The sequence below is a fragment of the Photobacterium sp. genome, from assembly GCF_057456235.1.
Genome location: NZ_JBVCPH010000001.1, coordinates 516,307 through 573,977, shown reverse-complemented (window position 1 = coordinate 573,977; position 57,671 = coordinate 516,307). Strand labels below are relative to the sequence as shown.

The following is a 57,671-nucleotide window of genomic DNA, read 5'->3' as shown; positions in this document are numbered from 1 at the left end:
CACTCGCCACTTTTCACTCGTTCCTTGTCCCTTATCTACGGAGATCTTCATGTTATGGAAAAATGCAATATTATCGATAAAAAGCTGGTTGTTAAAAGCGTGGCGCACGATGGCTACCGCCGTGCAGGCATGGCGTTCAGCGCCGGGGAGAACATTCTGGCTGCGGGTACAGTTACCTGCTCGCAGCTGGCCATGCTTGAAGCAGATCCACGCCTTGCAGTGTCGTATGCCGAAGCAGGTGCGTCAGACGATACGCCAGGGGCACTGGTTCAAGGACGTATATCTGACGGTGTAAACAAAAAAAGTAAAGCGAAGTCGAGCAGCAAGAGTCGAGGAGAGTAACGAGACTCGAATCAGGAGATGCTTTTCCTCGGTTCTCGTCCCTCGCCACTTAAATTAGGAGCCCCCTATGTATTGCACCCGAGACGATATGAAGGGCCGCTTTGGTGAGCAAGAGCTGATTGCGCTGACCGATCGCGATGGCAGTGCCGGTGCCGTTGTAGATTCAGTGCTGAACCAGGCAATCGATGATGCCTGCGCCACCATCGATGGCTATCTGGGGGGCAGATACAGTCTGCCGCTCCACATTGTTCCTCGGGTGCTGGCGCGTACGGCGTGTGATTTGGCGCGTTACTACCTCAATGATGATGTTCTGGGTGATGAGCACCAGGTCGCCAAACGCTATAAAGACGCCATCAGCTATCTGGAAAAAGTGGGGCGCGGCGTATTGCAGCTCGGTGTGGACAGTAACAATGCCAGGCCCGAGAGCAACAACACCGCCACCATCACCAGTGCGGGCAGTGTCTTTGGTCGCGACCGTGCGAAGGGGTTCATCTGATGGCCGATTTGATCAAGCTAACGGTCGAGAGGTTGAAATTAACCGTTGACGCCAAGCCGCCCTGGATTGACGTCCATGAACTTGATTCGTTGACGCAGCTGGACTTGAAACGCAGCAAAACCGTCAGAACCCCGTCGCTGTATGTGTTTCAGGTCGGTGATGCTCCGCAGCCCGATGTGCGTGGCAGCGGAGCCTACCTGCAAACCGTTACGGTGACCGTGGGTGTGGTGATTGTTGATGCCAGCAGTAACAGTAAGCCGCTCAACTGGAAGCCGTTGCGCGATGAGCTGAAAAAACGGCTGTTTGGCTGGTCGGGAGATGATGAGTTTGAGCCGTACTGGCTGGGTAGTGGCCGGTTGCTGGCGGTAGAGAGCGGACGGGCGACATGGCTCGATCAATTTGTAACGGAATATACCGAGGATCAAAACGCGTATGGCTCGTAAAGAACGGAAAAAAATTATCGGCTTTGCCCCCGAAACAACCTATGGCGTCGATGCGCTGTCGGCAGAAAACATCGCCAATGGTGCGGTGATGAAGCATGTGCTGGGGCGTGAGTTTTCTATTACGCCGCTCGCCGGTGAATCTCAGGCACTGGAATACGATGACGGTGCTTTGGGCCAGTCAGCAGAGATCATGACCGAGGTGTATGTCTCGGTTGAATTCACGGTGGATTTGGCGGCATCGAACGATCCGGCCAAGGCTGCGCCGTGGGGCGATCTGATGGCGGCCTGTTTGCGTCGGGTGACCGAAGATGCAGTGAACAGCCAGACTGTTTACAGCATCGATGATGATGCCACCGGCAGCCTGACGCTCTATTACTACCAGTCCGGCACCTTGCACAAAGTCGTCGGCACGCGGGGCAGCCTGTCGTTTAACGCGGCGGCCAAAGCTTTCGGCGGGATCAAGTTTGTGTTCACCGGCCTGCATGTACCGGCAGAGGCGCAGGTCCATCCCGCGCCCGATTTTTCAACCTGGCTGACACCGCTGAAGATCGGGGTGCAGCATTCCAGCTTCACCATTGATGGCACAGCGGCCAAGCTCATTTCCCTTGAATATGATCAGGCCAACCAGGTGCCGTATCAGGAATATGTCGGCCATGAAGAGGTGATGATCACCGACTACCAGCCGACCGCCACCATGGTGATTGAAGCGCCGCAACTGGCAGAGCTGGATGTGTTTGCCCTGGCGCAGGCCGGTGATGAGCACGAGCTGGTATTCACCAATGGCGCAATCGGTAATCAGGTGGTCTGGCAAAGCCCTCGGGTACAACTTGGCCGCCCGACCTATGGCGAGCAGGAAGGCACCCAGACCTACAGCATCCCGCTGCGCATTATCGCTAATGCCGATCAGTTTATTACCCGATAGACAGTCAGCGAGGATCTAGTTTCTAGCTTCTCGTTACTCGACTCTCGCCCCTTAAAACTCGACTCTAAGGACTATTTCCATGTTCAAGCTCGTAGCAGACCGAAAAGTAAAAGCCTGGCCCGTCAGTATCAGTGTGCCGGTTGATGGCGGCAAGGTGGAAACCTTTGACATGACCATCGATTTTAAGCTGGTCGATAGCAAGACATTTAATGAGCTGAGCCGTAAAGGCGATGCACAAATGTTTGCCGAGGTGATCACCGGCTGGTCGGGTATCGCCGATGAAAGCGGTGAATCATTGGCATTTACCCCTGAAAACCTCAACGCGGCGTGTCTGAACCCGCACTTTACCGCCGGAGCCTTGTCGGCCTACCTGAAAGCGATGAGCGGGCAGGCCAGCACAAAAAACTCTTAGACGCAGTTCGGGCGGCCATTAAGCGCCAGCCCGCGACTGCGAAAGATGAGCAGGACTGGCAGCAGGAACTCGCCAGTTGGGGGGTAAGTCAAAACCCCGAACCCAAAGTAAATGATGATATTGAGGTGTGGCAGGAGCATGCCGAGGTACTCGAATGGTGGCTCACTATTCCCGCCTTTCTGCGCTGGAATGGCTTCTGTTGCTTGGGGATGGATGTCTGCCAGGTCAAAGCCGATGCCGACCTGTCTGGCCGAACCATCAACCCCGATGATTATCAAAAACTCAAATCAATCGCCAGCGTCATGGCCGAGGAACTGAACCTGCGTGAGTAAAGATCTGAAATTTACCCTGCGCTTTGACGCAGAAAACAAACAGTTTATCGGTCAGGTTCGCGGCGCTGACAATGCGGTTGCCTCCCTTGGCAACCAGTCGGCCACCACGGGCCGTCAGATGCGCACCATGAACCATCAGTCTGATGCGCTGGAAGGGCAGATGTTCTCGCTGCGCAATCAGCTGCTGGGTGTCGCCGCCGGGTTTTCAGCGGTCGCCGCCGCCCAGAAGGCCACCGATAGGCCGGGAGCCTTGCTCAATGAGGCCGGGCAAGACCGTCTAGTGCAAATGCAGCAGCAAGTGCCTCAAAACAAACGCGATATCGAGGCGTTCTACGCCGAATCAGACGAAATCAACGGCGCATGGCTGATGCGGCTGGCGATGCAGGCCGACATGGAAAATCAGGCCAAGATCCGTGAAGAGTATGCTTTTGATGATCGCCTGGCGCGGCTCTCCCAGTCATTTCAATCTGCCTATGCGCAAGCCCAAGAGAACCAGCAGCTACAAGATGAGCTGGAACGGGAGTATTTCGCCAATCGGGAAATACTGCGGGCTGACCATGAAGCCAACTTAACCGATATTGATAAGCAGGCCACCGACGAGCGGGCGGCGTATCAGGCGCAGGTTGCCGAATCGACCCTGACGTTTACCCAGCAGCAGCTCAGCATAACCACCAACTTTTTAAAGCAAGCCGGTGAAGAGCAGGGCGGTTTCTATCGGGTGCTGTTTGCGGCCCAGAAACTGGCGGCCATTCCGTCGATGATCATGGCTACCGAAGAGGCGGCCACCAAGGCGTTAAGCTTCGGGCCGCCGCCGGTTGGGATGGCGCTGTCAACGGCGGTGCGCACCATGGGTTATGCCTCGGTGGGGATTGTTGCCGGGCAGGCGCTGGCAGGTCAGGCCCACGACGGGATCAACCGCGTACCGGCGCAGAACGAAGGCACCTGGATGCTGCGCAAAGACGAAATGGTCTTAAACCCGGCCCAGGCCGACAACTTCCGCTGGATGGTCACAGCCATGCAGCAGATGAAAACCATGCAGAGCCAGCAACAACAGGCAATGCAGTACGGTGGAAGCCCGAATGTCAATGTCGCCGCCCCGCCGGTGCATGTGGCGTTCCTCGATAACCAGCAGCAGCTGAAAGCGTATCTGCGCAGCGACTCCGGCGAGCAGGCGGTGGTGAAAATCGTACAGCGAAATAAGGCGAGTTTTTAAATATTAAGGATTGGGTATGGCGTGGGAAACAGGGACGGCGAATGGCTATCGGGATTTGTTGGCAAAGCTTAAGGTGTTTGCTCAGCAGAATGGCTGGACGGTAAAGCGTTGGCAGCCAAGAACCGTTGATACGGCATTTGATGAGTTGATTCTTGAATCGGTTGATGCGGTATCAAAAGAACGGTTCATTGCCGCATTTAAAACCGATGAAGAACCGACCGATGCACGCTTTAACTGGAAGCTCTATTGCGCGCCTGCGTATTTTGAGGCGTTAACGTTTGAGCAGATGCCGGATAAAAACCCGTATCACTATATGTATTTATGGGATCAGCCTCTAACGTATTACTTTATTACAGATGCCGACCATCGGCATTTAAAAGTTGTCGCTCAAATATCGACCACAACCCATGTGATTTATATGGGACGGGTCAATATGTTTGCATCCATAGCGCATTGGCCGGATCAGTATGGATGCTTTGGTGAAGGAACGGCCTCCAGCTTTAAATGGAATACGCAAAGTGATGGCGTATCCACGTTTCAATTTGCAAGGAATGACGCCCGCCATATTCATTGGCTGGACAAGTCATGGCTCAGTGTGGAATACACTTGGCCTTATCAGCCCAATTATTATTACGGCCTGTCATTGAATCTACAAACCAACTATTTAAATGATGATCATTGGATGATGCCCATCTATCCCTGCTCAAAAATACATCGGTGCCTTGGGGCGTTTATCGGGGCTTATCAGATGAGCGGGCCAAATACATCGACAGGACAAGTGATAAACACGACGGACAATTTACGATCATATTTGGTAGTACAGAACATTTACCGAACGGGTGATTCAGACTTTATGTGCTTGGAGTTAGATTGATGGCTTATTACACCACCGTGATGGCAAATCGAGAGGAACTTGTCGGGAATATCAAACAGTTTTTCTCTAAGCACCCATCATCCCATTGGGCGTTGAAATATGATAATGGTACCACCCAGTTTGTGGTCGCCCACAAGAGCAAGCCTGTTGCGATTGCAATTGAAGCGTTTCATCACTCGCAAACTGGCCACAATATGAATATCAATGGTGGGACAGCATGGCGCAGTGGCTTTCCCGGCTTAGAAAATAGGAGGGGGCTGGAAACAACACACCACTCACGAAACAGCACCGGCTCTGCGTTACATTTCCCCGTATATATCCATATTTTCAGTAATGAAGAACTGTTTGGTATTTGTTTAGTCAACTTATCGAATCATGAGCCATTTTATTCGATCGGCTCTGTTGCTACGGGGATAGGTAGTATTACTGCGGGTGATGAAGCCTATTTCATTGGCGGAGATGGGGTATCAAGTGCGACCTATAGAAATAAATGGCGGTTCTGTACACAATCTTACCTTGATAAAAGCAGCATTGTTTATTCAGCGGCAAACAATAAAACATATGAAATGCGTTTAGCCAGCGAAGGCAATTCATCGTCCAGAACGATCCTGAAATGTATTTATGATGCCAGAAATATGAACGACACTATTTATGGTTATCATCAAAATAACTCGGAATCCATGTCCGCTTATATGCGATTTAAGCCGAGTAATACCCGATTGTTTATGCCTTGGCTGCTATGCGCGAAACAGTCAAATGGGCGGTTTGCCCCTGAATACTCGCTGAATACATTGAGGATCACAACGATTGAGGACTGGGTGCTTGCCGATATGCCCAAGGTCATTGAATATCGCTCCAGGCCGTGGATTGTCTTTCAGTTGACGCAATTTCAACGGTTGAAATACGGCGTGGCGATTCAGCTTGAATCGGGTGATTTGCCTGCATCATCGGTGATAAAGGGTATCGCGGTATGAATACCGCGTATCCCGTTTTATCGTATTTTTGGTATAACGATCCGCCGCCCATTATTCCTCCTGATATACCGGCGGTAGATTGCGGGACGATTCTTTTTGGTACAGTCTCAACATCCAGTTCACTGCCAATGAAGCCCATGGTTGACGGCACAGGGTTTGTTGTTGATGGATTCTGGGATTCGCTGTTTAAAAATAATCTTTTCCTTTCACCTTCAACGATCGAACTGGGTTTCATTCTCAATGCCAGTGAGCATGCCATTGAAATGTGGAGCAGTTACACCAAGCCACTTACGCTCAATGCCTTAGCTAAAAATAACGATACAGGCTTAGCGCTTACAGGTCCCCATCCAGATAAGACGCTTGCATCCTATGGTGGCCATTGGGATTACGAGTTAGCGGTGTCACTCGATGTTGAAATGAATATTGACGCCCAGTACCAGTGGCAATTTAATAACGGTGCCGTTACAACAACGCTGCATGTGTACGGTTCGCGGATCGCTCTCTGGCCGTATCCGCCGATTTATCCGGTCACTGAACAATGGCAGTGGTTTACTGCGGTGCTTGAAACCCGCGCCAGCGAACAGCGTTTGTCGAATGCCGATAAACCGCTTCAGCATATTGAATACCGTTACAACCTGCCGACGTTAGCGGCGGCGGAACAACATGCCCGTTATGAATCGCAGGGTACGAGCATGCATGTCATCCCGATATGGGCGGATGCAACCCCGCCGGTGACGGTAAAGGCTGGTGATGTAGTCATTGATACCGATGTGTCCTCACGCTCGTTTCGTGGTGGTGGCATGGCGGTGCTGTATAAAAATGAACGAGAGTACGAAGTCGCGTTCATCGATAAAGTGAATGTCGATAATCTGTTGCTGAAACGTCCGCTAATGTATAGCCACAAGAACGTGATTGTCTTGCCCGCCATAACAGCCCGAGCCCCTGACGGGGTGAAATCCGTACGCCGAGGCGCAAGAACCGAGCAGCAAATTAGCTGGGTGAATAGCCAGCCGTTATTGATTGAGCCCTTATCGCCTCCCTATAACACTGATTTTGACACTGAATACCTGGGCAAGCCCGTTATTGTTCAGCGCGGTAAATCCGGCGGTGTCAGTGATGATATGGCATTCGCCTGGCGTGAAAAAACCACAGCCAGTGGCCATCACATTATGGATATCGACCGTGATTATGGCCGCCATGCAACCAATGTTGAATTCATTGCCAAAGGGCGACAGCAAGCCTGGCGGTTAAAGCAGTTTATCTATCAGTTTAACGGGCGTTTAAACGCCTGTTGGTGGGTCAGTTATCATCGCGAAATTCGCATCGCGGCACATTGTAACCGACAGCAAATCGTTATTGAGCGGGTGGGCCTGGTCGAGTTCGGCGGCAGGCATCTGTATCTGAACTGGCACGATGGCGTGCAGATGGTGTTGGCACAACCCGTGGGTTACGACAGTAACGGCAATGAAATTATTAAGCTGGGCGGTACAGATCATCGTGCGGTTGAGCCAGCTGATTTAAACGGCGGGCATATTATGCGCCTGATGCGACCGGACGAGGATGATGTCAAATTAGTCACCAATAGTCGTCATTTGTTATCAGCCAATATAAAAATGGTTGAGGTGCCCAGTGGCGACTATTGAATTATATCAAATTGAAATTCAAGCGGATGTCTGGCGGTTTACATCATCTCAATCGGATGTTTTGTATAAGGGATTTAACTGGCAGTCTCACGCTATCGAACGGGGAGCCTCAATCGAACAGTCTGACGATCCGTTGCGTGCCGATACCTCGTTTGAGGTGTCGGCAGGCAGTACCCTGGCCAATATCGCGTTAAATCCGCCGCTTAATGTCGCGCCGAAAATCACCATTCTGCGCTCTGAAGATGGCCTGACGTTTTATACCGTATTCGCGGGGCGATTGATGGCAGGAGTCTGGAATGACGGCTTTGTCAGTGTCGAGCTGGAGGCGGTTCACACTGAACTGCAGATCACCGGCCTGACCGAAACGGTGACCCCGCATTGTCGTTATTCGTTAGGCAGCCGAAAGTGCGGCCATACGGAAAGCCCCCGAACCGTCACCGTGGCGGCGGTTAATGGCAATCTCGTTACCCTCAATGAATCACTGTCGCTGGAATATCATTATGGCCGCCTTAAACAGGGCCATAACCATCACTATATTGATACTCAACCCAGCAGTAAGACACTGCGGCTGCTGCATCCGGCAACGTTCACGCCGGGGGAACAAGTCGAAGTGACCCGAGGTTGCGACCGCACCTTGGCGACGTGTCATTCGCGTTTTAATAACGCCATTAACTTCGGTGGCGCGGTGAATTTGCCCACCAAGAATCCCTATATCGGCGATCCCATCGACCGCTAAACCGTCCGTAAAAAAAGGAGAGTCAAATGTTTTGGGTTCAACTGGTTATTCTCGCGGTATCACTTTTTATGAGTTACCGCGCCATGAATCAAACCCATACCGCGCCGGATGCGCAAGAGCCCAAAGCCCCGGTGATCGAAGAGGGCAAACCGCTTGGGGTGGTATTTGGCCGGGTAAAAATCAGCAGTGGCAACGTTTATTGGTGGGGGGATTTAAGGAATGAAGAAATCAGAAAGTAACCGTATTTTCCCCAAAGATTTGGCCCCGATAGGTTACTGCTGCTCAGGGGCTCGGGGGGTATTTGAAGCTTACGGGTTGAGCTGGGCAGAATTTCTGAAAAACGGGGCCGATTGTGATGCCTTGCTGGCGCTGGATGATCCGGTGGTGACAGCCGTGGTGGTTAAATTTAGACAGGGCAAGGAGTAGTCCATGGGCAGAAAGAAAAAACAGGTTGCTGGGCACCGCTGGTTCTGGGGCCAGCACCTGGTGTTATGCCATGGACCCGTCGATGCCATTAAGCGGATCTGGTTTGGTGAGAAGGTCGGTTGGCAGGCCAAGGTATCGAGCAACACGCGTATTCATGTTGATCAGCCGACATTGTTTGGCGATCGTGACCAGTATGGCGGTATTGTGGGTGATATTGATGTCTGTTTTGGCCGTGCCGGCCAGCGCGTCAATGACTATCTGGCTCACCATTGCGGCCAGGTAGTTAACGGGCAGAAGGTGGTGAGTGCTTTTCGTCACCTCACTGCCCTGGTGTTTCGTCAGCCAGAAATGGGCAATTCCAGCTATCCCGCGCCGGTGGCCGTTGAGGTCGAACGCCTTTCCACCGGTTGGGATGGTCACGCTATCTGGTACAACACGAAGGCAGTCATTGATAATGGCCTCAATGGTGCCCACATTATCCATGAGTTGATCGAGTGCCCGGAGTGGGGCACCGGTAATGCCAATATCGACAATGCGGCATTTCAGGCTTGTGCTGATGTGCTTTATCAAGAAAGGTTTGGCCTTAATGCCCTCTGGGTAAAGCAGCAACCGGTAGAGCAGTTTGTTAAAGATATCTGCCGTTACCTCAATGGCTATGTGTTTACCGACGAGGCCAGCGGCCTGGTCACCATGCGCCTGGCGCGGGATAATTATCAGCCAGAGGCGCTGCCAACCCTGACGGTGAAAGAAATCAAGACCGCGAAGAATGTCCGCCGTCGAAGTCAGGCCGATATTATTAACACCCTGACGCTGACCTATACCGATCCGAAGACGTTTGAAAAAGCCGCCGTCACCGTGATCAACTCGGCCATGGTGCATGCCGTTGGGCGCACCATAGGCGAGAGCGTGGATTTCCCGATGATCCATGATGCCCAGCTGGCCTACCGGGTTGCGATGCGTGAGCTAAAAATGCTGTCGGCCCGCCTGATGACCACCGAACTCTACTGTGATACCACGGCATCCGTTTATCAGCCGGGCGATGTGGTGCGGGTGGTGTATCCGCCCGCCGGGTTAAACCATATTATGCGGGTACAGAAAAAGCGCCGGGGCAGCATGGCGCAGCCGGAAGTAAAACTCGATGTGATGGAAGATATCTTTGCTGCCGCAACCGGCGATTATATTCCGCCACCACCAAGCGGCTGGCAAGACCCTATTAATGAACCTGCGCCGATTGTCATTCAACAGATGGTTGAATCGCCTTACTGGTTGTTGGCCACCACCCTTAATCCGTCAGAGCTGGCAGTACTGAATGAACATAGCTGTTTTGTCGGCTGGATGGCCCGCAAACCAAGCAGTGATACATTAGGCGCGGAACTGTATTACAACCACTTTGGCCGCTGGATTTACAGCCATCGCGCTTCTTTTGCTAACAGCTCTATGCTGGCCGAGGTGATTTCTCCGATGGCAACCCAGCTCAGAATGATAGACAGCAATCTGCTTGCCGCTGATCTGCCTGCAGTGTGCCAGTTGAATGATGAGTTGGTGGTGGTGAAAAGTGTTGTCGATAGGGTGGCAGACGTTGAACGTGGCGTGCTGGATACTATTCCGACCGAACACCCCGCGATGACGGTGATAACAGCACTTGACGGTGACTCGTTAGAGGCAGAGTTCACGACCGGTGAGCAGGTGAGTGTCCGCGGTTTAACCGTGACGGCCCGAGGGGCATTACCCGAGGAAGAGGCGACTATCGTTACAACTGATCTGGTCGGGCGCGCCGCCAAACCGCTCTGCGTGACTAACGTAAAACTGAATGGAGGTTACTGGCCTGAAACCATCACTATGCCGGTTAATGTTACATGGTCACACCGTAACCGCATCAGCCAGGTCGTCGAGCCACAGCACCTGACCAATTGGTACACAGACGGAGCCCCCGAACCCGGCACAACCACACAGATATCGGTAATGGATGCTGATACCAGCGCAGTACTCTATCAAGGCGAGACGACCGAGACTGAATTGCTATTGGATCAAACCCAAATACCGGCAGAAACCCAGCGATTAACCATCACCCTAACCGCCACCCGAGCGGGCAATGAAGCAATGCACCCCTTCACCCACACATTCAATGTAGTGTTTACCCCCGCCACTGAAGTGTTTAAAGGTCCGGATAGTTAAACACTCTAAACAGAGAAACCGCTTAAACTGACAAATACCCAATTGCCAATCTAAGCGGTTCCCTTTGTCACACCGCGCGGCGGGCTACACGTCATTAGGAGACTGCAAAATATTACATCAAAAAACACTTGATTTTTTCGAGGCCAGAAATGGCAAGGGCTTTAGTCGGTTATCCACGGAAACTGTGGATAACTGTGTTGATGAATGTTAGAAAAACGTAATATGGTCTAAAGGATGGCGGATCCGTCTTAACCTGCTCGGTGTGAAATTATAGGCATAAGCATTTGTTATTCAATAGGAAAGAATAAGTGTTAAGAGGATGTTAGAATAAATACTTTAAACTGTTTTTTCTAATATAACAATTGTGAGTTGATTTACATCGGGAGATGAACAAGCTGTGGATAATTCTCATCAAGAGTTATGATGAAAAGGAATTTTATACTGTATTTGCAATACGGATTTCTAATCTTTCTGAGCGTGATTTTCTCCGTGGGCGGTGATAATACGCCTATGTAAAAATTAGATCAATCCCTACTTTTCATTTTGTTATTATTTATTCGTATTTAGAACCAGATGCCTGAGTAAAAAGGGTATAAAAAAGCCCAAACAGGAGTGTCTTGGTGTCTGGGTTGACGATATGCATGTTGTCGGTTGTCGTTAATTTCCAGCTTTGGCAGGTTGGCCAGCCAATATCACACAGGTCTTGCCTTTGCGGTTTTTGTTAGTGAAGGTTGTATTATAGCTGATGGCGTATCAATGGTTTGATAGTGTGAGCTTGAAAGGGATCTTCCTGCGCTGATTTGCCTTGAATTGAACTCGAAGAGCTCACTCTGAATCCTGTATCTTGCAGTTACTTGGGTATAGTAGCAAAATAGCTAACTAAGTAATGTCTTCCCTTGCAACGGAAACTAAGCATGAGCAAAGCGTTCAAACTGTCTTCTCATTTTTCACCATCGGGTGATCAGCCTACTGCGATCAATCAACTGCTTGATGGGTTAGATGCCGGCCTTGCTCATCAAACCCTGTTAGGGGTTACCGGTTCAGGTAAAACTTTTACGGTGGCGAATGTGATTGCGAAAGCCAATCGTCCCACCTTTATAATGGCGCCTAACAAGACGCTGGCAGCACAGCTTTACGGGGAAATGAAAGAATTCTTTCCTGATAATGCCGTGGAATATTTCGTATCCTACTATGACTATTATCAGCCTGAAGCGTATGTGCCGACGACGGATACCTTCATCGAAAAAGATGCGTCGGTAAATGCACATATTGAGCAGATGCGACTGTCAGCAACGAAAGCGCTGATGGAGCGTCGTGATGTGATCATTATTGCTTCAGTTTCGGCGATTTATGGCCTGGGTGATCCAGACTCCTACCTAAAAATGATGTTGCATGTGCGCCGGGGCGATATGCTTGATCAGCGTGATATTCTGCGTCGTTTAGCTGAACTGCAATACAAGCGAAATGATATGGTATTTGAGCGCGGTACTTTCCGCGTTCGGGGGGAAGTGATCGATGTCTTCCCGGCAGAATCGGAACATGATGCCATTCGTATTGAGCTGTTTGATGCTGAAGTTGATTGTATCAGTGTTTTTGACCCGTTGACTGGTGCGATCCAGCAGCGTGATTTGCCACGGTGTACGATTTATCCGAAGACTCACTATGTTACCCCGCGCGAGAAAATACTGGAGGCGATCGATAAGATCAAAGATGAGCTGGTCATACGCCGTAAACAGTTAATCGATAATAACAAGCTGGTCGAAGAGCAGCGTATTGCCCAGCGCACTCAGTTTGATATTGAAATGATGAATGAACTGGGTTTTTGCTCAGGGATCGAAAACTATTCACGTTACCTCAGTGGACGTGCCGAGGGTGAGCCGCCTCCGACGTTATTTGATTATTTGCCTGCTGATGGCTTGCTCATTATCGACGAATCTCATGTCACGGTGTCGCAGATTGGTGCTATGTATCGTGGGGATCGCTCGCGAAAGGAAAACCTTGTCGAGTACGGTTTTCGCCTGCCTTCGGCATTGGATAATCGTCCGATGAAGTTTGAAGAGTTTGAATCATTAGCCCCGCAAACTGTTTATGTGTCTGCGACGCCGGGCAAATATGAAATAGAGCGCTCCGGTGGTGATATCGCAGAGCAGGTAGTACGTCCGACAGGATTACTCGATCCGATCATCGAAGTTCGTCCGGTTGCCACGCAGATTGATGATTTATTATCAGAAATCCGAATCCGTGAAGTAAAAGGAGAACGGGTACTGGTTACAACGCTGACCAAACGGATGGCGGAAGACTTGACGGAATACCTGGCAGAGCATGGTGTTAAGGTGCGCTACCTTCACTCCGATATTGATACGGTTGAGCGGGTTGAGATCATTCGCGATCTGCGTTTGGGTGAATTTGATGTGCTGATCGGGATCAACCTGTTACGAGAAGGTCTGGATATACCGGAAGTGTCGCTGGTGGCGATACTTGACGCTGACAAAGAAGGATTCTTACGTTCTGAACGTTCGTTGATCCAAACCATTGGCCGTGCGGCGCGTAACCTGGAAGGGCGTGCTATTTTATATGGCGATAAAATAACAGGCTCAATGGAGCGAGCTATTAACGAAACCAACCGGCGCCGAGAGAAGCAACATGCCTATAATGAAAAACGTGGCATCGTACCTCAGGCACTGAATAAAAAAGTGGGTGATATCCTGGAGCTGGGTAAGCCAAGTTCGCGCGCCAGGATCAATAAAGCAGCCCAGCTAAACAGGGTTGCAGAAAGTAAGGGAACTTACACCAGCATGTCGCCGCAGCAACTGGAAACGGAAATTCAGAAGCTGGAAACGGAAATGTATGATTTTGCGCAGAACCTAGAGTTCGAAAAAGCCGCCGAAACCCGTGACAAGATCCATACTTTCCGGCAGCAGTTTATTGCAAATAGCTAACCCTACCACTCTGAATTTCAGGTAAAAAAAAACCAACCGATAATTATTTCGGTTGGCCTCATTGTTTTAGTGAAAAAAATCCACAAACAACGTCAGTTGGCTAGGTTGACTCTTAATTAAGAGTCGATTTATATAATGCAGGCATCGTGCCAACTTTTTTATGTTGTTTTTTTGTGCTTTTTACTGATGTTAAAGATATTTTTGTCATATTTATTTGCTAAACTGGGATTATTATTCGCATTTTGCAAACCGTTTTGCGATTCATAGTGAGACGGATAAAAAATAAAAATCGTGGTAACACAACTACTTGTAGTGATTAAAAAGTGATTTATGGGACTCATGTCTGAGGTGGGAATGGAAAGCACGGCAAAACAACGGCAAGTATTGATGGTAGAAGACACCGCTTCTGTCGCGGCGTTGTATAAATCTTATCTCAATCCTCTGGGGCTAAGTGTCAATATTGTCGGCACGGGGAGAGAAGCACTCAGCTTCATTCAAGATATTGTTCCAGATCTGATTTTGCTTGATTTACGCTTGCCCGACATGACTGGTATGGAAGTCCTGGAAGCTGTTCGACGTGATCATGGCAATCTTCCTGTTGTGATCATGACAGCCCATGGGTCGATTGATGTTGCCGTTGAAGCCATGAGATATGGCGCACAGGATTTTTTAATCAAGCCCTGTGAAGCGGATCTGCTGCGTATCACCGTTAACAATGTATTGAGGGATGGCTGTCATACTCAGGATGCTTCTCAATCCAAGTTGGGTGGCGGGCAATATCAAGGCTTCATTGGCAACAGTATCCCGATGCAAGCCGTATATCGTGTTATCGAATCAGCGGCGGCAAGTAAAGCAACGGTATTTATTACAGGTGAAAGCGGCACCGGAAAAGAGGTCTGCGCTGAGGCTGTTCACGCCGCGAGTCCGCGAAATGATAGACCGTTCGTAGCGTTAAATTGTGCCGCCATTCCAAAAGAGTTGATTGAAAGTGAGTTGTTCGGCCATGTAAAAGGGGCATTTACCGGAGCTTCAACTGAGCGACAGGGAGCGGTAGAGCTTGCCCATCAAGGAACATTGTTCCTCGATGAACTTTGCGAAATGGACTTGGATTTACAAAGTAAGTTGCTGCGTTTTATTCAAACCGGCACTTATCAAAAAGTAGGCTCTTCAAAAACCAGCACGGTAGATGTTCGTTTTGTTTGTGCGACTAACCGAAACCCTTGGGTGGAAGTGCAAGAAGGGCGTTTTCGAGAAGACTTGTATTATAGGCTACACGTTATTCCTATTGCACTGCCGCCTTTGCGTGATCGCAATGATGACATGATTGAGATTGCTGATGCTTTGCTGGCCTTGATGTCGGTGGAAGAAGGTAAAAACTTCAGTCGCTTTTCGCCAGATGTCGTTGCATTACTTAAAGCGCACTCCTGGCCGGGCAATGTACGAGAATTACAGAATGTTATCCGGAATATAGTGGTGTTAAATACTGGCGAAGAAGTGACCTTGCAAATGCTGCCACCGCCGATAAACAGTATTGCTGGCGCTGAAATTGCATCTCCTGTAAATAGTTCAACGGATATCCAAAGTCGTCTCATCGAACTTGGTGAAAATTTACATATTGAACAAAGTGAACGGTGGACGGTTGAGCCGCTTTGGATGGTTGAAAAACGTGCAATTCAGGCTGCAATTGATGTCTGTAACGGAAACATTCCGCGTGCTGCAGGTTTACTGGAAGTTAGCCCTTCAACCATATACAGAAAATTACAAACCTGGCAGGAAATAACAGGTGGAAACAGGGAGATCAAATAAATGGTAAAGAGTATTAATGCGGAAACCATCAAACGGCTGGCAGAAGAAGTCGGTGAAGAAACGGTCATACTCTTACTTAATGTATTTAGTGATGAGCTACAGCAGTACTTACGCCAGCTATCTGATCAACCATCGGTCAATCAGGTCGGGGAGATCAGCCATTCGATTAAAAGTAGCGCTGCCAGCTTTGGGGCTGACAGTCTGGCTGAAATGGCTCAAGAGTGTGAATCGCGTGTGAGACAAGGACAGAATGAGTGGATGGTGGATCATCTGCCTGAATTGACACAAATGGTCAAGGGTATGGCACAAGAGTACAAGCAATTAGCCTGTAACGATCAGTTTATCAATCGCTTGTTTTAACTTTATCCGGTCATGGCGCCACTCATGATTGCTGGAAGCTAAATCTTCAATCCGCTGTTCATACCTTGGGGAAAGTTCTGGCCAAGGATGATCGGTGATTATGCTATCAATGTGGCGCCCCTGCATTGCACGTTCACACCAATGCAGCATAGTGCTAAGAGACATTTTTCCTGCCGGTCCCTTCTCTTTATCCAGATTGGTTATAAAGACTATTTTGGCCGGACTTTCTTTTAGCGCTGAACCAATATCTTTGAGTAGTAAAGGCGGCATAATACTGGTTAGAAAGCTGCCAGGCCCTAACAAGATGATATTGGCCTTTTTAATTGCCTTCATTGCTTCCTTGGTGGCAGGTACCGCAGGCTCAATGTAAAGCCGTTGCGGTACTTCTTCCAGTTCATCGACACTGGTTTCACCGCAAATAATCTCGCCCGCCGGCGTCAATGCCGATAAGTCTGCCGGGTGTTCAGACATTGGGATGATATGGGGTTCGACTTTCAGCATATCCCGGATAAGATTGATCGCTTCTAAGGGGCGAATACAGAGGTTATCGAGTGCGGTTAGCATCAAGTTCCCCAGGTTATGCCCATTCAATTCGCCATTACCGCGAAAGCGATATTCAAAAATCATCGAACCGACAGAGGGTTCAGTGATCAATTGATTAATGCAGTTACGGGTATCTCCCCATGCAATTCCGCCCTGACAAGCACGAATACGACCTGTCGATCCGCCATTATCAGTCGTGGTGACAATTCCGGTAACTTGGGGGCCATAATCAGACAGAGAGGAGAGCATACGGCCCAAGCCATGACCACCACCGATAGCAACAATCTTGGTTTTAATTTCAGTCTTTGTGTTTGTCATGATCTTATTTGCAATTTTTTGTGATCTTGATTGATGTGTAGAGTATACAAAGCCGTAAAATGAATACAAGATTTCGCTGGGGATATGCTACTACTGTCACGATTAGGGGAGAACTTTCGCTGTGTGCTGGATGGGTATGCGTTAAGAGTATGATCGGGAGTGAGAAGCGCTGGCTACAGCCTGACGCATCAACACACCCTAAGATTAGTGGGGCTCTTGCATCATATTCATTAAATAATCACAGGTATCGAGACAATTTGGGGTATTAAGTAGTGCTTGTTTTTCACTGGCGGGAACGGGCAGAATCTCTAACCAGCGCTGACATAACCAGCTTAAATTGTTGAACTCTTTGGTTTGATGTAAACGGTCGAGTTCCGGGTATTTCTCAAACATAATTCTCAATTTCACAGCCAGTAGTTGCTGGTTGTTATGGAGCTGGATTTCTGTCCACAGAGGTATTGTCTGGTATTCAGCAGAAAACACGCCATTGCTATCTTGCGTTAATGATTTAATACGGAAATTGTCGTGTCCGTAGACGGTAACGATGAGGGAGCCATCATCTGTTGATCTGTCAAAATCTTCTACAGTGACCCGGGTACCGATATGGAAAAAATGTTGACCTGGATCGCTTTCATCATGCATACAGACACCAAAGCCATCGGTTGACGACAAAGCCACTTTAAAGGCTTCTGTTTGTGACCCGGGCGCGATACGCATAGGCATTCTGCCAGTAGGTAAGACATGGCGTTGTTGAAAAAGTAGCGGTATTGATTGCATCATAAACAGCTCCATTCATCATTATCGTGTCTGGTACCATATGCACTGCAAATGTGATGCCGAAGTGTCATACCGCGAATGAGCTGGAATGAAGTATCTTAATTGATAAGCAATAACCGCATTTGTTTTCATATTGCAAATCCCTGATGCAAATTGCAATGCAGTTTATACCCAAGCCACCTCAACCCTCACTTTTGGTTGGCAATGATTTTAAGCACATTATCGCTGGGTAATAACTCAAGGTGACCTTGCTCGTTGAAGTACCAACCTTTTATGATCCCTTTTGCCATCATGTCATAAAAGCCATCAATAATATGTTGTGCTTCCTGGTGGGCGTTCAGTGCATCAATGCCATCTTCGTACTGGAGATAGCGTGCGATATCATCAACGCTGGCAGATTCGATAATGTTGGACATGGCAGCCTCACTTGACATTAAATTAATCACAAATAGTCCCTTTAGTAGTATTGTCGGGATCTTTCTCGAAAGGTAGAATACAGCACGTTTTTTTTCGGTGAATTGTTTATATTGTCATTTTACTGATATTTTTATGATTAGATTAGCAGCTGTGTGAATGACTCTACATGCGCATCACATAGCAGCCCATAACTCCGAGCTTTGTTCACTAAGTTGCCCGCCTTTTGTGTTCTGTAATATGGACAGGTGCAGGTAATAAGTGACCAACGCCAGTGACAGGCTGTCACCAGGGTCTATTTAGAAATGAATCGGCCTCCCGTATTTGGAAAGGTGTTCCGTGGCAAAACAATTAGAAGATCATCTTCATTTTGAAGATCGCTTTAATCGTAAGTTTTATTACTTGCGATTGTCAGTTACCGACGTGTGTAACTTCAAATGTACCTATTGCCTGCCGGACGGTTATCATCCCCCGGAAAAGAAGGCATCTTCCTTTCTGACGTTAGATGAGATCCAGCGTGTAACAGGGGCCTTCGCCGAGTGTGGTACGACAAAAGTGCGTATTACCGGTGGCGAGCCAAGCTTACGCCGTGATTTTACCGATATTATCCGTACTGTTGCTTCTCAGCCCGGTATAACCAAAGTGGCGACAACCACTAACGGTTACCGTATGGCCAAACATGTCAAAAGCTGGAAAGAGGCTGGTCTGACTCATATTAACGTGAGTGTTGATAGCCTGGACCCGAAAATGTTTTATCAAATCACGGGTGAGAATATGTTTCATCAGGTGATGTCGGGTATTGATGCCGCTTTTGATGCGGGCTTTGAACAAGTCAAAATTAATACGGTACTGCTCAAAGACTTAAATTCACAAGAGTTGCCGAAGTTCCTTGATTGGATCAAAACCAGACCAATTCAACTGCGTTTTATTGAATTAATGCAGACCGGTGAGATGGATGATATGTTTGATAATCATCATCTCTCTGGAGTTAGCATCCGTAACCATCTGATTGCCAATGGTTGGGTTTTACAGATCAAGAGCAATAATGATGGTCCTGCCCAAGTATTTTGTCATCCTGATTATGTCGGTGAAATCGGACTAATCATGCCTTACGAAAAAGATTTCTGCCAAAGTTGTAACCGATTACGCATATCGGCAAAAGGTAAGCTTCATCTGTGCCTGTTTGGTGAGCACGGTGTGGACTTGCGCGACTTGCTTGCCGAAGACGGGCAGCGTGCCGAGCTGATTAAGCGTATTCAAGGTGGCTTACAACAAAAAGCGGTGGGTCATTTTCTTGATGAGGGAAATTCAGGCATGACACCGCACCTTGCCTCTATTGGTGGCTAATACCGGTAAACTAAACAATTGATGACAGCTATCACTGATGTGAACGGAAGTAATAATAATGACACAATTAACGCATATCAATGCTTCGGGTGAAGCGAATATGGTCGATGTTTCAGCCAAGACTGAAACTGTTCGTGAAGCGCGAGCTGAAGCCTTCGTGCATATGGCGCCGGAAACACTCGACCTGATTATTTCGGGTAAGCACCATAAAGGTGATGTCTTTGCAACGGCCCGTATTGCGGGTATTCAGGCGGCGAAAAAAACATGGGATTTGATCCCGCTATGTCACCCCTTGTTGCTGTCTAAAGTTGAAGTGCAGTTAGAAGCAATCGAAGCGGAAAATATGGTACGTATAGAATCGTGCTGTAAGCTGGCGGGTAAGACCGGCGTTGAAATGGAAGCATTAACAGCGGCATCGGTAGCGGCGTTGACCATTTACGATATGTGCAAAGCGGTACAGAAAGATATGGTTATTAGTCAGGTTCGTTTGTTAGAAAAAACGGGCGGTAAATCAGGTCACTTTAAGGTTGAAGCATGATTAATGTACTTTTCTTTGCTCAGGTGAAAGAGCTGGTTGGGGTTGATCGCTTAGAGGTTGACGCTGAATTTACGACGGCAGAAGCATTACGTGTTCATCTGACTGAACGTGGCGATAAATGGCTGCTGGCGCTGGAGTCCGGCAAATTACTGGTTGCCGTTAACCAGACAATTTGCCATTTAGAGTCTGAAATCAAAGACGGTGATGAAGTTGCCTTTTTCCCGCCAGTGACCGGGGGGTAATATGGTTTCGGTTCAGGTTGAAGATTTTTCAGTTGCTGATGAATACGCAAAACTGGCTGAAGGCACTGATGCTGGAGCGGTTGTGACGTTTATCGGTAAAGTGCGTGATTTTAATCAGGGTGATGACGTCACCGGTCTGTCGCTAGAGCATTATCCGGGAATGACCGAGAAGGCCTTAGCTGAAATTATTGAGCAGGCGGGTGAGCGCTGGCCACTCCTGAAAACGAGAGTTATTCACCGGGTGGGTGATTTGGCACTGGGTGATCAGATTGTGTTTGTGGGTGTAACCAGTGCACACCGGGGGGCGGCATTTGAAGCTTGTGAATTTATTATGGACTACCTTAAAACCCGCGCACCATTTTGGAAGAAAGAACAGACAAACAGTGAAAGTCGCTGGGTTGATGCCAGAGATACTGATACTTCTGCGGCAGATCGTTGGCAGTTAACATAACCTAATACTGGATGATTAGGGTGTAAAAAAGGAGCTGATAACCGGCTCCTTTTTTAATGGTTGAAATTTGTCACTGCTGGGTGGTTTGATACCGACTTCGATAAAAAAAGTATCTGTTCAGCCAACCATAATTAATTAGTCAAGATACTCGTTGCCCAGTCTTTGCCACCATATCTCTGCATGAAACAGCACTTCCCGCTAAATAGCCTTGTGGAATACTTCTTCGTTCCTCATCTCTTTTATAACATAAATGCAACCGCCATTAGCGTTGCAAAATAGCCTAACAAAAGGAAGGGTAACCATGCTGTAACAAATGACTGGATAATCTTTCATAAATATTCAGGTGTTGTTTCAAAAAGAGCTGTGCTATGTTTTTGTTATAGGAATAATTAACCATTATTGGTGAATGGTTATAAAGTTCGCAGTTGAGATTTAAGAGCCTGTAGTAATAGGAGGGGATTATGATCAGGAGTGATCGTTTACTCTATGAAATTGCACCCGATGGTTTTGGTAAACGTCAGTGTGAGCCTTGGGATCTCTGGCGTGACAGAGCACATCTGATGTTGCCTCACTTTCCCGACGAAGTGCTTGAGCAATGGGTATATCGCCATTGGAAAGCGGTCCTTTGTAATTGGGGCTGGCTTGATTTTCGTGCGATGTCCTTTACCAAGCAGGTTTGGACGAATGACGAGATCCTTAACAGAATTAAGACTCCTCATAATGATGTGGTCGATAAGTTTTCACGGCGTATGACTAATGAAATCTTTCAGCGCAGTTGGCTAGTGCAGAATATGCAAGGGCGTGGCACCTGGCCTGTGGCTCCTATTATTTTGCACTATGAGCGTGATTTGTACGCGACCAATGGCCGGGTATTAAAAGCGCCGTTTAACTTGCTGGAAGGACATCACCGGTTAGGTTATCTGAAAGGTATGATAGATCACGGAGAATTTACCCAGCAAACACATGAAATATGGGTTGCAAAAATGCCTGTTCATTAAGTGGTAGACGGCGGTTGTTGGGTTTGGGTATACGAAAGAAGTGCAGCCAGATTATTGGCTGCTTTATTCTTTATTATGAGCAGTCTTTTCGCTGCTTCATCTCCAGTTTTGATAATTGCTGGTAACAGTTCTTTTCCGCGGCATTTAATTCCATCATTACAGCTTGAATATCGGCCTGTTGCTGTACCAGTAGTCGTTGTCGATACTTAATCGCCTTGAGCATGTCATGGAGTTGTTTTTTATTGCTCTTCTCTGAATCGTACAGATCAAAAAGCCCTCTAATATCATCAAGGCTGAAACCGAGTCGCTTGCCTCGCAGTGTCAGCTTCAAGCGAGCACGATCTTGCCTCGAATAAATACGGTTTTGACCATTTCTTTGCGGGGTTAATAATCCATGATCTTCATAAAATCGAATACTGCGCAGGGTCACGCCAAACTCTTCCGCGAGTTGAGAGATAGAGAAAGTATCCTTACCTTCTGTCTTTAACATTGTTATTTAACCTAGATCCATTACCTGATGGGGATCATTTCATAACTGAGTGGCCATTGACAAGCACCTTTGCAGACTTGAATCGAGAGAATAAAGGGTCTGACAGGCATAAAGCAGGGAAATATTTCAAGCTAGCGACAAAAAAATAGCCCCTTTGAGAAGAGGCTATTGAAAGATGTGAATGGGTAGTTAATAACTACTTATTTTCACTTTTTGAATCGCCTTTAGCACTATGTGCTGGTGGCACATAACCATGACGGACTCGGGATGGACTTGGACGCGAGAAGCAAGCGGCTGGTCTCATATATTAACTCTCAAGATACAACGGAACGGGAACGGATTATTGAAAGCTCAACCTAATTGATGCGATCAGATTGACTTTTTCAATATAAATAATTCTAACGCGATTAACGTGTTGCAGATACTTGAAAAGTATTAAAAAACAGCCTTGTGAAAAGTTAATCTATCAGTGTTTTTTTTATTCGCTTTTGTTATTAAAAAGAGACGGTGAGGCAGGGTGGGAATTTATGTGCCATATTTATTTGGCACATAAGATTTCTTGCAAGGCGCTTTGGATGATAATTGTGCGTAACAGATTGTTTTATCAAACTTGCTGAATTTGACAGCGGAGGGTTCATGAAACATAGGCGTGTATCGAATAAGAGAATCAAGCAGATGCTTAATGAAATTGGCATTGGGAATGATCACGACAAAGACGATGATCAACAGCTTCTGCTGGAAAAAAGACACCAATCAGTCAGTCCTGACAAACAGGTTTTTGATATCGACAGTGAAAATAAATAATTTCCCCGACCTTTAAAAGCGCTCCTCGTGAGCGTTTTTTTATGCCTGTACATCAACTTATTAATGTTTTGTTATTGACTGCTACGTTTTTTGTTGGCTCTTTGAGTTATTTATGCTGATTACTTGTGTAAGTATGCAGTAATTGGTTTGGGAACTGAATTTTATTAGCTTTTCTGGCGGATATTTCTCTATAACCTAGTTTTTATAATAGAAAGGTCCATATAGTTCTTTTTGGGTGGTGGTTAATGCTGGCTAAGGGGTTTATATTAAGGATAATATCTCTTTTTGTAATGGATTTGTGGCAAATTACTTCAATGCCTGTTAAAGTTGCGAGCTATTCTTCGGTTTGTATTGTGTTATTTCTGGGAAATAATCCAAAAATTGTCGCTGTATGAACAACAACTGAAGAACGTCATGGATGCAATGAAATTATGTATTGGAGTTAATGCATGTATAAAAATAAAATCACTCAGGCGTTATTAATTAGCGCAAGCCTGACAGTCGCTGCCACTTCTTTTTCTGCTCTGGCTGCTGAGGTTCCTGAGGGTGTCAAGCTTGCTGCGAAACAGGAGTTAGTTCGTGGTAATGGAACAGAAGTCGCCTCACTCGATCCCCACAAAACCGAAGGTGTGCCAGAATCTCACGTTATTCGTGATCTTCTTGAAGGTCTGGTAAACCAAGACGCAGACGGTAAGACGGTACCTGGCGTAGCTGAAAGCTGGGAAACAAACGATAACCGCACATTTATTTTCCACCTGCGAAAAGATGCGAAGTGGTCAAATGGTGATCCGGTTACAGCAAGCGACTTTGTTTACAGCTTCAAGCGTGCCGTCGATCCGGCAACGGCATCACCTTATTCATGGTACCTTGAAATGACTACCATGAAGAACGCAGCCCAGATCATTGCAGGTAAAGCCGAGAAAGAAACACTGGGTGTTACTGCGGTAGATGCAAACACGCTAAAAATTGAACTGGAATCAGCCGTACCATATTTTGTCATGATGATGGGCCACACAACAATGAAGCCTGTTAATCAAAAAGTGGTTGAGAAATTCGGCGACGATTGGACGAAGCCAGAAAACTTTGTCGGTAACGGTGCTTACGTTCTTGATAAGTGGGTTGTGAACGAACGTATTGTCCTAAAAAACAACCCTCAGTACTGGGATAACGAAAAGACAGTTATCAAGCAGGTAACCTTCTTACCGATTGAAAACCAAGTTGCTGAAATGAACCGCTTCCTTGCGGGTGAAATTGATATTACCCACGAACTGCCGAATGAACACTTCCGTCGCTTGCAGAAAGAGTATCCAGAAGATGTATCCATTCAGGGTAACCTGTGTTCATACTACTACGGCTTTAACAATGCAAAAGCGCCATTTGATGATGTTCGCGTACGTAAGGCGCTGTCTTACGCAATCGATCGTGACATCATTACTAAAGCGCTGCTTGGTCAAGGTCAGAAGCCGGGTTATTTCCTAACGCCAGAAATTACCGCTAACTTTGACCCAGTAATGCCTGATTACGGTAAGCTCACTCAGAAAGAGCGTAACGCTAAAGCGAAAGAGCTCCTGGCTGAAGCAGGATTTGACAACAGTAATCCACTTGAGTTTACACTGCTTTACAACACATCAGAGAACCACAAGAAGCTAGCAGTTGCTATCGCATCTATGTGGAAGAAAAATCTGGGCGCTAAAGCTAACCTGGAAAACCAAGAGTGGAAAACCTACTTGGATAACCGCCGTCAAGGCAACTTCGATGTTACGCGTGCCGGCTGGTGTGGTGACTACAACGAAGCATCCAGCTTCCTTTCTCTAATGCAGAGCAACAACAGCTCTAACGATCCTAAGTATCATAGCAAAGCATATGACAGCATCATGGAAAAAGCGCTTAACTCAATCTCAGAAACTGAGCGTGAGCAGCTTTACGTTGATGCAGAAAAACAGCTGGCTAAAGATATGCCGATTGCCCCTATCTACCAATATGTGAAAGCACGTCTGGTAAGCCCTAAAGTTGGCGGTTTCCCTGCGAACAACGCAGAAGACAAACTCTTCACCAAAGATATGTACATCATTGCTGACTAATAAACAGCAAGATATATAAAAACACAACGCTACACCCTATGCCTAGGGTGTAGTGCTTTCTGTCACAGATAAAAAATAACGGTACAGTTTATGATTAAATTCGTAGCTAAGCGGATATTTGAAGCAATACCGACGCTGTTGGTATTAATCACTATTTCGTTTTTCCTGATGCGCTTCGCACCCGGTAACCCTTTCTCGAGTGAGCGTCCGCTGCCTCCTGAGGTTATGGCAAATATCGAAGCCAAATATGGCTTAGATAAGCCGGTGTTTGAACAATACACCATTTATCTGGGTAATATTATTCAAGGTGATTTTGGCCCATCTTTTAAATACAAAGATTTCACCGTAAATGAACTGGTGGTTAAAGCACTGCCGGTATCGGCAAAAATTGGCTTTTTCGCCTTTATTTTTGCACTTGTGATGGGGGTAACTGTCGGCACTCTGGCCGCATTGAAGCAAAATACGTGGTTAGACTACACCATTATGTCGACCGCAATGGCCGGGGTGGTGATGCCATCCTTTATCTTGGCACCGGTACTTATTTATATATTCTCTATTAATCTAGGTTGGCTTCCGGCTGGTGGCTGGCAAGACGGCTCTATCAAGTTCTTACTGTTGCCGATGTTTGGTATGTCACTGTTGTATGTGGCCACTTTCGCCCGTATTACCCGTGGTAGCATGATTGAAACCCTGAACAGTAACTTCATTCGTACCGCCCGTGCGAAAGGTTTGAGCTATCCGTACATCATCATAAAACACGCACTGCGACCGGCGCTGCTCCCCGTTGTCTCTTATATGGGGCCGGCATTCGTTGGTATCATCACCGGTTCCGTGGTTATTGAAACGATTTTCGGCTTGCCGGGCATCGGCAAACTCTTTGTTAACGCTGCCTTTAACCGTGATTACTCACTGGTTCTTGGTATCACTATTCTTATTGGTACGCTGACCATTATCTTCAACGCCATTGTTGATATCGTATTAGCGTATATCGATCCGAAAATTCGTTACTAAGAGGCCTTACGATGATGTTAACTAAAAAAGACAATGTAGAGGCACTCGGAAAATTTTCAGAGAATCTGGAAATTGAAGGCCGTAGCTTGTGGCAAGATGCGCGTACTCGGTTTATGCGCAACAAAGCGGCAATGACAAGCCTAACTATTTTGTTTCTGATCACATTGGCCGTTGTATTTGGTCCGATGTTAAGTAGCTATGCCTTTGATGACACTGACTGGTATGCCTTGCATGCTGCGCCAAGTCTTGGCGAGGAAGGTCACTTCTTCGGAACCGATAGCCTGGGACGTGATTTATATACCCGTACCTTAATCGGCGGTCGTATTTCGCTGATGGTTGGTATCTTAGGTGCGTTAGTTGCCGTTGTTATCGGTACTCTTTACGGTGCAACCTCTGGTTTCATCGGCGGCCGTACTGACCGTGTGATGATGCGTATCCTTGAAATTCTGTATTCCATTCCATTCATGTTTTTCGTAATTGTTCTGGTGACCTTTTTTGGCCGGAATATCATGCTTATCTTTGTGGCGATTGGGGCGATTTCCTGGCTGGATATGGCGCGTATAGTTCGTGGTCAGACCCTGTCTCTTCGTAGCAAAGAGTTCATCGAAGCTGCCCATGTGTCAGGTGTTAGCCGCTGGAGAATTATCTCTCGCCATATCGTACCAAACGTTTTAGGTATTGTTGCTGTGTACTCAACCCTGCTGGTACCGCAAATGATCCTGACTGAATCATTCTTAAGTTTCCTCGGTCTTGGTGTTCAAGAGCCAATGACGAGCTGGGGGGCTTTGCTCCAGGAAGGTTCGCAAACCATGGAAGTTGCCCTGTGGCAGTTAATGTTCCCGGCTGCATTTATGGTTGTAACCCTGTTCTGCTTTAACTATGTGGGTGACGGTTTACGTGACGCACTAGATCCAAAAGACAGATAATTATAGGAAGTTATTATGAGCTTATTAGATGTCAAAGATCTACGCGTAGAATTTACAACACAAGATGGTATCGTCACCGCGGTTAATGATCTGAATTTTTCTCTGAATCTGGGTGAAACCCTGGGCATTGTTGGCGAATCTGGTTCAGGTAAAAGCCAGACAGTATTCGCGATCATGGGTCTGCTTGCTAAGAACGGTATTATTAATGGCAGTGCAAAATTTGAAGGCCGTGAAATTCTGAATTTGTCGGAAAAAGAGCTTAATAAGGTTCGTGCTGAACAAATTGCAATGATTTTCCAAGACCCAATGACTTCTCTCAACCCTTACATGAAAGTAAGCGATCAGCTTATGGAAGTGTTAATGCTGCACAAAGGCATGGGTAAGAAAGAAGCGTTTGAAGAAAGCGTACGTATGCTGGATGCGGTAAAGATCCCTGAAGCCCGCCAGCGTATTACGATGTATCCCCACGAGTTCTCTGGTGGCATGCGTCAGCGGGTAATGATTGCGATGGCATTGTTATGCCGTCCTAAGCTGCTGATTGCCGATGAGCCAACGACAGCATTGGATGTAACGGTTCAAGCACAGATCATGGACATGTTGAACGATCTGAAAAAGGACTTCAATACCTCGATCATTATGATCACTCATGATCTGGGCGTCGTCGCAGGCAGCTGTGACAAGGTCTTGGTGATGTACGCGGGCCGTACCATGGAATATGGCAAAATCGATGAGATTTTCTATAAGCCATCTCATCCATATACTGAAGGCCTGCTAAGAGCTATTCCACGTTTGGATACGGAAGGCGAAGAACTGCCGACGATTCCAGGCAACCCACCCAACCTGTTGCGCTTACCTGTTGGTTGTCCTTATCAGGATCGCTGCCATCGTGTTACGAGTCGATGCTCGCAGGAAGCACCTGAACTGAAAGCGTTTACTGAAGGCCGTTTACGCGCTTGTTTTTCTGATGTGGGGACGTGGTAATGGATGCACAAAAAAACCTATTGTTGGATATTAAAAATCTGAAAGTTCACTTTAATATTGCGCCAAAATCAGCATGGCCCTGGACTAAGCCTTTAAAGCTTAAGGCGGTTGATGGTGTCGATATTCGTCTTTATGAAGGTGAAACCTTAGGTGTCGTGGGTGAGTCAGGCTGCGGTAAATCGACGTTTGCTCGCGCGATTATCGGTCTGGTGGAAGCAACCGATGGTAACGTTGTATGGCTGGGGCAGGATTTGACCAAGCTGGATCGTGTCAATATGCGTGAAAAGCGCAAAGAGATCCAGATGATTTTCCAGGATCCGCTGGCATCGCTGAACCCCCGTATGACGGTGGGCGAAATCATCGCTGAGCCATTGAAAGCCTTTTATCCGGAACTCGCTGTTGACGATGTTAAAGCGCAGGTAAAAGCGATGATGACAAAGGTTGGCTTGCTACCGAATGTGATCAACCGTTATCCGCATGAATTCTCTGGCGGTCAGTGTCAGCGTATTGGTATTGCGCGAGCGCTGATTTTAAAGCCAAAGATGATCATTTGTGATGAACCGGTCTCGGCGTTGGATGTCTCGATTCAGGCCCAGGTCGTCAATCTGCTGAAAGCATTACAGAAAGAAATGGGGCTTAGCCTGATTTTCATCGCTCACGATTTGTCTGTGGTTAAGCATATTTCTGACCGCGTGTTGGTGATGTACCTGGGTAATGCTGTCGAAATGGGGGAGAGTAAAGCGCTGTTTGCCGAGCCTAAGCACCCTTATACCAAGGCATTAATGTCAGCAGTACCTATCCCTGATCCTGAGCTGGAAAGAAACAAGCATATTCAAATGCTTGAGGGTGAACTTCCTTCGCCAATCAATCCGCCGTCGGGTTGCGTATTCCGTACTCGTTGCCCACAAGCAACGGAAGTCTGCGCACAGAAGAAGCCTGAACTACAGGGTGGTGACATTCATGCGGTTTCGTGTCTGCATGTACACTAGTTTGAGCCTGTGACAGGCTTTAAGCGCGGTGTAAAAGCCGCGCTTTTTTTATACACTTATTACTTAATAGCTGCGGCAAGATGGATTATTGCCACAAGGAATACATAGCAGTCAACATCATCAGATTTGACGTCCTGATTGGTTATATTTTCTGCCAGCTAGATATATACAAGGATTGTTTATATGCGCTCACTTTCGGTTCAGTGGAAAATCACCCTCGTAGCAGGCGTTGGTTTACTGCTAACAGTATTTGTTTTAACGGGCCTTTCTTTTTACTTCTCCAGCCAAAACCAACAACTGGTCAGTGAGCAGACATTCTCTTCTTTGCGAAGTACGTCCCAAGAACTGGTTAAGGTTCAGTCTGAGCGCCAGGCTATTCATGTTCAGCAGTATATGGATGAAGCAATATACCGTGCTGAAATGCTGGCACAGAGCGTGCTCTTCTTAAAATTCAACGCGGAAGAGAACTATACCAATAGTGCTGAACTCCGCAGTTCACTCAATGAGCTATTACGCCGTTCGGTCAATGACTTTTCGAATGTTTATGCTGCTTTCGTGGTATTTGAACCCAATGCCCTTGATGCCGAGGACAATAATTACCATGATGCCGATTATGTCGGAGCTAATGGCACCGGACGCTTCGCGCCATACTGGTCGAAATCGGCTGATCAGCAAGCGGTGCAGCGTATTATTACAGAACAACAGATCCTTGATAGCAGTCAGAATACAGACGGTAAACCGGTCAACGAGAGGTTTACCTGTAGTTTATTGTCGCAAGATACCTGTGTGCTGAATCCGGCGTTTTCCGATGACCAATCTGGACGCCACTTGATCAGCTCGATCACAACACCATTGATCGTGGATGGTGTCGCTATCGGTGTGATGGGCATTGATGTTAGGTTAGATGTTCTTCAGCCTGTGATTGCAGAGGTTGATGGTAATTTATTTTCAAGTACAGGTAAAGTGAGTCTGCTCAGCCAGACCGGTACTATTGTAGCGTGGGATCAGGCTGTTAGCCGTCTCGGTGAGACATTTACCGATAGTGATGCTTTGCCTGCTTCGCTGTCTGGCTGGTTAAGGCTGGGGCAGGAATTCGTCGGTTGGAGCGACGATCAGCAATGGTTGATGGCTTATACGCCGGTGATATTAGGCAACTCTTCCTGGGGCATTGTCATTCAGTTACCGGCAGAACAAGTGCTAGCCGAAGCGATTGCATTAGATTATGCGATTCAGGGCCAGCGCTCTGCCTCGTCGACCATACAAATTATCGTCAGCATCGTGATTGCAGTATTGGGCCTGTTTATCGTGTTAGTCGCCGCTTCACGGTTGGTGGCACCGATTAAACAGGTGGCAGAGAGCCTGAAAGATATTGCTTCAGGGGAAGGCGATCTGACGCAACGCATTAGTATTGCTCAGCAAGATGAAGTGGGGGAACTGGCTCTCTGGTTTAATCGCTTTTTAGATAAATTGCAAAACACCATCGGGCAGGTGATCGTCGCAGTAGATGAAGTGGGTAAAACCGCCAATGAGGCAGCCCATGTTGCCAGCAATACCCGAGATGGCAGCCAATCGCAATTTAAAGAGGTCGATATGGTGGCTACTGCGTCGGAAGAGATGACGCAAACAGCCGCACAAGTGGTCGGACATACCGAAACGGCGGTAGAGGCGGCGAAACAAGCCGATGAGGCAGCACTTGATGGCCAGAAAGTGATCCAGCAATCGGCTGAATCAATGACCAGCCTGGTTAATCGGATGGATTCTGCGGTGCCGGTTGCGAAAGAACTGGAAAGTAACAGTGAGAATATCAATCAGATTTTATTGGTTATTGAAGGCATTTCGCAGCAAACCAACTTACTGGCACTGAATGCAGCCATCGAAGCAGCCCGAGCGGGTGAACAAGGGCGTGGTTTTGCGGTTGTTGCCGATGAAGTACGCCAGTTAGCTAGCCGTACGCAGGATTCTGTCGGCCAGATCCGTATTGTGATTGAAGATCTGCAACAGGGAACCAGAGATGTTGTTAATGCAATTGAAGAAGGTAACCAGCTTGCTGGTGATACCGCACAGCAGGTTAGCAGGGCTGTCCTGAGCCTCAATCAGATCACTGAGTCTGTAAGTGCGATTCAGTCGATGAATGAACAAATTATGCGAGCTGCAGAAGAGCAGCAAGCCGTTTCGGGTGAAGTGAATCGCAATGTGTCGAATATTCGCGAATTGAGTGAGAGCATCCTTAATCAGGCGGAAAACTCAGCCGATATCGGCCAGCGGTTGACAGCGCTGTCACATCGTCAGCAAGAGTTAGCTGGTCAGTTTAAGGTGTAATACCAATTCCCTTAAAACGGGGAAGGAGAGCATCACGCTGATGTTCTCCTTCAAATTACTGGTAGTGCGTTATTCTACCGGGTACCAGTAACCCAGGTTGATGAGTTGTGTCAGCAAGGCGAGGAAAGCCGGGTTATCAAGTTGCTTACCTAGCAATGTACGTGTTACTTGCTCTTCATCACAAAGGCATTTAGCCGCATCTTTACACTCTTCAGGCAGTTCAAAACGCTCCCCGTTAATATAAAGCACATGTGGTTCATCTGGATGATAAAAAGCGCGTAAGCCACCTAGGCGCTTAAATGCTTCGCCATCTTCTAAAAACTGATAGGTTTCACCGTTCTGCCAGGGTGGTTCCGATGCAATGATATCGAGATCATGACGGCTTTGGCTTAAATACTCGCCCATCCATTGCTTCATCTGCTGAGGGTGGTCCAGCAGGCTGCGCATCATGGCTTCAAGATCGGTATATTCAGCCTCTAAAATGGCACCGCAGTTATTGCGAGCTGGCAGAGAAGGATTATGGTAATGCACATCACCCAGATCATTGGCGATGACAAAATCAGCAAAACTGCTTAACAGTTCCTGCTTCTTCGGTGATCTGAAGCCAACAGAAAAGCTCATTGCGGTTTCTGTGGCGTAACCATCATGAGGAAATCCCGGCGGAATATATAAAATATCTCCCGCTTCAAGGATCTCATCGATAATCGGTTCAAAGCCTTTAATTTGTCGCAGGGCAGGGTGATGAAGTTCTTCGTAGTTGTCATCTTTTGGCCCTACACGCCAGTGGCGCTTTCCCGAACCTTGGATAATAAATACATCGTATTGATCGATATGGGGGCCAACGCCACCACCTGGGGTGGAGTAGCTAACCATTAAGTCATCAAATAACCAGTTCGGTAACTGGCGGAAAGGCGTGACAAGTTGTGCAGCCCCTTCGTGCCAGTGGTTAGCTGCCTGAACGACAAATGACCAATGATCTTCCGGAGTATTATCAAAATTGAGCGGGCCATGTTGGACTTCCCATTCCGTACCAATTTGGGCGATATAACGGGAATCGACCTCTTCTTCCATGGCCAGACCTGCTAATTCGTCAGGGCTTATCGGATCGATAAAGTCTTTAAACCCACCTTTAATGACCGTGGGCTTTTTTTGCCAGAATTCGGCAAGAAATTCATCAAATGAGAATGTGAACTGGTACATATATAGGCTTTTGATTGTTGAGCTAAGTGCTTATTATAGCTCAAAGTATTGCATGCTTAGCGAAATTTAAATTTGTTCTGAGTATATGATCTGAGTTATCTGGTGTTATTTACATTTTAACGGGGAATAGAGTGATGATAGTCATTCGATGTGGGATTATGGATAAGAAAAAAAGAGAGGCAAAAAATGCCTCTCAAAGTGAATTCCATTTCAGCTCTTTTCATATCTGAACAGAGCAAGCAGTGTACAAGTGGTGTATACAATTACTCAGCGGGTAACAGTCGCAATAAAGGGAAGGCGGCTTTGTGTTGATCGTGGCTGACAACAAATCCGACTAACTGAGCGGTTTCCTTATCAAAAGCTTTAGCTATCAGGCCATTTGATTCCGTAACAACTTCCCACGACAGATCTTTCTTTACCGTGTTGCCAGACATGTGGAGTGGTAACCAGGGCGTTTTGGCCTTAATCAGACTAGCCGGAAGACGAACCGGGGTCGGGGAGCCCAACAGTGTCTTTGCCAGTGCCATAGCACTTAACATGGCCGGCTGTATGAAAGCCCGAACTTTTCCTTCGAGCTCAGCGCAATCACCTAACGCATAGACGTTCGACGCCGATGTTTGCATTATCCGATCAACTGTTATTCCCCGGTCAGTTTCAATCCCCGATTTTTTTGCCAATCCAATATTGGGTTTCAGACCCATCGCCGCAATCACCGCATCTGTTTTGATATGCTCACTACCGGAAAGTGAAACAACCAGTTCCTGGTGGTGACGGTTGATAGCGGTCACGTTGGAGTTGAGTCGGATTTGCACGCCTTTCCCGTGCATCTCCTGAAATAATCCGGCACTAATAAATGGCGGCAGCAGTGTCGGCATCAGGCTTGATGCCCTATCACATAAGGTGACGCTCTTGCCCGAGCTCGCCAGATCCATCGCGATTTCCGTGCCGATCAAGCCAGCTCCCAGTACCAGAACAGATTTTGCACAAGCCAGTTTGTCCTGCTGCTGTTCATATTCGGTCAGGCTGTTTAACGTCACTATCTCGTCGATGGCATTTCCTGCAAACGGTGGAACCAATGCCGATGCCCCTGTTGCTAATACTAGCTCGGAGTAGGTAATCGCATTATCGCCGTAATGCACTGTCTGGCTATCGGTATCGATAGATTCAATCAGAGTATTGTTGATTAATAGAATGTTATTATCTGCCGCGAATTCACAGGCAGATTGTCTGATCAGATCATTGGCTGTTTGCTGCTTGCTGAATACATGGCTGAGCTCGGGCTTAGAGTACTCATCACCGCTATCGGCAGTAATGACCGTAATAGGGGTATCAGTATCGAGTTTTCGCAATGATTTCACTAACTGGTAAGCGGCAAAGCCGCTCCCAATAATTACAATGTGCTTGTCCATGATCTTTATTTACTCCGTAGGTTCGAATACTTCTTTTCCGATGCCACATTCAGGGCAAAGGAAATAGTCAGGTACTTCGTACCACGGTGTCTTTGGTTCAACATCCTGGTTAGGCTCGCCGAATTCAGGGTCGTAAACCCACTGACAAACAGTACAAATCATTTTCTGATCTTGCTCAGTAGTAACAGAGTGACTGGTATCCGTTTTTTTTGACTCCGAACGAGAGATAGTCACTGTTTCTTGTTGTGTTGAACCTGTAGCGGTAACCTCTGCTTCTGCCTGCTTTGGTAGCGGCTGAAGTGCCCATTCGCGCGCAATTTTGCGGCCATGTTCGCGGCATGTTTCCAGTGCATTTGAGTCTGGTCGCCATTTTGTTTTAAGGCTAACAGTGGTAAAGAAACCGGCATCCGTTAAGCGGGCATGAATACGGTCAACAGCACCGCCATTCCAGCCGTAGCTGCCAAAAGCCCCCGCTTTTTTTGCTTTAAAGCGCAGACCGGTAATTTCTTCTAGCATGCCGGCAACTTTAGGCATCATCACGTTGTTCATTGTTGATGAGCCGACTAATACACCTTTAGAGCCGAAGACATGGGTCAGAATTTCATTCTTATCATGACGTGAGACGTTGAATATTTTTACCGTCACATTAGGATCCGCTTCAGTGATCCCCTGAGCGATACCATCAGCCATCATACGGGTGTTATTTGACATAGAGTCATAGAAGATTGTGATTTTGTCTTCTTTATACTCATCAGCCCACTCAAGATATTTTTCAATGATCTGAGTAGGGTTGTCACGCCAAATCACACCGTGAGAGGTGGCAACCATATCAACAGGCAGATTAAAGCCAAGTACCTCGTGGATCTTCGCGGTTACCAGCGGGCTAAATGGTGTCAGAATGTTTGCGTAATAGCGCAGGCATTGTTCCATTAACTCGTTTTGCTCTACTTCGTCATTGAACAGGCGCTCATCGCAGTAATGCTGACCAAACGCGTCGTTACTAAATAACACCGCATCTTCTGTCATATAAGTCATCATGCTGTCAGGCCAGTGCAGCATAGGAGTTTCAATAAAGACCAGTGACTTGCCATTACCGATATCAATACTGTCGCCCGTTTTGACGGTATTGAAATTCCATTCCGGATGGTGGTGATGACCGGTAATGGAGTCAATCGCATTTTCAGTACAGTAAATAGGGGTGTTTGGGATCTTGCTCATCAGAACAGATAATGCACCGGCATGATCTTCTTCCGCGTGATTGATCACAATAAGATCAATTTCGTTCAGGTCGATCTCTTGCTCAAGTTGTTGGATGAAATCGTAGCTAAACTTATGATCAACGGTATCAATTAACACGTTTTTACCTTCACGGATCAGGTAACTGTTATAGCTCGTTCCTTTTAATGTTTTATATTCTGTGCCGTGGAAATCTCGAACTTCCCAGTCGCGTTGACCAACCCAGTGAATATTGTTCTTAACGTGAATAGACATATCATTAACCTGCACTTTGCTTAACATGTATTTTGATTGCATGTTATATCCAGGAAAGACTTCTTGCAATACTAAAGTTGCATAAATTATACATGTTATAAATATATTATTGATATATATGGTTTATTTTCAATAAAAGCTTTTTCAGTCTTTGTTGCTACAGAGGGAGGATAAGAATAGGGGGGATAAAGAAGGAAAAAGGGCCGGCAAAAATGCCAGCCCATTTCGTAATGATATTTGAAAGAATTACAGCTTGTCAGTAAGCTTAATTGCGTCACCGATGTAGTTAGCCGGTGTCATCTCTTTCAGGCGTGCTTTTTCGTGCTCAGGCAGCTCAAGACCGTCGATGAAGGTACGCATGCCTTCGCCATCCACACGCTTGCCGCGAGTCAGCTCTTTCAGCTTCTCGTATGGCTTTTCGATGCCGTAGCGACGCATAACGGTTTGTACAGGCTCAGCCAGAACTTCCCAGTTCTTGTCCAGTTCAGCCTCTAGTGCTGCCTGATTGACTTCCAGCTTGCTGATACCTTTCAGTGTCGAAGTATAAGCAATGATTGCGTAGCCACAACCGACACCCAGGTTGCGTAAAACGGTTGAGTCAGTCAGATCACGCTGCCATCGGGATACAGGCAGTTTCTGGGCAAGGTGAGAGAACAGCGCGTTAGCAAGACCCAGGTTACCTTCAGAGTTTTCGAAGTCGATTGGGTTGACTTTGTGCGGCATCGTTGAAGAACCGATTTCGCCCGCGATTGTTCTTTGCTTGAAGTGACCCAGAGCAATGTAGCCCCAAACGTCACGGTCAAAATCCAGAAGAATAGTATTGAAACGAGCAAACGCATCAAACAGCTCAGCAATGTAGTCATGCGGTTCGATTTGCGTTGTGTACGGGTTCCAGGTAATGCCAAGAGATGTGACGAACTCTTCGCTGTACTGGTGCCAGTCGATTTCCGGATAAGCAGAAATGTGAGCGTTGTAGTTACCTACAGCACCGTTGATTTTACCCAGAATTTCAACGTTTTCGATTTGCTTGAACTGACGTTCCATACGGTACGCCACGTTGGCCATTTCTTTGCCCATCGTTGATGGAGAAGCGGGCTGGCCGTGGGTACGGGAAAGTAATGGAATGTCGCGGTATTCCTTCGCAAGGCCTTTGATTGCATCGATAACGTTGCGGATCTCTGGCTGCATTACTTTTTCACGCGCTTCATTAAGCATGAGTGCGTGAGAAAGGTTGTTGATGTCTTCAGAAGTACAAGCAAAGTGAATGAATTCATTGACTGCGTGTAGTTCTGGTACTTCTGCAACTTTCTCTTTCAGGAAGTATTCAACAGCTTTAACGTCGTGGTTAGTCGTACGCTCGATTGTTTTTATACGCAGCGCATCTTCTTCGCTAAATTCAGCAGCGATGCGATCTAAAAACTGATTTGCTTCATCACTGAACGCAGGAACTTCGACGATAGCATCAGTAGCGGCTAGTTTTTGTAACCAACGGACTTCAACAATAGTGCGATATTTTAGCAGACCAAATTCGCTGAAAATGCTGCGAAGTGCACTTGTTTTACTTCCGTAACGGCCGTCTACCGGGGAAACAGCAGTCAATGCTGACAGTTCCATGTTGTCTCTCTCCTGATATTGATGAGGTTAGAACAGTATATGTAAATCCTTAGCTGTTCAGCTGATGAATAGCTAAGGATATCGATTAATAAACTACATTATGACTTATCACATAAGCGGGTAAGCCCGTAAAATTAACAGCGGGCGAGCAAGATCTTTGCTTGTTCAACCATTTGTTTCCGACCGAAGATCAGGTGACGACGTTTGCCGCCAACCTGGCGCCAAAGTACGGCACTTCGTACCGCTGCTAAAAGCAAAGCGCGTACTTTATGTTGTACTTGTGGCTGCTGAAGATGCGCAGGTGTACCGGTTACCTGAATTCTTGGGCCGAGAGGGCTGATAATATCCAGATAGATACTGGCAAGATTACTTATCATTTGATCATCTAATAACTCGTAATGATCCGTTTGACGTTTGATGGTATCAATACGATCGCCCAGCTGTGCCATGCTGTCACGTCGGCCGGATAGCTTGCGCTCCAGTGCCATAACGCTCACCAGATAACGCGTAATTTCATTACCCGATGGTGTGCTATCTATTTCGGACACTAAGGTTTCAAGACCAAGTCTCAGGTTGGCCTCATTACCATAAATTTCAACAGTATTTGAAGGATCTGTTACAGAGATACTGTTCAGACATGCTTCCAGTTCATTGCTATCACACGTGCCGTCACGGGCAATTGTTTGAACAAGCTTTATAGCCTGACAAATACCGGCAAATGCGATAGTTCGGTCATACAGAGTGTTTGCCACGAGTGCCTGCTCCTTTAGATTCGCTGCTCAATAATACCGCCGCCAAGGCAGATCTCATCTTGATAAAATACTGCGGACTGACCCGGAGTAACGGCAATTTGAGGCTCATCGAAAATCACTTTGATGTTCTCATCATCCACAGGGATAATGGTGCAAGGAATATCTTGCTGCCGGTAACGGGTTTTTACAGTGCAAGTCATTGGTGCACGAATTGGCTGACGATCAACCCAGTGTAGCTGAGAGGCGATTAAACCATTCGATTTCAGGCGTGGGTGATCTTTACCCTGTCCAACAACCAATACGTTACGCTCAACATCTTTATCGACAACGTACCACGCATCTTCATTGCCGCCACCGCCTTTCTGACCACCGATGTGCAGACCTTTACGCTGTCCCAGGGTGTGGTACATCAGGCCCTGGTGCTCGCCAATCACTTTGCCTTCATCAGCCGTCTCAATATTTCCTGGCTGAGCCGGAAGGTACTTACTTAAAAACTCAGTGAATTTACGCTCACCGATAAAGCAGATACCGGTTGAATCTTTTTTCTTCGCGGTGATCAGATCTTGCTCTTCTGCAATACGGCGTACTTCGGGTTTTTCCAACTCACCGACCGGGAACAGGCTGCGCGCAATTTGTTCATGGCTAAGGGTATACAGGAAGTAGCTCTGATCTTTGTTGGTGTCGACACCGCGTAACATCTGTGGCTTTTCGCCTTCACCGGTCGGGAAACTACGTCGAGTGTAGTGACCCATCGCAATGTAATCAGCTTCCAGAACTTCATCGGCGAACTCCAGGAAGGCTTTGAATTTGATCTCTTTGTTGCAAAGGATATCCGGGTTAGGTGTACGACCTGCTTTGTATTCAGCCAGAAAGTACTCGAACACATTATCCCAGTATTCTGCTGCAAAGTTAATCGTATGAAGGTGGATCCCTAGCTTGTCACATACAGCTTGCGCATCAGCGAGATCTTCTGCGGCAGAGCAGTATTCTTCATTATCGTCTTCTTCCCAGTTCTTCATAAACAGGCCTTCAACCTGATAGCCCTGTTGAAGCAATAAGTAAGCTGATACGGAAGAGTCAACGCCGCCGGACATGCCGACAATGACTTTTTTCTGGCTGTTATCTGACATATTTCTCTTAAGTCGCTAGTAGTGATAAGAGTGTAATTCTAACAGAAAGCTCAGGGCCGAAACAGACCGAGAGCAGAATCACACTTTAATAATTTTATCGTACTGAAAAAACGACAATATGCTGCATGAATACGCCTTTATGATAAAAACTCAAGGTCTTACCTTACAGTCACGCAAACGTTTGCTAATTGCTGGCAATAATAGTTGAACACGCATGCAATGTGTAGCTTTTTATGTGTGGACCCGTGATAAAAATCGGTCAGGAAATACCGGCAGCGAACGCTACCGGCAAGCAATATTTATTTAGCCGCACAGAGGTTAGTGGTCAGTTGTCGGTATTAAAGTCACTTCACGCCACTCGCCAGGGGCCAGATCATTAACTGTCCAGTCCGCCATCTTATAGCGGATCAGGCGCAAGGTCGGAAAGCCGATGTGGGCGGTCATACGACGTACCTGCCGATTCCGGCCTTCTCTCAACGTGATCGCAAGCCAGGTTGTCGGTATGTTTTTACGCTCACGAATTGGTGGGTTACGATCCCATATTTCAGGTTGAGTAATACGCTCAATATCTGCAGGTAGGGTTGGCCCGTCATTTAAGGTTACCCCTTTACGGAGTTGCTCCAGATCATCATCGCTAGGAACGCCCTCGACCTGCGCCCAATAGATTTTAGGTGATTTAGATTTTGGCTGAGTCAAGCGAGCCTGAAGTACGCCATCGTTGGTTAACACCAACAAACCTTCGCTGTCTTTATCTAACCGTCCGGCAGGATAGATGTCTTTTACCGGGATGTAATCAGACAGTGTTTTATCGCCAGGTTCACCGGAAAACTGAGTCAATACATTGAATGGTTTGTTAAATAAAATGATCTTTTGCGGACCGCGAGGGCGCTTTGGTTTATGCAGTTTTCTTGATGCTCTGCGCTCATTATTGGACCGTTGAGCTTGACGATAGGAGGTGTTTGGCTTCATAGGTAGCGTGCTGTTCTGGGGGTTGGTAATTTCGACGGTCCCATTATACGCTAAAAAAACTCAATTGGCGTGTTGGTAAAATTTCAAGTATGATTTGCGCGCATCTTACAAAAAGATAACAAATGGACGCTAGGAGATTTAAATGGATAGTAAAGTAGTTGTACCAGCTGAAGGTCAAAAAATTACACTTGACGCAAACGGTAAGCTGGTCGTTCCTAACAACCCGATCATTCCATACATTGAAGGTGATGGTATTGGTGTTGATGTAAGTCCTGCAATGATCAAAGTTGTCGATGCGGCAGTGAAAAAAGCGTACGCTGGCGACCGTAAAATTGAGTGGATGGAAATCTACACCGGTGAGAAATCAACCCAGGTTTATGGCGAAGACGCGTGGCTACCGCAAGAAACTTTAGATTTCATTCGTGAATATAAAGTGGCTATTAAAGGCCCGTTAACGACTCCAGTTGGCGGTGGTATTCGTTCCCTTAATGTTGCTCTGCGCCAAGAACTTGATCTGTACATCTGTGCGCGTCCGGTTCGTTATTTCGAAGGCGTACCAAGCCCGGTTAAACAACCGGAACTGACCGACATGGTTATCTACCGTGAAAACTCAGAAGATATCTACGCCGGTGTTGAATTTCAAGCTGGCACGGCAGAAGCCGATAAAGTCATTAAATTCCTGCAAGACGAAATGGGCGCAACGAAAATTCGTTTTCCGCAGCAGTGTGGTATCGGGATCAAGCCTATTTCTGAGGAAGGGACTAAGCGTCTGATCCGCGCAGCCCTCCAGTACACAATCGATAATGACCGTGACTCGTTAACGCTGGTTCACAAAGGGAACATTATGAAGTTCACCGAGGGTGCCTTCAAAGATTGGGGTTACGAAGTTGCATTGCAAGAGTTTGGAGCAGAGCTGTTGGACGGTGGTCCATGGATGACACTGAAGAATCCAAACACTGGCAAAGAGATCGTTATTAAAGACTGTATCGCAGATGCATTCCTGCAACAGATCCTGCTTCGTCCTGCTGAGTACGATGTTATTGCGACCATGAACTTGAACGGTGACTACATTTCGGATGCACTTGCCGCTCAGGTTGGAGGTATCGGTATTGCCCCAGGCGCAAACATTGGTGATGGCGTAGCGCTATTTGAAGCCACTCACGGTACAGCACCGAAATATGCCGGTCAGGATAAAGTAAACCCTGGCTCACTCATTCTTTCGGCTGAAATGATGCTTCGCCACATGGGCTGGACTGAAGCCGCTGATCTCATCATCAGCGCGACCGAAGCTGCCATTAGCAATAAGACGGTAACTTATGACTTTGAACGCCTGATGGAAGGTGCAACGCTTCGTAAGTGTTCTGAGTTTGCTAATGATATGATTGAGCAGATGTAAAAATTCATTTTTTACTCTCGTGATATGTAAAGGGCTCAGCTTCGGCTGGGCCTTTTTTGTTGGTCTTTAATCTGTCGGGTGCACTAGATTTAACTTGTTAATTAAAATGTTAATAATGACGGTGGGTTTATTCACTTTTTATTCAGTGGTCGGGAAGGTCTGACTTTTCGCTTATTGATGTATTACGTGAGTTAAAATGAGATCAGAAATAGATTACTTACATGTTAGTCAGGCGACGAATGCAGCTTGGTGAGAAGGTTGGTTCGTTTGATAAAAAAAGGCGAGCACATTGCCCACCTTTAGGATTTGATGCGACTTAACGTTGATGACTATTTTGCCGTATCACCGTCGAGCGGGACTATCTCGCTGGCATGGAAACCTTTAGGACCAGTCTGAACATGATAGTTGACCTGCTGGCCAGCTTTTAGTGTTCGATATCCATCCATCTGGATGGTTGAATAGTGTGCAAAGATATCACCATCTCCTCCTTCAGGGCAGATGAAACCAAAACCTTTGGCGTTATTGAACCATTTAACCGTACCTGTTGCCATGCTTTACATCCCTCTTGCATTCAAGTTCCATTCTGCATTAGTTAGCAAGGCTCATCCTCGAACTCTTGCATACTAATGCTATTTGATGCAGTTTATATCTACTACAGGTTACACTTTAGTAAAAAGTGCTAGACAGTCAAGTGCATATTGTAACATTTGGATAAAATCTTTTTTTATTAATCCGGATATACTAAGTGCTTCAACAAATGATGAAGATGAAATCATAAGCTTCGCCGCCCACAACCCGCGCCATATGGGCCCTGAGCCGATAATCAGAGACTGTTCAGAATCACTAAACTCAAATAAAATCATATTTGGTATCTATTTATTACATGTGCGCCACTTTTCGCTATTTGTGACAGACTCGATATTTAAGGGCGTGAATATAAGTTCATCGACAGAAAGCGCACCTTCGCAAGAGCCAAAAAGCCTTAAGATTCGCAGGGCAGCAGGATAGTGAACTTGTTTTAAACGGGTGATTAAACATTTGGTTGAGCTTCAAGGAATGTTTTTACCGTTTTTGGTTAAAGAGCACGATAAAGATCGTTGAGCTCAACGTAAAAAGGAAAAATGGAAATTGAGGAAATAGTTAATGCCGTAAAAAATCAGATTAAGCTGGCACTTGCCGATCAGTTTATGACAAACGTGGCCATATTGACTGTTTTAACAGGCTTAAACAGATAGGTGTTGCTGTAAAAATTAATTTGGTCATAGCCACCTTAGATTTGCTGGAATACAATTGGTGGATTAGTGTTGATGTATAGGTAGAGAAAAAGTGTCGCCATTTAGTCGCCATGGATTTATGCATTGATCTTTTAAGTTTTTGTTAATAAATGGCATTTGGATTCTTTAGCTATAAGATGAGATTATGAGTAAGTTATATGAATGGATTATTCCTGAGTCAGATGTATTAGATGAGGAAAAAACTCAGGTTAAACCACCGTCGATGTATAAAGTTATTTTAAACAATGATGATTACACTCCGATGGATTTTGTGATAGAAGTGTTACAGAAGTTCTTCTCCATGGATCTGGAGAAAGCCACACAGTTGATGCTTTCTGTACATTATGAAGGGAAAGCCATTTGCGGAACCTTCACCGCTGAAGTCGCTGAAACGAAAGTGGCACAAGTGATGATGTATGCTAGGGAGCATGAACATCCACTACTGTGTACTATGGAGAAAGCTTAAACTTTTTCCGGCACGCCATATTGAGTGGTATTTAGGGGAGGTGCCTTATGCTAAATAAAGAACTTGAAGCCAGCTTGAACGGTGCATTTGCACGTGCGAGAGAAAAGCGCCATGAGTTTATGACCGTTGAGCATTTACTGTTGGCCTTACTAGAAAACGTCGCCGCTCAAGAAGCGCTGTTAGCGTGCCGCGCTGACCTTGATGTTTTACGCAAGGAGCTTGATTCATTCATCGAGCAGACCACACCGCTCATTCCTATGGATGATGAGAGCCGTGAAACGCAACCAACACTAAGCTTTCAGCGTGTTCTGCAGCGCGCTGTTTTCCATGTCCAATCATCGGGTCGCAGTGAAGTCACGGGTGCTAATGTGCTTGTTGCCATTTTCAGCGAGCAAGAATCTCATGCCGCTTATCTACTGAAGAAAAGTGACATTAGCCGTTTAGATGTGGTCAATTTCATTTCGCACGGTACTGTCAAGGACAGTGACAACGATGATTTGGGTGGTTCGGATGTCGGAGGGGAAGAACCTCGCGCTGAACAAGGCTCAGAAGACAAGCTGGAAAACTTTGCAACTAACCTGAACCAACTGGCCCGTGCCGGTGGTATTGATCCGTTAATTGGCCGAGATAGCGAACTTGAACGCACCGTTCAGGTTCTGTGTCGCCGTCGAAAAAACAACCCATTACTGGTCGGTGAGGCCGGTGTCGGTAAAACCGCCATCGCTGAGGGGCTGGCATGGCGTATTGTTGAAGGCCAGGTTCCTGAAATTATTCAAGACTGTGTTATCTATTCATTGGATATTGGTTCTTTGCTAGCAGGAACGAAATATCGTGGTGACTTCGAGAAGCGCTTTAAAGGTATTTTGAAACAGCTTGAAAAAGAAGCTCACGCGGTTCTGTTCATTGATGAAATTCATACCATCATCGGTGCAGGTGCTGCGTCTGGCGGTCAGGTAGACGCCGCCAACCTCATCAAGCCGTTACTGAGCAGCGGAAAAATTCGCTGCATGGGGTCAACGACTTACCAGGAATACAGCAATATTTTTGAGAAAGAGCGTGCGTTGGCTCGTCGTTTCCAGAAGATCGATGTTATTGAGCCTACGATCGATGACACCACTAAAATATTGATGGGCCTGAAGCCCAAATACGAAGCACACCACGATGTACGCTATACCAATAAAGCGATTCGTGCCGCGGTCGAATTGTCAGCGAAATACATCAATGAACGTCATCTGCCTGATAAGGCAATTGATGTGATAGATGAAGCCGGCGCCCGCTGTCGCCTTGCGCCTGCGAGTCGCCGTAAGAAAACCGTTAACGTTAGCGATATCGAAGCGATGATCGCTAAAATGGCACGTATTCCTGAAAAATCAGTGTCATCGAGTGACCGTGATGTCCTGAAGAATCTGGATAGTAAGCTGAAGATGCTGGTGTTTGGACAGGATCCGGCTATTGATGCGCTGACTGAAGCGATCAAGTTAAGTCGTGCCGGTTTGGGGGCTGAGAATAAACCTGTCGGTTCATTCCTGTTTGCGGGCCCTACCGGGGTAGGTAAAACGGAAGTAACCGTTCAGCTGGCGCGTACTTTAGGTATTGAGTTGCTGCGTTTTGATATGTCGGAATATATGGAACGACATACCGTTAGCCGTTTGATTGGTGCGCCTCCCGGTTATGTCGGTTATGACCAGGGTGGACTGCTCACTGATGCGGTTATTAAGCAGCCGCACTCGGTCGTATTGCTTGATGAAATTGAAAAAGCGCACCCTGATGTGTTTAACCTGCTACTTCAGATAATGGATAACGGGACATTAACGGATAATAACGGTCGTAAAGCCGATTTTCGTAATGTCATCTTTGTTATGACTACCAATGCCGGTGTCACGGAGACAGTGCGTAAGTCGATTGGTTTGATTCAGCAAGATCACAGCCTGGATGCGATGTCGGAAATTAAGCGTGTGTTTACACCAGAATTTCGTAACCGTTTAGATAGCATCATTTGGTTTAACAACCTTGATAAAGAGGTTATTTCTCAAGTGGTCGATAAGTTCATTGTTGAGTTGCAAGCCCAGCTTGATGCCCGTGGCGTTTCGATGGAAGTCTCTGATAGTGCTCGTGTCTGGCTGGCAGAGAAAGGGTATGACAAGAGCATGGGGGCACGTCCGATGGCCCGACTCATTCAAGACCGCCTCAAGAAGCCTTTGGCCAATGAATTGTTGTTTGGTTGCCTGGTAAACGGCGGTTCGGTACGGGTTGATTACATCAATGGCGAACTCGATTTCCATTTCAATAGCGAAATGGAACCTGCGCATTAGCCAGTGCTTTTACCAACAACTGTTTTCAACAATACAAACGAAATAACCGCTGAGAGGTGGTTATTTTTTATCTGCCGATGTAGATAGGTATTAGGTGAACACTAACAACAGACAAAATAAAACCCGGCAACTGGCCGGGTTTCACAGTATTCTTTAATCTCGTTTTAAGATTAACGTGCGCGGAAGACGATGCGGCCTTTAGTCAGGTCGTACGGAGTCAGTTCCACGGTAACCTTGTCACCAGTCAGAATACGGATATAGTTCTTACGCATTTTACCAGAGATGTGAGCGGTAACTACGTGACCGTTTTCCAGTTCAACGCGGAACATAGTGTTAGGCAGTGTATCTTGTACAGTACCTTGCATTTCAATTACGTCTTCTTTTGCCATTGAATCCTCTTAGGCTACCTGCCATTCTTCTGATCGGGCAGAATAATGCCTTTAAACTGTTTAAGTGTAAAGTTTAGGCCGCAATTCTACCCTTGCCTGTACTCTTTGTCAGCTTTTGTTACCGACTAAAGTTCATTTTACCCTGATTTTGTCGAAATACACATATTAGGTAACGGTTAAGTGTACTAATTTCAGTCAGGATGGCGATGTTACTGGCTATTCCTGCCATCGCCCCTGAATTAATTTTTGGTGTGGCTTAAATCTGATTTTGTAATTCATCGCCTTGCAGGCATCAATTTGATAGCCGGGGTAGAGCCACTTTCGTCCGGTCTGCTGGCAGTATTGAATCTGGAATAATACACACAGAGTACCCAGCGACAGCGTCGAGTCCGGTTCGAAAAAGCTATATACCGCGCTTAGCGCATCAACAAACACGTCAGTAACGGCAATGGCAACCAGAGTGTCGTCCTCATAGACGTGAAGAAAAAGCGTGTCCATCCATTCGGCGGTGCAGAAATCAAAGAACTGTTGTTTGTTCGCGGGATACATGGCGCCTTCAGCATGACGTAACCGGATGTACTTTTCATACAGCGTGAACCAGTTGTCATCTAACTTGGCTTTAAATTCCCAGCGCAGCTTCTTCATCTGATTGAGCTGGCGCTTCTGACTTTTCGATGGTGTGAAACATTGGCAATCAACACGGATTGGGGTACAGGCCGTACATTGTTCGCACATGGGTTTATAGACAGCGCAGCCGCTGCGACGATAACCTGAAGCTAACAGTACGCTGTAACCTTTGGCTGAAAGCCAGTGTTGGTCCATTACCACGCCCAGTTGCTCTTGTTTGCCGGGCAGATAGTTACAATAAGAAAAGGGAGTTAAACCAATTCGTAAAGAGAGGTTATTCATAGACGCCTTTATTCTGCTGGGACCAGCAACTCTTGTGCTGTGTAGCAGCCGGTTTTAAGTATTGCATCTCTATCCCGATGCAATTGTTGCATGAACGGACGACGTTCAATTTCGACAGCACCTAATGATTCTAGATGGTCATTCATGATTTGGCAGTCGATTAAGCTACCGCCGTGCGCGGTGAAGTGGCGACAGAAAAACCATAGCGCGATCTTTGACGCATTGTCTGCCAGCGAGAACATCGATTCACCACAGAAGATTGTCCCGACTTGTAAGCCATACAGGCCACCGACCAGCTTGCCCTGATCCCACACTTCGACGGAGTGGCAATAGCCGAGATTATGCATGACTTGATAAGCTTGCATCATGCTGGCCGTTATCCAGGTGGCGTCCGGCCCCCGGCTGGCGGCGCATTGACGGATCACTTCATGACAGGCTTTATTCAGCGTGATTTGGTATCCTGATTTACGGTAAAATTTACGCAGGCTTTTGCTCGGTCTAAACTTGTCTGGAAGGAAGATCGCCCGGGGAGCAGGGCTCCACCATAAAATAGGCTCGCCATCAGAATACCAGGGGAAGATCCCTTGTCGATAAGCAGACACCAAACGTTCAGGCCGTAAGTCTCCGCCAAAAGCCAGTAAGCCATTGGGATCGTCAAGAGCGGTTTCCGGGTTAGGGAAATGCGTATCAACCGGGTCTAATTCCGGCAGGTAAATAGCCATAGAAACTCAATTATTCAGTTTAATATTAGGGCCTGTGGGGAAATTATATATGAGAACGTTGTTAATGTTACTGTTATTGCTGCCACTGACTTTAACGGCAGCGCCATACAACCGTAATGAAGCCCGTGCTGTTAACAAGATAGTCTTCGGCCAAGTCGATACTGTTCGCTATATCACCCAGCAGGAAGTGATTAACTCGCGGCATAACGGCTGGGAAACCTTATTGGGTGGCGTGGTGGGAGGCTTGATTGGCAATCAGTTTGGTGACGGTACAGGCCGTGAGGTTGCAACGGCTGTCGGTGTTGTGGCCGGAGCCAGCATTGCGCATAATCGCCAGCCTGGTCAAACAGTCGTTGAATATCGCCTGGTGGAAATATTGATTAAAACCGATGACGGAAAATTGATTGATGTGATTCAGGATGTCGACCAGAGTATGATTTTCGGCCGGGGTGACAATGTGCGAATTCTCTATTTCAATGAAGGGGTACGGGTGGATAAGGTTTTTTAAAAACGAGGAACTCTCATTCCTCGTTTTTCTCAATTATCAAACCTTAAATACGATTGCACAATTCTGAATAACGGCCGCCTGCCGCCAACAGTTCTTTGTGCTTCCCGTGTTCAATGATTTCGCCTTCATCCATCAGGCAAATCTGATCCATCTGTTCCAGACCCACCAAGCGGTGGGTGATAAACAGAACGGTTTTGTTTTTGGCATGCTCCAGTAGCAGGTTCAGGATCTGCTGCTCGGTACGGCGATCCAGCCCTTCTGTCGGTTCATCGAGCAGCAGGATCGGTGCATCATGTAACAGTGCACGGGCAATACCTAAGCGACGGCGTTCACCACCCGAGATCTGGCGTCCCCCATCACCGAGCCAGGTATCTAACCCCTTACCGTCAAGCAGCACTTGCAGACCGACGCTATTCAGCGCCGCGATAAACTCTTCGTCACTACCTTCCGGTTTTGCCAGTATCAGGTTTTCACGCAATGAGCCGTTAAACACGTCAACGCGCTGGCTGACGACGGTCACGGCTTTCCGGAGTGAGTCTTCATGCCAATCCGGCAGTACCACGTCATCAATACGGATTTGGCCCTGTTGCGGATCCCAGTTTCGGGTCAGAAGCTGAAGCAGAGTAGATTTACCGCAACCAGTACGGCCAAGCAGTGCCAGCTTTTTCCCTTGTTTCAGACTGACGGACACATTGTTCAGTACCGGTTGGTCACTGCCGTAATAGGTATAACTGATATTATCAATAGTGATATCACCCTTCACTGCAGCCTGATGGCCATTTGGATCAAATAGCGTGTCCGGTGTGGCTTCGATGATTTCGTTCAGGCGACGAGCCGATGTCAGGGTCTGCCCCAGATACTGGAAGGCACCCGCAACAGGCATCATCAGCTCAAAGCTGGCCATCGTGGCAAAGGCAACCATGGCGACGAAAGGATCGGGGGCAGCACCACCGACACCGTCAGCGGCAATCCAGATAATCAGTACCAGGGTCCAGCCCGTTGCTGCCATCAGGATGGCATTGGCTAATCCGGTCAGGCTGGCCATCCGGCGTTGCGCTGCCAGCAATAACTGCTGTTCATCTTCTGCCTGCTTGCGGTAGCGTTCTTCCGCATTGAACAGCAATAATTCTGCGTGTCCCTGCAACCAATCCAGCAGCTTAATACGATAGTTGGCTTTGGCATAGGTTAGCGCGGCACCGTTGGATTTACCCAGGCGGTAGAAAATCACTGGCAGAGCTAGCATCAATGTCAGCAGGATAGCTCCCAGGGTCAGGCCGATCGTTAAATCAAACCAGGCCAGAAAGCCGGTGATCGTAAGCAGACCGATAATGCCGATAGTCAGCGGGCTGATCAGGCGCAGGTAAACGTGGTCCATCGCATCGACATCTGCCACCAGACGGTTTAGCAAGTCTGCATCTCGTAAGTTAGCCTGACGGCCCGGAATTAAGGGGGTCAGCTTTTTGAAAAAGAACAGACGCAGATCGGCCAGTAATTTAAAGGTGGCATTATGGCTGACCACACGCTCCCCCCAGCGGCCTGCGGTACGGGCAATTGAGAACCCGCGAACCCCGGCTCCGGGCAGCATGTAGTTGAACGTTTCACGGGCAATAGTTAAGCCTGCAACCGCCGAAGCGGAAATAAACCAACCGGAAAGGGTTAACAGACTCATTGCCGCAAGCAAGGTCGCCAGACCTAATAGCATGCCCAGAGTCAGGCCGAACCAGTGTTTACGGTAGAGCTTCAGGTAAGGGATTAAATCACGCATTGAGATCCCTCTTATCGGTATGGGAAAGCATGTCGGCGAGTAAACCTTCATGACTGATTTGATCGAAATGACCGTTCTGAACCAGCTTACCGTCTTCTAATACCAGAACACGGTCAATGGTCGATAACTGATCTAGGCGGTGGCTGACCATTAACGTTGTTTGGCCTTGTACGGCTTGGCTCAGGCTTTTCAGCACCAGTTTTTCACTGTTAGCATCAAGACTCGCGGTGGGTTCGTCTAAGACCCAAAATGCACCGCTTTGCAGCATGGCACGGGCAACAGCAATACGCTGTGCCTGACCTACAGATAAGCCTCCGGAGCGATCACCGACATGGTGTTGGTAGCCCTTTTCGAGACGGTTGATAAACTCGTCTGCATAGGCCTGTTTTGCTACCAGGCCAACATGCTCATCGGTTGCCAGCGTGTTGCCTAGGGTGATGTTGTCATGGACAGTGCCATGAACGAGCAGCGGGTTTTGTCCCACCCAGCTAATCGCCTGACGCCACTCGCTGTGATCCAGCTCTTTCAGTTCGATCCCGTTGATTTTCAAGCTGCCGCGATAAGGCAGGAAACCGAGCAGGGCATTAAGCAGGCTGGTCTTACCCGCGCCGCTAGGTCCGACCAGAGCAACCTGTTCGCGGGCCAGAATATCGAAGCTTAACGGGCCGGCAAGAACCTGACCCTGAGGGCTCAGTACTTCCAGATCGCTTACCCTGATTTCGATGGTTTCCGGTGACGGCAGTTCTTTGTCACCAGCGGCCATTTCGTCGGCTTCAACGTTAAGAAACTCAACGATCGATTCTGCAGCACCGATAGCCTGGGCCTTAGCGTGGTAGAAGGTACCCAGATCACGCAGTGGCTGGTAGAACTCGGGAGCTAAGACGAGGACAAAAAGGCCGGTAAACAGCGAGATTGGTACACCATAGTGGCCGAAATTTAATTCACCGATAAACGAGAAACCAAAGTAAACGGCAACGATAGCAACCGAAATGGCGGAGAAAAACTCCAGTACTGCAGACGACAGGAAGGCGAGACGCAATACTTCCATGGTGCGTTTACGCAACACATGCGAGGCGGTATGAAGGTTTTCAGCTTCTGCATCCGCGCGGTTAAATAAACGAAGGGTAGACAGCCCTTGCAAACGATCGTAAAAGTGGCCGGAAAGGCGCTGTAATGCTTTAAAGTTACGTCGGTTAGCATCTGCTGCCCCTAAGCCGACTAACGCCATAAACATTGGTACAAGCGGAGCTGTGATTAAAAAAATCAAGCCTGCAGCCCAGTTTATAGGGAAGACTGTCACCAGGATGACGACAGGAACCAGTACCGCAATCGATATCTGAGGGAGGTAGCGAGCAAAAAAATCTTGCATCTCTTCGACTTGCTCAAGAACCAGGCTGGCCCAGGCACCGGCTGGTTTGCCTTTGATGTAAGCCGGTCCCAGACTGTGCAGGCGGTTTAAGATCAGCCGGCGGATATGGAGCCGAATTTGTTCGCCGCAGCGGTAGCCGAAAATTTCCCGCCCCCAGCTGCAAGCTGCGCGTAAGCCTACAATGGCGATCAGGCCGACAAACTGGCTGACGAGTTCATACTTGTCGGTGTGTTCTATGATCAGTTGGTGGAGTATATTGGCTAATAGCGCAGCTTGGCCGACTAAGAGCACCCCTGAAAGGAAACCAAGCCCGACACTCAGCATAAGCCAGCGTTTGGCTAACTTGCTTTGTGATTTTAACCACTGGGTTAAATCACGTTGTAATTGTTTATCCATAAAAAAGGTATCGTTGTTAAACGGTGCGCTGCAGTATGCAGGCAGATGTTGAGCAGACTGAAAAGATCTGGCCGTTATTAACAACGGCCAGAAATAAGATTATTTTTGTTGTTCTAATGCATCCAGATAACGCTCTGCATCAAGGGCGGCCATACAACCGGTTCCCGCCGAGGTAATAGCCTGGCGATAGACATGATCCATGACATCACCGGCAGCGAAGATCCCTTCGACACTGGTTTGGGTGGCATTGCCCTGAGTACCTGACTGGACTTTGATATAGCCGTTGGCCATATCCAGCTGGTCTTCAAAGATTGCCGTGTTCGGCTGATGGCCGATAGCAATGAAGGCACCCATAACGTCAATAGTTTCTGTCGCATCAGATTTGGTATCTTTAATGCGAACCCCCGTAACCCCCATATCATCGCCCAGAATTTCGTCCAGAATGCGATCGGTGTGAAGAACGATATTGCCGTTTTCTACCTTATCCATCAGCCGGTTGATCAGAATCTTCTCTGAACGAAATGCGTCGCGACGGTGAATAAGATGTACTTCAGATGCGATGTTGGACAGGTATAATGCTTCTTCAACCGCAGTATTACCGCCACCCACAACGGCAACTTTTTGGTTACGGTAGAAGAAACCATCACATGTTGCGCAAGCTGACACGCCACGGCCTTTGAAGGTTTCTTCCGACTCCAGCCCCAGGTATTTAGCGGAAGCGCCGGTTGAAATGATTAGCGCATCACAGGTGTATTCACCACTGTCGCCTTTCAGACGAAACGGGCGCTGGCTAAAATCGGTTTCATTGATGTGATCAAAGATGATTTCAGTCTCAAACTTCTCGGCGTGAGCTTTCATGCGATCCATTAGGGCCGGACCGGTTAAACCTTCCGCATCACCTGGCCAGTTTTCAACTTCGGTTGTCGTCGTGAGCTGACCGCCTTGCTGCATGCCCGTGATCATCACTGGGTTCAGGTTGGCACGAGCAGCATAAACCGCGGCGGTATAGCCAGCAGGGCCAGAACCGAGGATGAGCAGATTACAATGTCTTACGTTACTCATTACTTCTCCAGGCTGAATGGGATTATTTCTTATTAAGTGGGTGATTGTAGGTAAATTGGGGGCGTAAAGAAAGCGTGTCATTATGCCAAATGAAATACAGTCCAAAAGAGGGCGTAAAAACGAGGATGATCAGCAGAGCAAAAAGGAAAATCAGCAGGAAGATTTCCCTCATACAGTACGTTCTCAGCGAGATGCTCGGTCGATCAATGCATACTGAGGGCAACGGTGGGATCGGTGAAATGAAGATCGAAGGCATCCGCCACTTCTTTACAAGTCACTTTGCCGTGCATGATGTTCATGCCATTTAAGAACCCTTCATCTTCTAGCAGCGCTTTCTTATATCCCTTGTTTGCCAGGTTGAGTACATAGGGCAGGGTGGCATTGTTTAACGCGATCGCTGAGGTGCGGGCAACGGCGCCGGGCATATTGGCAACACAATAATGGACGACATCATCAACAATATAAGTCGGCTCGGTATGCGTTGTCGGGCGAGAGGTCTCAAAACAGCCGCCTTGGTCGATAGCAACATCAACCAGCGCAGAGCCCTGCTTCATGATTTTGACGTGTTCTGCTGTGATCAGTTTGGGCGCAGCAGCGCCGGGGATCAGTACCGCTCCGATAATCAGGTCGGCATCGATAACCAGATGATCGATGGCTTCTGCGGTTGAATAGATGATTTTCGCCCGGCCTTGAAATTCAGCATCTAATGCCCGTAGTGTCTCTATGTTCCGGTCGAGAATCGTGACGTCAGCGCGCATACCTAATGCGATACGTGCAGCATTCGAGCCAACGACGCCACCACCTAAAATGACGACTTTTGCCGGTTCGACCCCCGGTACGCCACTTAACAATAGCCCGCGTCCGCCCCGCGAATTTTCCAGTGTCTGGGCACCTGCCTGAACAGACATTCGTCCTGCAACTTCAGACATTGGTGCTAAAAGTGGTAATGTACCCTTATTATCTGTTACCGTTTCATAAGCAATACAGACAGCTTTACTCTTTATCAGGTCTTTTGTTTGCAGAAGATCTGGTGCAAGATGGAGATAGGTGAATAAAATCTGCCCTTCGTGGAGCATAGTTCTTTCTACTGCCTGAGGCTCTTTTACTTTGACAATCATCTCTGATCTGGTAAAAACTTCTTTGGCGCTAGAAATAATGAACGCACCGGCAGCTTGATAGTCAGCATCGCTCAGGCCAATACCAGCCCCGGCATTGGTTTCGACGAGGACTTGGTGATTGAGTAAGACAAGCTCACGAACGCTCGATGGGATCAGACCCACGCGGTATTCATGGTCTTTGATTTCTTTGGGTACACCAATGATCATCCTGCTTCCCCCTTGGCATCATAGTGTTATTTGCTATCGGCAAGGTTGTTAATGCGGATCTAATGGCAGTATAGTTTGACTATCAGAGTATTTGATTCTAAATATTGGAAAGTTGTAGTATATTTTTTTGCAAGGAAGTAAGAAGGTGGAATAAAAAATGGTAGATACCAAAAAGAAACCATCCAAGGAATTGGATCGCATTGACCGTAACATTTTGAATGAGCTGCAAAAAGATGGTCGCATTTCGAATGTTGAACTGTCTAAGCGTGTTGGGCTTTCTCCAACACCCTGTCTTGAGCGTGTGCGTCGACTAGAGCGTCAAGGTTATATCAGCGGCTACACTGCACTGTTGAACCCTCAGTTTCTAGATGCATCGCTGCTTGTTTTTGTTGAAATCACGCTAAACCGCGGTGCGCCTGACGTATTCGAGCAATTCAACAAGTCAGTTCAGGAGCTGGAAGATATTCAGGAATGCCATCTTGTATCCGGTGATTTCGATTACCTGTTAAAAACACGCGTATCTGATATGTCGGCTTACCGTAAACTGCTAGGCGAAACACTACTTCGTCTACCTGGTGTTAACGATACCCGCACTTACGTGGTCATGGAAGAAGTTAAGCAAACTAATAACTTGGTTATTAAAACTCGCTAATGACACTGTGAGCTATCTTTGATGGTGATTCGGTTGCTGGTGGCAGAGTGAGGCGAGTGGATCGGGCGGCGTATGCCGCTCGATTTGTTTCTGGACGTGATACCGACAAGTTTTAACCATCTTGGTATTGTCAGCTCCGACCCTGTTGCGAAGTGATATTTTATTTTTATTAAACGCGATCTATTTCGCTTCTGTTCATTTTTACTTTTCAGGCAAGAATCCGTTGTCATCCGAAGACGTCACTCATCAACATAACTCCCCCCGAAAACATTCTGAATGGTCAGATAATCAATAGATTTGGCAGAACGTTGATAAATTGAGCGATTATCACCGTTAATTAACAAAATGATGAATTTTATCAACGCATACACGTCTACAATACTGAGTTTCAGCGTCTTGCTTCCAGTTTTTGTTTCTTACACTGATAACATCACAAATGATCTTAACTGGTATAAGATAGGGCAGATAGAAACGGATTTTTCTGGGTATACAAATGCAGTCAATAATAAATTAATCAATGAATCAACCAACGGGTGTTGGTGGCGGGTGCTGAGATAGCCCGTTTTCAAGATTGGTTATGACGCCGTTTTTTTTGTTATTAAAGTAGAAACACCGGAGTTTTTTTTGAGGAAGGTTAAAGGCAAACAGCAGCCCAAAGCGCGTCTTTCTGGCGGACAGCGCATTCTTGAGAGCTTTCTAATTATCGGCATTCTGGCCGCCATTTTTATCATGGTGGCATTGGTAAGCTTTGATCCCGCCGATCCGTCATGGTCTCAAACCGCGTGGGAAGGCCCCGTCCAAAATAAAGCGGGGGCCATGGGGGCACTCGTCGCAGATACTTTTTTCTTCGCTTTCGGCTCTCTGGCTTATCTCTTGCCGGCCGCCATTGTGCTGGCCGCATGGGTATTATTCAGCCATCGCAAAGAGCCGAAGTCGATTGATTATACGATCTTCGGAACGCGTCTGCTCGGCTTGCTTTTGCTGTTTCTGACCAGCTGTGGTCTAGCCGATTTGAACTTTGATGATATCTGGTACTTCTCGTCCGGTGGAGTGATTGGTGATGTTGTTTCGAATATGACCTTACCTCTGCTCAACATACTCGGTACCACCTTGGTGATGATGTTTGTCTGGGCCGTCGGCTTTACATTATTTACCGGTATTTCCTGGTTATCCATTGTCGATACATTAGGCGACACGACGTTAGGCAGCCTGTCTTGGTTGCTGAACAAGATCCGCGCTGATAAATCAGAAACCCTGACACCGTTTGCGGCCGATATTCCTGATGAGCAGCAAACCCCATATGCACAGCAGATGATCCAATCTCAGCCAGACGCTGATGATGTGTTATTAGCCTCTTACAGCCAGAAATCGGGAGCAGGAGAGCCGTTTGCACAAGAGGAACAATTATCTGCGCGCCAGCCATGGGAAGCCGAAGCTCCGGCTCCGAGAATTGTAATGTCTGGCCGTGCCCAAACGTCCAGAAACGAAGCCGCCGCGGTTGAAGCCCTGGGCGCCGCTGTGGCTGATGAGCACCTTGCCGGCACGGCGTCGGCGCAACAACGTCCGGATCAGGCAATGCTTTCGCCAGCATCCGTTGAGATCACCTCAACGGTACAGGCAAAAGGACTGACCATTGCCCAATTGGAACGTGAACTGGAAAATGACGAAGATTTTACGGTTTATGTCGAAGAGCAAGAGCCGCTGACAGCTCAAAGTAATGTGTTGGCAGCAGATGGGCCTGCAGCAGAACCGGAAATGGCAGAGCATTCATTACAGGAGCCTTATGAGCCGGCTTTAGGTGACTTGTCGCTCGTTAATAACCGCCCTTCTGCCGAGAAGGCCATCGGGCGTGATCAAGCCACGTATCAGGATTTACAGCAAGACGGCGCTGACATACCAGCAAGCATCGTTTTATCGCAAAATGAGCCAGTTTCGGAGCCAAGCCTTCCTAGGGTGGAGGCCAATCAACAACCGATGGACGCCATGCAAGTCACAGAACCTGAGCAAGCTGCTGTTGAGCGTGGTATCGAACCACACACCAGTATCGAGATCGGCGTCCACGACGGCATGTCGGAGTTAGAACGCGCACAACAAGCCGGCGCAGAACCTATGTCCGATGAAGAGATCTTTTTGCAAAAGATCCGGGACGCGCAAAAAGAGCAAGTCCATGCCGCCGGTCTCGATAATCCGTTTTTAATGAAAAAAGGTCCTGATCTACCTGTTCCGACCTCACCCATGCCAACGATTGATTTACTGGCACCGCCAAAGCAAAACGTTGAGCCGACATCAGAAGAAGAGCTGATGGAAACGGCACGGTTAGTTGAGTCAAAGCTGGCGGATTATAAAATAAAAGCCCGGGTGGTCGCGGTGTGCCCCGGGCCGGTTATTACCCGTTATGAATTGGATCTTGCGCCGGGTGTCAAAGTCAGTCGAATTTCCGGTCTGGCAAAAGATTTAGCCCGTGCCTTATCGGCAACGGCGGTACGTGTTGTCGAGGTTATACCGGGCAAACCCTATATCGGTCTGGAGCTGCCTAACCATAGCCGTGAGACTGTGTATATGTCGGAAGTGGTCGACAGCGAGCGCTTCCGAAATATGAAAGGCGCGCTGCCTATCGTATTGGGTAATGACATAGCCGGTGAAGCGGTGGTGGCGGATTTGAGCAAAATGCCGCACTTGCTGGTCGCCGGTACAACGGGGTCTGGTAAATCGGTGGGTGTCAACGTCATGATCCTGAGCTTGCTGTATAAATGTAAGCCGGAAGATTGTCGTTTCATCATGATCGACCCGAAAATGCTGGAACTCTCGATCTATGAAGGGATCCCGCACCTGTTGACGGAAGTGGTTACCGACATGAAAGATGCAGGTAATGCACTTCGCTGGTGTGTGGGTGAGATGGAGCGCCGTTATAAAATAATGTCTGCGGTCGGGGTGCGTAACCTTGCCGGTTATAATGCGAAATTACAGGAAGCGGCAGAGGCCGGCCATCCGATTTATGATCCGTTATGGAAGCCCGGCGATAGCATGGATGAACATCCCCCGTTGTTAGAGAAAATGCCAAGTATTGTTGTTATCATCGACGAATTTGCCGACTTAATGATGGTTGTTGGTAAAAAAGTGGAAGAACTGATTGCTCGCCTGGCCCAGAAAGCACGTGCTGCCGGAATCCACCTTATACTGGCGACTCAGCGCCCATCTGTGGATGTGATCACCGGCTTGATTAAAGCCAATATTCCAAC

General features: G+C 47.4%; 54 protein-coding genes and 1 riboswitch (1 of these 55 running past the window's edge). Of the genes, 35 read left to right on the top strand and 19 right to left on the bottom strand.

From position 1 onward, the window contains the following. The first annotated feature begins 54 nt into the window (after nucleotides 1-54). The 17 genes from AC2204_RS02525 to AC2204_RS02445 all read left to right on the top strand — a co-directional run bounded on the left by AC2204_RS02525 (nucleotide 55) and on the right by AC2204_RS02445 (nucleotide 16,093). Nucleotides 55-342 carry an HI1506-related protein gene (locus AC2204_RS02525; protein ID WP_318923863.1) on the top strand — a complete coding sequence of 96 codons (288 nt, stop codon included), beginning with the start codon at nucleotides 55-57 and terminating at the stop codon, nucleotides 340-342. A 67-nt stretch (nucleotides 343-409) separates the two neighbouring features. Next, a complete protein-coding gene (locus AC2204_RS02520; RefSeq protein WP_318923862.1) occupies nucleotides 410-838 on the top strand; it encodes a gp436 family protein in 429 nt (142 codons plus the stop codon). Beyond that, complete coding sequence (locus AC2204_RS02515) at nucleotides 838-1,281, top strand: phage tail terminator protein (protein ID WP_318923860.1); 444 nt, start codon at nucleotides 838-840, stop codon at nucleotides 1,279-1,281. Before AC2204_RS02520 ends, AC2204_RS02515 begins: the two co-directional genes overlap by 1 nt. Continuing rightward, the gene (locus AC2204_RS02510; RefSeq protein ID WP_318923859.1) at nucleotides 1,271-2,203 is read left to right on the top strand and encodes a phage tail tube protein; all 933 of its coding nucleotides are present in this window, start codon (nucleotides 1,271-1,273) and stop codon (nucleotides 2,201-2,203) included. The genes AC2204_RS02515 and AC2204_RS02510 overlap by 11 nt, the downstream gene beginning before the upstream one ends. A 79-nt stretch (nucleotides 2,204-2,282) precedes the next feature. After that, on the top strand, nucleotides 2,283-2,615 hold the full coding sequence (locus AC2204_RS02505) for a hypothetical protein (RefSeq protein ID WP_318923857.1): 333 nt from the start codon (nucleotides 2,283-2,285) through the stop codon (nucleotides 2,613-2,615). Next, complete coding sequence (locus AC2204_RS02500; protein ID WP_318923855.1) at nucleotides 2,531-2,947, top strand: hypothetical protein; 417 nt, start codon at nucleotides 2,531-2,533, stop codon at nucleotides 2,945-2,947. Before AC2204_RS02505 ends, AC2204_RS02500 begins: the two co-directional genes overlap by 85 nt. Beyond that, the gene (locus tag AC2204_RS02495) at nucleotides 2,940-4,160 is read left to right on the top strand and encodes a hypothetical protein (RefSeq protein WP_318923854.1); all 1,221 of its coding nucleotides are present in this window, start codon (nucleotides 2,940-2,942) and stop codon (nucleotides 4,158-4,160) included. Before AC2204_RS02500 ends, AC2204_RS02495 begins: the two co-directional genes overlap by 8 nt. A gap of 16 nt (nucleotides 4,161-4,176) precedes the next feature. Further along, the gene (locus tag AC2204_RS02490) at nucleotides 4,177-5,034 is read left to right on the top strand and encodes a hypothetical protein (protein ID WP_318923852.1); all 858 of its coding nucleotides are present in this window, start codon (nucleotides 4,177-4,179) and stop codon (nucleotides 5,032-5,034) included. Then, nucleotides 5,034-6,008 (top strand): hypothetical protein, encoded by a 975-nt coding sequence (locus tag AC2204_RS02485; protein ID WP_318923851.1) that lies wholly within the window; start codon nucleotides 5,034-5,036, stop codon nucleotides 6,006-6,008. Before AC2204_RS02490 ends, AC2204_RS02485 begins: the two co-directional genes overlap by 1 nt. Continuing rightward, the gene (locus tag AC2204_RS02480) at nucleotides 6,005-7,651 is read left to right on the top strand and encodes a hypothetical protein (protein WP_318923849.1); all 1,647 of its coding nucleotides are present in this window, start codon (nucleotides 6,005-6,007) and stop codon (nucleotides 7,649-7,651) included. Before AC2204_RS02485 ends, AC2204_RS02480 begins: the two co-directional genes overlap by 4 nt. Beyond that, on the top strand, nucleotides 7,638-8,387 hold the full coding sequence (locus AC2204_RS02475) for a phage BR0599 family protein (protein ID WP_318923847.1): 750 nt from the start codon (nucleotides 7,638-7,640) through the stop codon (nucleotides 8,385-8,387). Before AC2204_RS02480 ends, AC2204_RS02475 begins: the two co-directional genes overlap by 14 nt. A gap of 26 nt (nucleotides 8,388-8,413) precedes the next feature. Further along, nucleotides 8,414-8,626: a hypothetical protein gene (locus AC2204_RS02470; RefSeq protein WP_318923846.1), complete on the top strand. Its 213-nt coding sequence runs from the start codon at nucleotides 8,414-8,416 to the stop codon at nucleotides 8,624-8,626. After that, the gene (locus AC2204_RS02465; protein ID WP_318923844.1) at nucleotides 8,607-8,813 is read left to right on the top strand and encodes a hypothetical protein; all 207 of its coding nucleotides are present in this window, start codon (nucleotides 8,607-8,609) and stop codon (nucleotides 8,811-8,813) included. The genes AC2204_RS02470 and AC2204_RS02465 overlap by 20 nt, the downstream gene beginning before the upstream one ends. A 3-nt stretch (nucleotides 8,814-8,816) precedes the next feature. After that, the gene (locus AC2204_RS02460) at nucleotides 8,817-10,988 is read left to right on the top strand and encodes a phage tail protein (RefSeq protein WP_318923843.1); all 2,172 of its coding nucleotides are present in this window, start codon (nucleotides 8,817-8,819) and stop codon (nucleotides 10,986-10,988) included. Nucleotides 10,989-11,902: 914 nt separating this feature from the next. Next, a complete protein-coding gene (gene uvrB, locus AC2204_RS02455) occupies nucleotides 11,903-13,927 on the top strand; it encodes an excinuclease ABC subunit UvrB (protein WP_318923841.1) in 2,025 nt (674 codons plus the stop codon). Between the two features lie 354 nt (nucleotides 13,928-14,281). Beyond that, complete coding sequence (gene luxO, locus AC2204_RS02450) at nucleotides 14,282-15,733, top strand: quorum-sensing sigma-54 dependent transcriptional regulator LuxO (RefSeq protein WP_413466656.1); 1,452 nt, start codon at nucleotides 14,282-14,284, stop codon at nucleotides 15,731-15,733. Next, a complete protein-coding gene (locus AC2204_RS02445) occupies nucleotides 15,734-16,093 on the top strand; it encodes an Hpt domain-containing protein (protein WP_318923840.1) in 360 nt (119 codons plus the stop codon). On the opposite strand, the gene yvcK is transcribed toward AC2204_RS02445, so the two are convergent. The 3 genes from yvcK to AC2204_RS02430 all read right to left on the bottom strand — a co-directional run bounded on the left by yvcK (nucleotide 16,055) and on the right by AC2204_RS02430 (nucleotide 18,147). Continuing rightward, on the bottom strand, nucleotides 16,055-16,954 hold the full coding sequence (yvcK, locus tag AC2204_RS02440; protein ID WP_318923838.1) for a uridine diphosphate-N-acetylglucosamine-binding protein YvcK: 900 nt from the start codon (nucleotides 16,952-16,954) through the stop codon (nucleotides 16,055-16,057). The two genes, AC2204_RS02445 and yvcK, sit on opposite strands and share 39 nt — an antisense overlap. Nucleotides 16,955-17,158: 204 nt before the next feature. After that, nucleotides 17,159-17,734: an LON peptidase substrate-binding domain-containing protein gene (locus AC2204_RS02435; protein ID WP_318923837.1), complete on the bottom strand. Its 576-nt coding sequence runs from the start codon at nucleotides 17,732-17,734 to the stop codon at nucleotides 17,159-17,161. A 185-nt stretch (nucleotides 17,735-17,919) separates the two neighbouring features. Then, complete coding sequence (locus tag AC2204_RS02430) at nucleotides 17,920-18,147, bottom strand: hypothetical protein (protein WP_318923836.1); 228 nt, start codon at nucleotides 18,145-18,147, stop codon at nucleotides 17,920-17,922. 180 nt (nucleotides 18,148-18,327) lie between these two features. Next, a riboswitch (molybdenum cofactor riboswitch) is annotated at nucleotides 18,328-18,496 on the top strand. Here AC2204_RS02430 and moaA point away from each other — a divergent pair. The 5 genes from moaA (at nucleotide 18,470) to AC2204_RS02405 (ending at nucleotide 21,721) form a co-directional block, all read left to right on the top strand. Beyond that, entirely contained in the window at nucleotides 18,470-19,492 is a 1,023-nt protein-coding gene (moaA, locus tag AC2204_RS02425; RefSeq protein WP_318923834.1) for a GTP 3',8-cyclase MoaA, read from the top strand. (Overlaps the previous riboswitch by 27 nt.) 58 nt (nucleotides 19,493-19,550) lie before the next feature. Further along, nucleotides 19,551-20,030: a cyclic pyranopterin monophosphate synthase MoaC gene (gene moaC, locus AC2204_RS02420; protein ID WP_318923833.1), complete on the top strand. Its 480-nt coding sequence runs from the start codon at nucleotides 19,551-19,553 to the stop codon at nucleotides 20,028-20,030. Continuing rightward, a complete protein-coding gene (gene moaD, locus AC2204_RS02415) occupies nucleotides 20,027-20,272 on the top strand; it encodes a molybdopterin synthase sulfur carrier subunit (RefSeq protein ID WP_318923831.1) in 246 nt (81 codons plus the stop codon). Before moaC ends, moaD begins: the two co-directional genes overlap by 4 nt. Nucleotide 20,273: 1 nt before the next feature. Next, a complete protein-coding gene (moaE, locus tag AC2204_RS02410; protein ID WP_318923829.1) occupies nucleotides 20,274-20,723 on the top strand; it encodes a molybdopterin synthase catalytic subunit MoaE in 450 nt (149 codons plus the stop codon). Between the two features lie 461 nt (nucleotides 20,724-21,184). Further along, entirely contained in the window at nucleotides 21,185-21,721 is a 537-nt protein-coding gene (locus AC2204_RS02405) for a hypothetical protein (protein WP_318923828.1), read from the top strand. A 73-nt stretch (nucleotides 21,722-21,794) separates the two neighbouring features. On the opposite strand, the gene AC2204_RS02400 is transcribed toward AC2204_RS02405, so the two are convergent. Then, a complete protein-coding gene (locus AC2204_RS02400) occupies nucleotides 21,795-22,211 on the bottom strand; it encodes a MerR family transcriptional regulator (protein ID WP_318923827.1) in 417 nt (138 codons plus the stop codon). A 636-nt stretch (nucleotides 22,212-22,847) separates the two neighbouring features. On the opposite strand from AC2204_RS02400, the gene AC2204_RS02395 reads away from it, so the two are divergent. The 7 genes from AC2204_RS02395 (at nucleotide 22,848) to AC2204_RS02365 (ending at nucleotide 31,322) form a co-directional block, all read left to right on the top strand. Next, a complete protein-coding gene (locus AC2204_RS02395) occupies nucleotides 22,848-23,015 on the top strand; it encodes a hypothetical protein (RefSeq protein ID WP_318923826.1) in 168 nt (55 codons plus the stop codon). A gap of 449 nt (nucleotides 23,016-23,464) precedes the next feature. Further along, on the top strand, nucleotides 23,465-25,096 hold the full coding sequence (locus AC2204_RS02390) for an ABC transporter substrate-binding protein (protein ID WP_318923825.1): 1,632 nt from the start codon (nucleotides 23,465-23,467) through the stop codon (nucleotides 25,094-25,096). Nucleotides 25,097-25,186: 90 nt separating this feature from the next. After that, nucleotides 25,187-26,107, top strand: coding sequence for an oligopeptide ABC transporter permease OppB (gene oppB / locus AC2204_RS02385; RefSeq protein ID WP_318923823.1), 921 nt, complete (start codon nucleotides 25,187-25,189; stop codon nucleotides 26,105-26,107). A gap of 14 nt (nucleotides 26,108-26,121) precedes the next feature. Next, a complete protein-coding gene (gene oppC, locus AC2204_RS02380) occupies nucleotides 26,122-27,033 on the top strand; it encodes an oligopeptide ABC transporter permease OppC (RefSeq protein ID WP_318923940.1) in 912 nt (303 codons plus the stop codon). A gap of 15 nt (nucleotides 27,034-27,048) precedes the next feature. Beyond that, nucleotides 27,049-28,014, top strand: coding sequence for an ABC transporter ATP-binding protein (gene oppD, locus AC2204_RS02375; protein WP_318923821.1), 966 nt, complete (start codon nucleotides 27,049-27,051; stop codon nucleotides 28,012-28,014). Beyond that, entirely contained in the window at nucleotides 28,014-29,003 is a 990-nt protein-coding gene (oppF, locus tag AC2204_RS02370; RefSeq protein WP_318923820.1) for a murein tripeptide/oligopeptide ABC transporter ATP binding protein OppF, read from the top strand. The genes oppD and oppF overlap by 1 nt, the downstream gene beginning before the upstream one ends. 183 nt (nucleotides 29,004-29,186) lie before the next feature. Beyond that, nucleotides 29,187-31,322, top strand: a complete 2,136-nt coding sequence (locus AC2204_RS02365; protein WP_318923818.1) for a methyl-accepting chemotaxis protein — start codon at nucleotides 29,187-29,189, stop codon at nucleotides 31,320-31,322. A gap of 69 nt (nucleotides 31,323-31,391) precedes the next feature. Here the strand turns inward: AC2204_RS02365 and AC2204_RS02360 are convergent, their stop codons facing one another. The 7 genes from AC2204_RS02360 to rluE form a co-directional block, all read right to left on the bottom strand. Further along, nucleotides 31,392-32,522 carry a ribosomal protein uL16 3-hydroxylase gene (locus AC2204_RS02360; RefSeq protein WP_318923817.1) on the bottom strand — a complete coding sequence of 377 codons (1,131 nt, stop codon included), beginning with the start codon at nucleotides 32,520-32,522 and terminating at the stop codon, nucleotides 31,392-31,394. Between the two features lie 263 nt (nucleotides 32,523-32,785). Beyond that, a complete protein-coding gene (gene norW / locus AC2204_RS02355) occupies nucleotides 32,786-33,931 on the bottom strand; it encodes an NADH:flavorubredoxin reductase NorW (protein ID WP_318923816.1) in 1,146 nt (381 codons plus the stop codon). Nucleotides 33,932-33,940: 9 nt separating this feature from the next. After that, entirely contained in the window at nucleotides 33,941-35,422 is a 1,482-nt protein-coding gene (norV, locus tag AC2204_RS02350) for an anaerobic nitric oxide reductase flavorubredoxin (protein WP_318923938.1), read from the bottom strand. A 246-nt stretch (nucleotides 35,423-35,668) separates the two neighbouring features. Further along, complete coding sequence (gene purB / locus AC2204_RS02345; RefSeq protein WP_318923815.1) at nucleotides 35,669-37,036, bottom strand: adenylosuccinate lyase; 1,368 nt, start codon at nucleotides 37,034-37,036, stop codon at nucleotides 35,669-35,671. 134 nt (nucleotides 37,037-37,170) lie between these two features. Next, nucleotides 37,171-37,788 (bottom strand): high frequency lysogenization protein HflD, encoded by a 618-nt coding sequence (hflD, locus tag AC2204_RS02340; RefSeq protein ID WP_318923814.1) that lies wholly within the window; start codon nucleotides 37,786-37,788, stop codon nucleotides 37,171-37,173. 14 nt (nucleotides 37,789-37,802) lie between these two features. After that, nucleotides 37,803-38,918, bottom strand: coding sequence for a tRNA 2-thiouridine(34) synthase MnmA (gene mnmA / locus AC2204_RS02335; RefSeq protein WP_318923813.1), 1,116 nt, complete (start codon nucleotides 38,916-38,918; stop codon nucleotides 37,803-37,805). A 318-nt stretch (nucleotides 38,919-39,236) separates the two neighbouring features. Further along, complete coding sequence (rluE, locus tag AC2204_RS02330; RefSeq protein WP_318923811.1) at nucleotides 39,237-39,887, bottom strand: 23S rRNA pseudouridine(2457) synthase RluE; 651 nt, start codon at nucleotides 39,885-39,887, stop codon at nucleotides 39,237-39,239. Nucleotides 39,888-40,029: 142 nt separating this feature from the next. Here rluE and icd point away from each other — a divergent pair, with 142 nt between their 5' ends. After that, nucleotides 40,030-41,283, top strand: a complete 1,254-nt coding sequence (gene icd / locus AC2204_RS02325; protein ID WP_318923810.1) for an NADP-dependent isocitrate dehydrogenase — start codon at nucleotides 40,030-40,032, stop codon at nucleotides 41,281-41,283. Nucleotides 41,284-41,612: 329 nt separating this feature from the next. Here the strand turns inward: icd and cspD are convergent, their stop codons facing one another. Beyond that, nucleotides 41,613-41,834 (bottom strand): cold shock domain-containing protein CspD, encoded by a 222-nt coding sequence (gene cspD / locus AC2204_RS02320; RefSeq protein ID WP_107284559.1) that lies wholly within the window; start codon nucleotides 41,832-41,834, stop codon nucleotides 41,613-41,615. Nucleotides 41,835-42,702: 868 nt separating this feature from the next. Between cspD and clpS the strand changes: the two genes are divergently transcribed. Further along, nucleotides 42,703-43,023, top strand: coding sequence for an ATP-dependent Clp protease adapter ClpS (gene clpS, locus AC2204_RS02315; protein WP_107284560.1), 321 nt, complete (start codon nucleotides 42,703-42,705; stop codon nucleotides 43,021-43,023). A 47-nt stretch (nucleotides 43,024-43,070) separates the two neighbouring features. Continuing rightward, nucleotides 43,071-45,335, top strand: coding sequence for an ATP-dependent Clp protease ATP-binding subunit ClpA (gene clpA, locus AC2204_RS02310; protein ID WP_318923806.1), 2,265 nt, complete (start codon nucleotides 43,071-43,073; stop codon nucleotides 45,333-45,335). Between the two features lie 170 nt (nucleotides 45,336-45,505). Here the strand turns inward: clpA and infA are convergent, their stop codons facing one another. From infA to aat, 3 genes are all read right to left on the bottom strand, one after another. Next, a complete protein-coding gene (infA, locus tag AC2204_RS02305) occupies nucleotides 45,506-45,724 on the bottom strand; it encodes a translation initiation factor IF-1 (protein ID WP_006231244.1) in 219 nt (72 codons plus the stop codon). Nucleotides 45,725-45,940: 216 nt separating this feature from the next. Continuing rightward, complete coding sequence (locus tag AC2204_RS02300) at nucleotides 45,941-46,633, bottom strand: arginyltransferase (RefSeq protein ID WP_318923804.1); 693 nt, start codon at nucleotides 46,631-46,633, stop codon at nucleotides 45,941-45,943. A gap of 8 nt (nucleotides 46,634-46,641) precedes the next feature. Then, on the bottom strand, nucleotides 46,642-47,355 hold the full coding sequence (gene aat / locus AC2204_RS02295; protein WP_318923803.1) for a leucyl/phenylalanyl-tRNA--protein transferase: 714 nt from the start codon (nucleotides 47,353-47,355) through the stop codon (nucleotides 46,642-46,644). 49 nt (nucleotides 47,356-47,404) lie between these two features. On the opposite strand from aat, the gene AC2204_RS02290 reads away from it, so the two are divergent. Beyond that, the gene (locus AC2204_RS02290) at nucleotides 47,405-47,863 is read left to right on the top strand and encodes an outer membrane lipoprotein (protein WP_318923801.1); all 459 of its coding nucleotides are present in this window, start codon (nucleotides 47,405-47,407) and stop codon (nucleotides 47,861-47,863) included. A gap of 43 nt (nucleotides 47,864-47,906) precedes the next feature. Here AC2204_RS02290 and cydC read toward each other — a convergent pair whose 3' ends face one another. The 4 genes from cydC to ald form a co-directional block, all read right to left on the bottom strand. Then, nucleotides 47,907-49,628: a heme ABC transporter ATP-binding protein/permease CydC gene (gene cydC, locus AC2204_RS02285; RefSeq protein WP_318923800.1), complete on the bottom strand. Its 1,722-nt coding sequence runs from the start codon at nucleotides 49,626-49,628 to the stop codon at nucleotides 47,907-47,909. Continuing rightward, entirely contained in the window at nucleotides 49,621-51,393 is a 1,773-nt protein-coding gene (gene cydD, locus AC2204_RS02280; protein WP_318923798.1) for a heme ABC transporter permease/ATP-binding protein CydD, read from the bottom strand. Before cydD ends, cydC begins: the two co-directional genes overlap by 8 nt. 99 nt (nucleotides 51,394-51,492) lie before the next feature. Next, a complete protein-coding gene (gene trxB / locus AC2204_RS02275; RefSeq protein WP_318923797.1) occupies nucleotides 51,493-52,455 on the bottom strand; it encodes a thioredoxin-disulfide reductase in 963 nt (320 codons plus the stop codon). Nucleotides 52,456-52,658: 203 nt separating this feature from the next. Then, nucleotides 52,659-53,780, bottom strand: coding sequence for an alanine dehydrogenase (gene ald / locus AC2204_RS02270; protein ID WP_318923796.1), 1,122 nt, complete (start codon nucleotides 53,778-53,780; stop codon nucleotides 52,659-52,661). 157 nt (nucleotides 53,781-53,937) lie between these two features. Between ald and lrp the strand changes: the two genes are divergently transcribed. Beyond that, entirely contained in the window at nucleotides 53,938-54,432 is a 495-nt protein-coding gene (lrp, locus tag AC2204_RS02265; RefSeq protein WP_007467256.1) for a leucine-responsive transcriptional regulator Lrp, read from the top strand. A 624-nt stretch (nucleotides 54,433-55,056) separates the two neighbouring features. Beyond that, nucleotides 55,057-57,671, top strand: partial view of a DNA translocase FtsK gene (locus AC2204_RS02260; RefSeq protein ID WP_318923790.1) — the 5' portion only. It continues 484 nt past the right edge of the window; 2,615 of the gene's 3,099 nt are visible here — the first part of the coding sequence; it begins with the start codon at nucleotides 55,057-55,059; its stop codon lies beyond the right edge, outside the window.

What these genes read in the sequence shown, in the direction of transcription:
- AC2204_RS02525 (WP_318923863.1), top strand. Translation starts at nt 55, where the DNA reads ATGGAAAAATGCAATATTATCGATAAAAAGCTGGTTGTTAAAAGCGTG.
- AC2204_RS02520 (WP_318923862.1), top strand. Translation starts at nt 410, where the DNA reads ATGTATTGCACCCGAGACGATATGAAGGGCCGCTTTGGTGAGCAAGAG.
- AC2204_RS02515 (WP_318923860.1), top strand. Translation starts at nt 838, where the DNA reads ATGGCCGATTTGATCAAGCTAACGGTCGAGAGGTTGAAATTAACCGTT.
- AC2204_RS02510 (WP_318923859.1), top strand. Translation starts at nt 1,271, where the DNA reads ATGGCTCGTAAAGAACGGAAAAAAATTATCGGCTTTGCCCCCGAAACA.
- AC2204_RS02505 (WP_318923857.1), top strand. Translation starts at nt 2,283, where the DNA reads ATGTTCAAGCTCGTAGCAGACCGAAAAGTAAAAGCCTGGCCCGTCAGT.
- AC2204_RS02490 (WP_318923852.1), top strand. Translation starts at nt 4,177, where the DNA reads ATGGCGTGGGAAACAGGGACGGCGAATGGCTATCGGGATTTGTTGGCA.
- AC2204_RS02485 (WP_318923851.1), top strand. Translation starts at nt 5,034, where the DNA reads ATGGCTTATTACACCACCGTGATGGCAAATCGAGAGGAACTTGTCGGG.
- AC2204_RS02480 (WP_318923849.1), top strand. Translation starts at nt 6,005, where the DNA reads ATGAATACCGCGTATCCCGTTTTATCGTATTTTTGGTATAACGATCCG.
- AC2204_RS02470 (WP_318923846.1), top strand. Translation starts at nt 8,414, where the DNA reads ATGTTTTGGGTTCAACTGGTTATTCTCGCGGTATCACTTTTTATGAGT.
- AC2204_RS02465 (WP_318923844.1), top strand. Translation starts at nt 8,607, where the DNA reads ATGAAGAAATCAGAAAGTAACCGTATTTTCCCCAAAGATTTGGCCCCG.
- AC2204_RS02460 (WP_318923843.1), top strand. Translation starts at nt 8,817, where the DNA reads ATGGGCAGAAAGAAAAAACAGGTTGCTGGGCACCGCTGGTTCTGGGGC.
- uvrB (WP_318923841.1), top strand. Translation starts at nt 11,903, where the DNA reads ATGAGCAAAGCGTTCAAACTGTCTTCTCATTTTTCACCATCGGGTGAT.
- luxO (WP_413466656.1), top strand. Translation starts at nt 14,282, where the DNA reads ATGGAAAGCACGGCAAAACAACGGCAAGTATTGATGGTAGAAGACACC.
- AC2204_RS02445 (WP_318923840.1), top strand. Translation starts at nt 15,734, where the DNA reads ATGGTAAAGAGTATTAATGCGGAAACCATCAAACGGCTGGCAGAAGAA.
- yvcK (WP_318923838.1), bottom strand. Translation starts at nt 16,954, where the DNA reads ATGACAAACACAAAGACTGAAATTAAAACCAAGATTGTTGCTATCGGT.
- AC2204_RS02435 (WP_318923837.1), bottom strand. Translation starts at nt 17,734, where the DNA reads ATGATGCAATCAATACCGCTACTTTTTCAACAACGCCATGTCTTACCT.
- AC2204_RS02430 (WP_318923836.1), bottom strand. Translation starts at nt 18,147, where the DNA reads ATGTCCAACATTATCGAATCTGCCAGCGTTGATGATATCGCACGCTAT.
- moaC (WP_318923833.1), top strand. Translation starts at nt 19,551, where the DNA reads ATGACACAATTAACGCATATCAATGCTTCGGGTGAAGCGAATATGGTC.
- moaD (WP_318923831.1), top strand. Translation starts at nt 20,027, where the DNA reads ATGATTAATGTACTTTTCTTTGCTCAGGTGAAAGAGCTGGTTGGGGTT.
- moaE (WP_318923829.1), top strand. Translation starts at nt 20,274, where the DNA reads ATGGTTTCGGTTCAGGTTGAAGATTTTTCAGTTGCTGATGAATACGCA.
- AC2204_RS02405 (WP_318923828.1), top strand. Translation starts at nt 21,185, where the DNA reads ATGATCAGGAGTGATCGTTTACTCTATGAAATTGCACCCGATGGTTTT.
- AC2204_RS02400 (WP_318923827.1), bottom strand. Translation starts at nt 22,211, where the DNA reads ATGTTAAAGACAGAAGGTAAGGATACTTTCTCTATCTCTCAACTCGCG.
- AC2204_RS02395 (WP_318923826.1), top strand. Translation starts at nt 22,848, where the DNA reads ATGAAACATAGGCGTGTATCGAATAAGAGAATCAAGCAGATGCTTAAT.
- AC2204_RS02390 (WP_318923825.1), top strand. Translation starts at nt 23,465, where the DNA reads ATGTATAAAAATAAAATCACTCAGGCGTTATTAATTAGCGCAAGCCTG.
- oppB (WP_318923823.1), top strand. Translation starts at nt 25,187, where the DNA reads ATGATTAAATTCGTAGCTAAGCGGATATTTGAAGCAATACCGACGCTG.
- oppC (WP_318923940.1), top strand. Translation starts at nt 26,122, where the DNA reads ATGTTAACTAAAAAAGACAATGTAGAGGCACTCGGAAAATTTTCAGAG.
- oppD (WP_318923821.1), top strand. Translation starts at nt 27,049, where the DNA reads ATGAGCTTATTAGATGTCAAAGATCTACGCGTAGAATTTACAACACAA.
- oppF (WP_318923820.1), top strand. Translation starts at nt 28,014, where the DNA reads ATGGATGCACAAAAAAACCTATTGTTGGATATTAAAAATCTGAAAGTT.
- AC2204_RS02365 (WP_318923818.1), top strand. Translation starts at nt 29,187, where the DNA reads ATGCGCTCACTTTCGGTTCAGTGGAAAATCACCCTCGTAGCAGGCGTT.
- AC2204_RS02360 (WP_318923817.1), bottom strand. Translation starts at nt 32,522, where the DNA reads ATGTACCAGTTCACATTCTCATTTGATGAATTTCTTGCCGAATTCTGG.
- norW (WP_318923816.1), bottom strand. Translation starts at nt 33,931, where the DNA reads ATGGACAAGCACATTGTAATTATTGGGAGCGGCTTTGCCGCTTACCAG.
- norV (WP_318923938.1), bottom strand. Translation starts at nt 35,422, where the DNA reads ATGTCTATTCACGTTAAGAACAATATTCACTGGGTTGGTCAACGCGAC.
- purB (WP_318923815.1), bottom strand. Translation starts at nt 37,036, where the DNA reads ATGGAACTGTCAGCATTGACTGCTGTTTCCCCGGTAGACGGCCGTTAC.
- mnmA (WP_318923813.1), bottom strand. Translation starts at nt 38,918, where the DNA reads ATGTCAGATAACAGCCAGAAAAAAGTCATTGTCGGCATGTCCGGCGGC.
- rluE (WP_318923811.1), bottom strand. Translation starts at nt 39,887, where the DNA reads ATGAAGCCAAACACCTCCTATCGTCAAGCTCAACGGTCCAATAATGAG.
- icd (WP_318923810.1), top strand. Translation starts at nt 40,030, where the DNA reads ATGGATAGTAAAGTAGTTGTACCAGCTGAAGGTCAAAAAATTACACTT.
- cspD (WP_107284559.1), bottom strand. Translation starts at nt 41,834, where the DNA reads ATGGCAACAGGTACGGTTAAATGGTTCAATAACGCCAAAGGTTTTGGT.
- clpS (WP_107284560.1), top strand. Translation starts at nt 42,703, where the DNA reads ATGAGTAAGTTATATGAATGGATTATTCCTGAGTCAGATGTATTAGAT.
- clpA (WP_318923806.1), top strand. Translation starts at nt 43,071, where the DNA reads ATGCTAAATAAAGAACTTGAAGCCAGCTTGAACGGTGCATTTGCACGT.
- infA (WP_006231244.1), bottom strand. Translation starts at nt 45,724, where the DNA reads ATGGCAAAAGAAGACGTAATTGAAATGCAAGGTACTGTACAAGATACA.
- AC2204_RS02300 (WP_318923804.1), bottom strand. Translation starts at nt 46,633, where the DNA reads ATGAATAACCTCTCTTTACGAATTGGTTTAACTCCCTTTTCTTATTGT.
- aat (WP_318923803.1), bottom strand. Translation starts at nt 47,355, where the DNA reads ATGGCTATTTACCTGCCGGAATTAGACCCGGTTGATACGCATTTCCCT.
- AC2204_RS02290 (WP_318923801.1), top strand. Translation starts at nt 47,405, where the DNA reads ATGAGAACGTTGTTAATGTTACTGTTATTGCTGCCACTGACTTTAACG.
- cydC (WP_318923800.1), bottom strand. Translation starts at nt 49,628, where the DNA reads ATGCGTGATTTAATCCCTTACCTGAAGCTCTACCGTAAACACTGGTTC.
- cydD (WP_318923798.1), bottom strand. Translation starts at nt 51,393, where the DNA reads ATGGATAAACAATTACAACGTGATTTAACCCAGTGGTTAAAATCACAA.
- trxB (WP_318923797.1), bottom strand. Translation starts at nt 52,455, where the DNA reads ATGAGTAACGTAAGACATTGTAATCTGCTCATCCTCGGTTCTGGCCCT.
- ald (WP_318923796.1), bottom strand. Translation starts at nt 53,780, where the DNA reads ATGATCATTGGTGTACCCAAAGAAATCAAAGACCATGAATACCGCGTG.
- lrp (WP_007467256.1), top strand. Translation starts at nt 53,938, where the DNA reads ATGGTAGATACCAAAAAGAAACCATCCAAGGAATTGGATCGCATTGAC.